The sequence below is a fragment of the Streptomyces mangrovisoli genome, from assembly GCF_000974985.2.
Lineage (GTDB): Bacteria > Actinomycetota > Actinomycetes > Streptomycetales > Streptomycetaceae > Streptomyces > Streptomyces mangrovisoli.
This window is the reverse complement of sequence record NZ_LAVA02000069.1, coordinates 1-55,668: the sequence shown is the minus strand read 5'-3', so window position 1 is coordinate 55,668 and position 55,668 is coordinate 1. Positions and strand designations below refer to the sequence as shown.

The 55,668-nt window shown below is 70.9% G+C and carries 50 protein-coding genes; 31 read left to right on the top strand and 19 right to left on the bottom strand.

Annotated elements, in window-relative coordinates; translation table 11 throughout:
• Together WN71_RS26725 and WN71_RS26720 are read left to right on the top strand one after the other, a co-directional pair.
• Positions 1-1,056: glycoside hydrolase family 18 protein (locus WN71_RS26725; protein ID WP_240529772.1), on the top strand; the 1,056-nt coding region annotated here is incomplete at its 5' end.
• A 44-nt stretch (positions 1,057-1,100) separates the two neighbouring features.
• Entirely contained in the window at positions 1,101-1,406 is a 306-nt protein-coding gene (locus tag WN71_RS26720; protein WP_046589978.1) for a hypothetical protein, read from the top strand.
• Positions 1,407-1,412: 6 nt separating this feature from the next.
• Here the strand turns inward: WN71_RS26720 and WN71_RS26715 are convergent, their stop codons facing one another.
• Genes WN71_RS26715 through WN71_RS26700 form a run of 4 tightly spaced genes read right to left on the bottom strand, consistent with a single transcriptional unit; the run spans position 1,413 to position 5,311 of the window.
• Complete coding sequence (locus WN71_RS26715; RefSeq protein WP_046589977.1) at positions 1,413-2,186, bottom strand: succinate dehydrogenase/fumarate reductase iron-sulfur subunit; 774 nt, start codon at positions 2,184-2,186, stop codon at positions 1,413-1,415.
• A 2-nt stretch (positions 2,187-2,188) separates the two neighbouring features.
• Positions 2,189-4,126 carry a fumarate reductase/succinate dehydrogenase flavoprotein subunit gene (locus WN71_RS26710; protein ID WP_046589976.1) on the bottom strand — a complete coding sequence of 646 codons (1,938 nt, stop codon included), beginning with the start codon at positions 4,124-4,126 and terminating at the stop codon, positions 2,189-2,191.
• Positions 4,127-4,152: 26 nt separating this feature from the next.
• A complete protein-coding gene (locus WN71_RS26705) occupies positions 4,153-4,974 on the bottom strand; it encodes a hypothetical protein (RefSeq protein ID WP_046589975.1) in 822 nt (273 codons plus the stop codon).
• 46 nt (positions 4,975-5,020) lie between these two features.
• Positions 5,021-5,311, bottom strand: coding sequence for a hypothetical protein (locus tag WN71_RS26700; RefSeq protein ID WP_046589974.1), 291 nt, complete (start codon positions 5,309-5,311; stop codon positions 5,021-5,023).
• A 344-nt stretch (positions 5,312-5,655) separates the two neighbouring features.
• Here WN71_RS26700 and WN71_RS26695 point away from each other — a divergent pair, with 344 nt between their 5' ends.
• The 7 genes from WN71_RS26695 (at position 5,656) to WN71_RS26665 (ending at position 16,968) form a co-directional block, all read left to right on the top strand.
• A complete protein-coding gene (locus tag WN71_RS26695) occupies positions 5,656-8,031 on the top strand; it encodes an ABC transporter family substrate-binding protein (RefSeq protein ID WP_046589973.1) in 2,376 nt (791 codons plus the stop codon).
• Between the two features lie 160 nt (positions 8,032-8,191).
• Entirely contained in the window at positions 8,192-10,099 is a 1,908-nt protein-coding gene (gene typA / locus WN71_RS26690; protein WP_046589972.1) for a translational GTPase TypA, read from the top strand.
• A gap of 658 nt (positions 10,100-10,757) precedes the next feature.
• Positions 10,758-11,792, top strand: a complete 1,035-nt coding sequence (locus WN71_RS26685) for an ABC transporter permease (protein ID WP_046589971.1) — start codon at positions 10,758-10,760, stop codon at positions 11,790-11,792.
• A 75-nt stretch (positions 11,793-11,867) separates the two neighbouring features.
• Positions 11,868-13,685, top strand: coding sequence for an ABC transporter substrate-binding protein (locus tag WN71_RS26680; RefSeq protein WP_046589970.1), 1,818 nt, complete (start codon positions 11,868-11,870; stop codon positions 13,683-13,685).
• A 96-nt stretch (positions 13,686-13,781) separates the two neighbouring features.
• Entirely contained in the window at positions 13,782-14,762 is a 981-nt protein-coding gene (locus WN71_RS26675; RefSeq protein ID WP_046589969.1) for an ABC transporter permease, read from the top strand.
• An 11-nt stretch (positions 14,763-14,773) separates the two neighbouring features.
• Positions 14,774-15,835, top strand: a complete 1,062-nt coding sequence (locus WN71_RS26670) for an ABC transporter ATP-binding protein (protein WP_046589968.1) — start codon at positions 14,774-14,776, stop codon at positions 15,833-15,835.
• An 11-nt stretch (positions 15,836-15,846) separates the two neighbouring features.
• Entirely contained in the window at positions 15,847-16,968 is a 1,122-nt protein-coding gene (locus WN71_RS26665; protein WP_046589967.1) for an ABC transporter ATP-binding protein, read from the top strand.
• Positions 16,969-17,031: 63 nt separating this feature from the next.
• Here the strand turns inward: WN71_RS26665 and WN71_RS26660 are convergent, their stop codons facing one another.
• The 7 genes from WN71_RS26660 to WN71_RS26630 all read right to left on the bottom strand — a co-directional run bounded on the left by WN71_RS26660 (position 17,032) and on the right by WN71_RS26630 (position 25,028).
• Positions 17,032-17,751 (bottom strand): hypothetical protein, encoded by a 720-nt coding sequence (locus WN71_RS26660; RefSeq protein WP_046589966.1) that lies wholly within the window; start codon positions 17,749-17,751, stop codon positions 17,032-17,034.
• 211 nt (positions 17,752-17,962) lie between these two features.
• Complete coding sequence (locus tag WN71_RS26655; RefSeq protein ID WP_046589965.1) at positions 17,963-18,703, bottom strand: methyltransferase domain-containing protein; 741 nt, start codon at positions 18,701-18,703, stop codon at positions 17,963-17,965.
• Positions 18,704-18,912: 209 nt separating this feature from the next.
• Positions 18,913-19,962, bottom strand: coding sequence for an ABC transporter ATP-binding protein (locus WN71_RS26650; RefSeq protein ID WP_046589964.1), 1,050 nt, complete (start codon positions 19,960-19,962; stop codon positions 18,913-18,915).
• A 26-nt stretch (positions 19,963-19,988) separates the two neighbouring features.
• The gene (locus WN71_RS26645) at positions 19,989-21,029 is read right to left on the bottom strand and encodes an ABC transporter ATP-binding protein (protein ID WP_046589962.1); all 1,041 of its coding nucleotides are present in this window, start codon (positions 21,027-21,029) and stop codon (positions 19,989-19,991) included.
• 49 nt (positions 21,030-21,078) lie between these two features.
• Complete coding sequence (locus WN71_RS26640; protein ID WP_046589960.1) at positions 21,079-22,059, bottom strand: ABC transporter permease; 981 nt, start codon at positions 22,057-22,059, stop codon at positions 21,079-21,081.
• Between the two features lie 102 nt (positions 22,060-22,161).
• Complete coding sequence (locus tag WN71_RS26635; RefSeq protein WP_046589958.1) at positions 22,162-23,919, bottom strand: ABC transporter substrate-binding protein; 1,758 nt, start codon at positions 23,917-23,919, stop codon at positions 22,162-22,164.
• An 80-nt stretch (positions 23,920-23,999) separates the two neighbouring features.
• Entirely contained in the window at positions 24,000-25,028 is a 1,029-nt protein-coding gene (locus WN71_RS26630) for an ABC transporter permease (RefSeq protein ID WP_206300151.1), read from the bottom strand.
• Between the two features lie 434 nt (positions 25,029-25,462).
• Here WN71_RS26630 and WN71_RS26625 point away from each other — a divergent pair, with 434 nt between their 5' ends.
• From WN71_RS26625 to WN71_RS26605, 5 genes are read left to right on the top strand one after another with little or no spacing between them, the layout of a single operon-like run.
• Positions 25,463-27,088, top strand: a complete 1,626-nt coding sequence (locus tag WN71_RS26625; RefSeq protein WP_046589954.1) for a peptide ABC transporter substrate-binding protein — start codon at positions 25,463-25,465, stop codon at positions 27,086-27,088.
• 57 nt (positions 27,089-27,145) lie between these two features.
• On the top strand, positions 27,146-28,069 hold the full coding sequence (locus WN71_RS26620) for an ABC transporter permease (RefSeq protein WP_046589952.1): 924 nt from the start codon (positions 27,146-27,148) through the stop codon (positions 28,067-28,069).
• Positions 28,062-29,084 (top strand): ABC transporter permease, encoded by a 1,023-nt coding sequence (locus WN71_RS26615; protein ID WP_046589950.1) that lies wholly within the window; start codon positions 28,062-28,064, stop codon positions 29,082-29,084. The genes WN71_RS26620 and WN71_RS26615 overlap by 8 nt, the downstream gene beginning before the upstream one ends.
• Before the next feature lie 5 nt (positions 29,085-29,089).
• Positions 29,090-30,076, top strand: a complete 987-nt coding sequence (locus tag WN71_RS26610; RefSeq protein ID WP_046589948.1) for an ABC transporter ATP-binding protein — start codon at positions 29,090-29,092, stop codon at positions 30,074-30,076.
• Positions 30,057-31,124 carry an ABC transporter ATP-binding protein gene (locus WN71_RS26605; protein WP_046589946.1) on the top strand — a complete coding sequence of 356 codons (1,068 nt, stop codon included), beginning with the start codon at positions 30,057-30,059 and terminating at the stop codon, positions 31,122-31,124. The genes WN71_RS26610 and WN71_RS26605 overlap by 20 nt, the downstream gene beginning before the upstream one ends.
• Before the next feature lie 249 nt (positions 31,125-31,373).
• On the opposite strand, the gene WN71_RS26600 is transcribed toward WN71_RS26605, so the two are convergent.
• On the bottom strand, positions 31,374-33,494 hold the full coding sequence (locus WN71_RS26600; RefSeq protein WP_046589944.1) for a S9 family peptidase: 2,121 nt from the start codon (positions 33,492-33,494) through the stop codon (positions 31,374-31,376).
• A 217-nt stretch (positions 33,495-33,711) separates the two neighbouring features.
• Here WN71_RS26600 and WN71_RS26595 point away from each other — a divergent pair, with 217 nt between their 5' ends.
• The 8 genes from WN71_RS26595 to WN71_RS26560 all read left to right on the top strand — a co-directional run bounded on the left by WN71_RS26595 (position 33,712) and on the right by WN71_RS26560 (position 41,420).
• Positions 33,712-33,906, top strand: a complete 195-nt coding sequence (locus tag WN71_RS26595; protein ID WP_030346161.1) for a hypothetical protein — start codon at positions 33,712-33,714, stop codon at positions 33,904-33,906.
• 100 nt (positions 33,907-34,006) lie between these two features.
• On the top strand, positions 34,007-34,927 hold the full coding sequence (gene mshB, locus WN71_RS26590; RefSeq protein WP_046589941.1) for an N-acetyl-1-D-myo-inositol-2-amino-2-deoxy-alpha-D-glucopyranoside deacetylase: 921 nt from the start codon (positions 34,007-34,009) through the stop codon (positions 34,925-34,927).
• Positions 34,924-35,340: a DUF6113 family protein gene (locus tag WN71_RS26585; RefSeq protein WP_046589938.1), complete on the top strand. Its 417-nt coding sequence runs from the start codon at positions 34,924-34,926 to the stop codon at positions 35,338-35,340. Before mshB ends, WN71_RS26585 begins: the two co-directional genes overlap by 4 nt.
• 194 nt (positions 35,341-35,534) lie before the next feature.
• Positions 35,535-37,739 (top strand): hypothetical protein, encoded by a 2,205-nt coding sequence (locus tag WN71_RS26580; RefSeq protein WP_046589936.1) that lies wholly within the window; start codon positions 35,535-35,537, stop codon positions 37,737-37,739.
• 153 nt (positions 37,740-37,892) lie between these two features.
• The gene (locus WN71_RS26575; protein ID WP_046589934.1) at positions 37,893-38,828 is read left to right on the top strand and encodes an ABC transporter ATP-binding protein; all 936 of its coding nucleotides are present in this window, start codon (positions 37,893-37,895) and stop codon (positions 38,826-38,828) included.
• Positions 38,825-39,565: an ABC transporter permease gene (locus WN71_RS26570; RefSeq protein ID WP_046589931.1), complete on the top strand. Its 741-nt coding sequence runs from the start codon at positions 38,825-38,827 to the stop codon at positions 39,563-39,565. The genes WN71_RS26575 and WN71_RS26570 overlap by 4 nt, the downstream gene beginning before the upstream one ends.
• On the top strand, positions 39,562-40,809 hold the full coding sequence (locus tag WN71_RS26565; protein ID WP_420856531.1) for a sensor histidine kinase: 1,248 nt from the start codon (positions 39,562-39,564) through the stop codon (positions 40,807-40,809). Before WN71_RS26570 ends, WN71_RS26565 begins: the two co-directional genes overlap by 4 nt.
• Positions 40,806-41,420: a response regulator transcription factor gene (locus tag WN71_RS26560; protein WP_046589929.1), complete on the top strand. Its 615-nt coding sequence runs from the start codon at positions 40,806-40,808 to the stop codon at positions 41,418-41,420. The genes WN71_RS26565 and WN71_RS26560 overlap by 4 nt, the downstream gene beginning before the upstream one ends.
• A 17-nt stretch (positions 41,421-41,437) precedes the next feature.
• Here WN71_RS26560 and WN71_RS26555 read toward each other — a convergent pair whose 3' ends face one another.
• Both WN71_RS26555 and WN71_RS26550 read right to left on the bottom strand, forming a co-directional pair.
• On the bottom strand, positions 41,438-42,289 hold the full coding sequence (locus WN71_RS26555) for a transglutaminase-like and tetratricopeptide repeat-containing protein (protein ID WP_046589928.1): 852 nt from the start codon (positions 42,287-42,289) through the stop codon (positions 41,438-41,440).
• 335 nt (positions 42,290-42,624) lie between these two features.
• Entirely contained in the window at positions 42,625-43,629 is a 1,005-nt protein-coding gene (locus tag WN71_RS26550) for a GNAT family N-acetyltransferase (protein ID WP_046589927.1), read from the bottom strand.
• Positions 43,630-43,771: 142 nt separating this feature from the next.
• Here WN71_RS26550 and fdxA point away from each other — a divergent pair, with 142 nt between their 5' ends.
• Both fdxA and WN71_RS26540 read left to right on the top strand, forming a co-directional pair.
• Complete coding sequence (gene fdxA, locus WN71_RS26545; RefSeq protein WP_007495984.1) at positions 43,772-44,092, top strand: ferredoxin; 321 nt, start codon at positions 43,772-43,774, stop codon at positions 44,090-44,092.
• A 143-nt stretch (positions 44,093-44,235) separates the two neighbouring features.
• A complete protein-coding gene (locus tag WN71_RS26540) occupies positions 44,236-45,339 on the top strand; it encodes a bifunctional succinyldiaminopimelate transaminase/glutamate-prephenate aminotransferase (RefSeq protein ID WP_046589923.1) in 1,104 nt (367 codons plus the stop codon).
• A 264-nt stretch (positions 45,340-45,603) separates the two neighbouring features.
• On the opposite strand, the gene WN71_RS26535 is transcribed toward WN71_RS26540, so the two are convergent.
• On the bottom strand, positions 45,604-45,981 hold the full coding sequence (locus tag WN71_RS26535; RefSeq protein WP_046589921.1) for a hypothetical protein: 378 nt from the start codon (positions 45,979-45,981) through the stop codon (positions 45,604-45,606).
• Between the two features lie 386 nt (positions 45,982-46,367).
• Positions 46,368-47,360, bottom strand: coding sequence for a VldE C-terminal domain-containing protein (locus tag WN71_RS26530; RefSeq protein ID WP_079178133.1), 993 nt, complete (start codon positions 47,358-47,360; stop codon positions 46,368-46,370).
• Between the two features lie 246 nt (positions 47,361-47,606).
• Here WN71_RS26530 and dapE point away from each other — a divergent pair, with 246 nt between their 5' ends.
• Positions 47,607-48,686, top strand: coding sequence for a succinyl-diaminopimelate desuccinylase (gene dapE, locus WN71_RS26525; protein ID WP_046589916.1), 1,080 nt, complete (start codon positions 47,607-47,609; stop codon positions 48,684-48,686).
• Positions 48,687-48,808: 122 nt separating this feature from the next.
• Positions 48,809-49,567, top strand: a complete 759-nt coding sequence (locus WN71_RS26520; protein WP_046589914.1) for an LOG family protein — start codon at positions 48,809-48,811, stop codon at positions 49,565-49,567.
• Positions 49,568-49,621: 54 nt separating this feature from the next.
• Here WN71_RS26520 and folP read toward each other — a convergent pair whose 3' ends face one another.
• Positions 49,622-50,482, bottom strand: a complete 861-nt coding sequence (folP, locus tag WN71_RS26515; protein WP_046589912.1) for a dihydropteroate synthase — start codon at positions 50,480-50,482, stop codon at positions 49,622-49,624.
• A 161-nt stretch (positions 50,483-50,643) separates the two neighbouring features.
• Between folP and WN71_RS26510 the strand changes: the two genes are divergently transcribed.
• Complete coding sequence (locus WN71_RS26510; RefSeq protein WP_046589910.1) at positions 50,644-51,003, top strand: DivIVA domain-containing protein; 360 nt, start codon at positions 50,644-50,646, stop codon at positions 51,001-51,003.
• The gene (locus WN71_RS26505) at positions 51,000-51,584 is read left to right on the top strand and encodes a DNA-3-methyladenine glycosylase I (RefSeq protein WP_046589908.1); all 585 of its coding nucleotides are present in this window, start codon (positions 51,000-51,002) and stop codon (positions 51,582-51,584) included. The genes WN71_RS26510 and WN71_RS26505 overlap by 4 nt, the downstream gene beginning before the upstream one ends.
• A 27-nt stretch (positions 51,585-51,611) precedes the next feature.
• Here WN71_RS26505 and chcB read toward each other — a convergent pair whose 3' ends face one another.
• On the bottom strand, positions 51,612-52,415 hold the full coding sequence (chcB, locus tag WN71_RS26500; RefSeq protein WP_046589906.1) for a 2-cyclohexenylcarbonyl CoA isomerase: 804 nt from the start codon (positions 52,413-52,415) through the stop codon (positions 51,612-51,614).
• 369 nt (positions 52,416-52,784) lie between these two features.
• Here chcB and WN71_RS26495 point away from each other — a divergent pair, with 369 nt between their 5' ends.
• On the top strand, positions 52,785-52,952 hold the full coding sequence (locus WN71_RS26495; protein ID WP_003966491.1) for a DUF3117 domain-containing protein: 168 nt from the start codon (positions 52,785-52,787) through the stop codon (positions 52,950-52,952).
• Positions 52,953-53,038: 86 nt separating this feature from the next.
• Here WN71_RS26495 and WN71_RS26490 read toward each other — a convergent pair whose 3' ends face one another.
• On the bottom strand, positions 53,039-53,749 hold the full coding sequence (locus tag WN71_RS26490; RefSeq protein WP_079178132.1) for an O-methyltransferase: 711 nt from the start codon (positions 53,747-53,749) through the stop codon (positions 53,039-53,041).
• A gap of 234 nt (positions 53,750-53,983) precedes the next feature.
• On the opposite strand from WN71_RS26490, the gene sigE reads away from it, so the two are divergent.
• Together sigE and WN71_RS26480 are read left to right on the top strand one after the other, a co-directional pair.
• Complete coding sequence (sigE, locus tag WN71_RS26485) at positions 53,984-54,685, top strand: RNA polymerase sigma factor SigE (RefSeq protein ID WP_046589901.1); 702 nt, start codon at positions 53,984-53,986, stop codon at positions 54,683-54,685.
• A complete protein-coding gene (locus WN71_RS26480; protein WP_046589900.1) occupies positions 54,682-55,650 on the top strand; it encodes an anti-sigma factor family protein in 969 nt (322 codons plus the stop codon). The genes sigE and WN71_RS26480 overlap by 4 nt, the downstream gene beginning before the upstream one ends.
• Positions 55,651-55,668: the final 18 nt, after the last annotated feature.

The window sequence follows — 55,668 nt, the reverse complement described above, 5'->3', positions numbered from 1 at the left end:
CGACCCCCCACCGGCGGTGAGCCCCCCGCCCCGCCCCGCTCCCGCGGACGGACGGCCCGGCGCTGGGTCCGGCGTGCGGTCATCGGCCTCGTGCTCGTCCTGCTGCTGCCCCTGGCCGCCGCCGAGACCGCGCTGCGGGTCAACTACTCCGGGGACCTCGCCGACGGGACCCGGACCAGGGGGCAGGACGCGATCTGGCTCGGGCACGCCTGGATCGACGGGCGGAAGACGGACGCCGACGTCGCCGCGCTCGCACGGCGGCTGCGCGGCACCGGCATCCGGGACCTGTACGTGCACGCCGGGCCGCTGGAGCACGACGGCACCCTGCCCGCCTCCGACCATCCGCGTGCCGCGTGGCTGATCGCGGCCGTGCACCGCGCGCTGCCCGGGGTCCGGGTGCAGGCCTGGCTCGGCGACGAGCTGGCCCCGGAGAAGCCGGACGCCATGCATCTGGAGCGGTCCGCGACCCGTACCGCGATCGTCGCCTCGACCCGCGGCATCCTCGCCGCCGGTTTCGACGGCGTCCACTTCGACCTGGAGCCCCTGCACTCCGGTGACCGGAACTACCTCGCCCTGCTCGACGCCCTGCACCGCGTCACCCGCGCCCACGGCGCCGTGCTCTCCGTCGCCGCCCACCAGATCGACCCGCTGCCCGCGTTCCACTCCTTCTGGGGCACCGTCACCGGCCACCCCAAGTGGTGGTCGCAGGCCTACTTCGGGCAGGTCGCGCGCCGCGTCGACCAGATCGCGGTGATGTCGTACGACACCATGCAGCCGCTCGCGAGCCTGTACGGCGGGTACGTCGCCCAGCAGACCTCGCTGGCCCTGGAGGTCACCCCGAAGTCGACGGAACTGCTGATGGGCCTGCCCTTCTACCACGAGAACCGGTTCGGGCACTGGGCGCGCGCCGAGACCGTCCCCGCCGCGGTCCGGGGGGTGCGCCTCGGCCTCTCCCGCACCGACCCCGGCCGCGCGAACTTCGGCGTGGCCCTCTACGTCGACTTCGCGGCGACCGAGGCCGACTGGCGGGCGTACCAGGAGGACTGGGTGAACTGACCTGACTCTTCCCGGCCGACGCCCACCGTGCGATCATCGGCGGCATGGACATGTTGATCACGGTCGTCGCGGTGATCGTCGCCGTGGTGATGGCGGGCGTGGGCGCCGCGGGCGCGGCGACGGGCTGGGTTCCGTCCTGGACCGGCCGCCCGGTCCTGCGGCCCCGGCTCCTGGGCTGGGCGACGCTGCTGTCCGCGGCCGGGTTCAGCCTGTTCATCTTCCTCGGTCCGCTCGCCCACTCCTACGGCCCGCTGCCGTGGATCGGCTGGGCCGCCTTCATGACCGGGCTGGTCCTCCAGTCGTACGCCCGGCGCCCCGGCCTCCTCCCCTTCCGCAGGCCGGGGCAGTAGCGCGGCCTACTTCGACCGCCGCCCGATCTTCGAGCCCAGCCACACCAGCGGGTCGTACTTGCGGTCCACCGCGCGCTCCTTCAGCGGGATCAGCGCGTTGTCCGTGATCTTGATGTGCTCCGGGCACACCTCGGTGCAGCACTTGGTGATGTTGCAGTAGCCGAGGCCGTGTTCGTCCTGGGCGGTGGCCTTGCGGTCGAGGCCGCTCTCGGCGGCCGCGTCCAGCGGGTGCATGTCGAGTTCCGCGACCCGCATCAGGAAGCGCGGGCCCGCGAAGGCCTGCTTGTTCTCCTCGTGGTCGCGCACCACATGGCAGGTGTCCTGGCACAGGAAGCACTCGATGCACTTGCGGAACTCCTGCGAGCGGTCCACGTCCTCCTGGAACATCCGGTACTCGCCGGGCCCCACCCCCTCGGGCGGCACGAACGCCGGAACCTCCCTGGCCTTCTGGTAGTTGAAGCCGACGTCGGTCACCAGATCGCGGATCACCGGGAAGGTGCGCAGCGGTGTCACGGTGATCGTCTCCTCGCGGGTGAACACCGACATCCGCGTCATGCACATCAGCCGCGGCCGCCCGTTGATCTCCGCGGAGCACGAACCGCACTTGCCCGCCTTGCAGTTCCAGCGCACGGCGAGGTCGGGTGCCTGGGTGGCCTGGAGGCGGTGCACGATGTCGAGGACGACCTCGCCGTCGTTCACCTCGACGGTGAAGTCCTCCAGGTCGCCGCCCTGTATGTCGCCCCGCCACACCTTGAAGCGGGCCTCGTAGCTGCTGCTCACTCCTACAGCTCCTCTTCGGGGAGGTACTTGACCAGCTCTTCCTTCTCGAAGAGGGCGAGCAGATCGGGGCGGACGGGTTCGGTGGTCTCACGGGTGAGGGTGATCTGGCCGCGCGCGGGGTCGCCGGCGGCGGGGTCTCCGACGGGATCGGCCAGTCGGCACAGCAGGTTGACGTTGCGCCAGGTGCGGTCCATCTCGGGGTGGTCCTCGCGGGTGTGCCCGCCGCGCGACTCGGTGCGCTCCAGCGCGGCCCGCGCCACGCACTCGCTCACCAGCAGCATGTTCCTGAGGTCCAGGGCGAGATGCCAGCCGGGGTTGAACTGGCGGTGCCCCTCCACCCCGGCCCGCCGGGCCCGCACCCGCAGGTCGGCCAGCCGTTCCAGGGCCTGCTCCATCTCGCCCTCGCGGCGGATGATGCCCACCAGGTCGTTCATGGCCTGCTGGAGTTCCTGGTGCAGGGTGTACGGGTTCTCCGGCGGGCGCCCCGGCTCCTGGCCCGGCGCCGGGCCCTCGGCGGAGAACGGGCGCAGCGCCTCCGCGGCCGCCGCGTCCGCCTCGGCGTCGTCGACGGGCGGGCGGGCCGAGGTGAGCCCGGCCGCGTACTCGGCGGCGTGCAGTCCCGCGCGGCGCCCGAAGACCAGCAGGTCGGACAGCGAGTTGCCGCCCAGCCGGTTGGAGCCGTGCATCCCGCCCGCGACCTCGCCGGCCGCGAACAGCCCGGGCACCCCGCGGGCCGCCGCGGTGTCGGAGTCGACCGCGATGCCGCCCATCACGTAGTGGCAGGTCGGCCCGACCTCCATCGCCTCCGCGGTGATGTCGACGTCCGCCAGCTCCTTGAACTGGTGGTACATGGACGGCAGCCGGCGCCGGATCACCTCGGCGGGCATCCGCGTCGACACGTCCAGGAAGACGCCGCCGTGCGGGGAGCCGCGGCCCGCCTTCACCTCGGAGTTGATCGCGCGGGCCACCTCGTCACGGGGGAGCAGCTCCGGCGGGCGCCGGTTGTGGTCCGGGTCCTCGTACCAGCGGTCGCCCTCCTCCTCCGACTCGGCGTACTTCTCCTTGAAGACGTCGGGGATGTAGTCGAACATGAACCGCTTGCCCTCGGAGTTGCGCAGCACCCCGCCGTCGCCGCGGACCGACTCGGTGACCAGGATGCCCTTGACCGACGGCGGCCAGACCATGCCGGTCGGATGGAACTGCACGAACTCCATGTTCAGCAGGGGCGCCCCGGCGAGCAGCGCCAGCGCGTGCCCGTCGCCGGTGTACTCCCAGGAGTTGGACGTCACCTTGAACGACTTGCCGATGCCGCCGGTCGCGACGACCACCGAGGGCGCCTCCAGGACGAAGAAGCGGCCGCTCTCGCGCTCGTAGGCGAAGACCCCCGAGACGCGGCTGCCGTCCTTCAGCACCCGGGTGACCGTGCACTCCTGGAAGACCTTCAGGCGCGACTCGTAGTCGCCCGTCTCCCGGTGGTCCTCCTGCTGGAGGGCGACGATCTTCTGCTGGAGGGTGCGGATGAGTTCGAGGCCGGTGCGGTCGCCGACGTGCGCGAGGCGCGGGTACTCGTGGCCGCCGAAGTTGCGCTGGGATATCCGCCCGTCCTTGGTCCGGTCGAACAGCGCGCCCCAGGTCTCCAGTTCCCACACCCGGTCGGGGGCCTCCCGGGCGTGCAGCTCCGCCATCCGCCACTGGTTGAGGAACTTGCCGCCGCGCATGGTGTCGCGGAAGTGGACCTGCCAGTTGTCGCCGGAGTTCACGTTGCCCATCGCCGCCGCGATGCCGCCCTCGGCCATCACGGTGTGCGCCTTGCCGAACAGCGACTTGCAGATCACCGCCGTACGCGCGCCGCGCTCGCGGGCCTCGATGGCGGCGCGCAGGCCGGCGCCACCGGCACCGACCACGACGACGTCCCACTCCTGTCGGTCGACCACGGACATCAGGTATGCCTCACTCACGGAGCTCGTCAGAAGAAGCGCGGATCGTCGAAGACACCGGACGCCACCAGGTAGACGTAGAAGTCGGCGAGCGCGACGCTCACCAACGACGCCCACGCCAGCAGCATGTGACGGGCGTTCAGCCGCCCGACGAACTGCCAGGCCCGGTAGCGCACGGGATGCTGGGAGAAGTGCTTGAGCTTGCCGCCGACGATGTGCCGGCAGGAGTGGCAGGAGAGCGTGTACGCCCAGATCAGCACGATGTTGAGCAGGAACACCAGGGTGCCGAGGCCCATGTGGCCCCAGCGGTGCTGGCTGTCGCGGAACGTCAGCACGGTGTCGTAGGTCAGGGTGCCGGCCACCAGCAGGGCGGCGTAGAAGAAGTAGCGGTGCACGTTCTGGAGGATCAGCGGGAAGCGCGTCTCGCCCGTGTACTTCTTGTGCGGCTCGGCCACCGCGCAGGCCGGCGGGGACGCCCAGAAGCCCCGGTAGTAGGCCTTGCGGTAGTAGTAGCAGGTCAGCCGGAAGCCCAGCGGGAAGATCAGGATGATGATCGCGGGGGAGATGCCCCACCAGCCGCCGAACAGATCGGCGTTGGGCCCGCCCGCCATCTCGCGGCAGTTGCGCGCGAGACACGGCGAGTAGAACGGGGAGACGTACGGCGCCGCGTAGTAGTCCGCGTTCGCGAAGGCCCGCCAGGTCGAGTAGACGACGAAGGCGAACAGTCCGGCGGCCGTGGCGGCGGGGGCGAGCCACCAGCGGTCGGTGCGCAGATGCGGGGCGGCGATCGCGGCGCGCGCGGGGGACCGTACGCCGCCGCTGTTCAGATGTGGTTCCGTACCAGTGGCCAACTTCTGACTCCGGTCGGTGAGAGGGGGTCGGTGCCCCGCCGGGGCACTAGTGGTGGTTCCCGTGGTGCGCGCCGAGGCCCTCGTCGTCCGAGTCCGTCCACAGGGAGTCGTCGTACGGGGTGTCGGGGACGGGAACGAATTCGGAGCTCTTCACCGCGGGCGGCCCGGCGGCCGACTCCCGCAGCAGGGCCACGCTCTCGCGCAGGTGAGCGGCGTCCAGCCGGACGCGGCGGATCTCCAGTCCGCCTCTGCCGAGCTTCTGCTCCAGGCGCCCCACGGACCGGAACAGGTCGTCGAGACAGCGCTGGACTGACGTCAGGTCGTCGTTCACGGACATGACGTGACCTCACTTCCACGGGCCCCACGGCCCAAGGCGGCGACGTTCATGCGCCTGCGAGTGTTGCGCGTCACACCGGCCGGTGTGAAGGGACGTGCACGGATTGGCCGGTGTGCGCGGGTGCGAAGCGCCGCCGCGCGCCCCGGCCGCCGTGGCGCGTGGGCGGCGGCGCGTGGGCGGCCGTGCCGGTTGCGCCGCACGGGTGGGGTTCGGGGCGCCCGCCGCCGTGTCGCCGTACGGCACCGAAACCTTTCCTCTTCAGTGTCCGCATACATCTGATCAGCTCGATATCTCCATATACGGCCATACGAGATCAGAACCCGCGGCTCCCGGAGGTTCCAGAGATGTCCCACGACGGCGTCGGACTGCGCGCGGTCATGCGCTCGGTCGCCTTCCTCACCGCGGGCGCGCTCGCGGTGCCCGCCCTCTCCGGCTGCAGCTCCGACGAAGAGGTGAGCAAGCCGCTGGCCGGGCAGCAGATCGCGCGCGCCGACCGCGCGCTGATCGCCGACGGCGGCACGCTGCGGTGGGCCGTGGACGACGTACCGGAGACGCTGAACACCTTCCAGTCGGACGCCGACGACGCCACCACCCGCGTGGCCCAGGCCGTCCTGCCGTCGATGTTCCGGCTGGACGCGTACGGCCGGCCGCAGCTGAACACGGACTATCTGGACTCCGCGAAGGTCGTCGACACCGAGCCCCGGCAGGTCGTGGTCTACCGGCTCAGCCAGCAGGCCGTGTGGAGCGACGGCCGCGAGATCGGGGCCGCGGACTTCGCCGCGCAGTGGCGCGCCCTGTCCGGCAAGGACTCCGCCTACTGGACCGCCCGCAACGCCGGGTACGACCGGATCCAGAAGATCGAGCGCGGCACCAACGACCTCGAGGTCAAGGTCACCTTCAGCAAGCCCTACGCCGACTGGCGCTCGCTGTTCTCCCCGCTGTACCCGAAGGACGTCATGGGCACCGCGGACGCCTTCAACGACGGGGCCCGGCGCAAACTCAAGATCTCCGCGGGACCCTTCCAGGTCAAGAAGGTCGCCGTCGAGGACAAGGACGTGGTCCTCACCCGCAATCCGCGCTGGTGGGGGCGGCCCGCGAAGCTGTCGCAGATCGTGCTGCACGCCGTCGCGCCGGACCAGCGCGCGGAGGCGCTCGCGGACGGCACCGTCGACCTGGCCGACGTGGACACCGCGGACGCCGAGCGCATCGTCCAGGCCGCCCACCCGCAGGGCACGGCGTCGCCCTCGGCGCTGGACGGCCCGGCGGGCGAGAAGTCCGAGGACTCCGGGAAGACGTCCGGCGAGAAGCCGGGGCACACGTCCGGGAAGAAGGACGAGCACGGCTCCGGGAAGAAGGACGACGACGGCAAGGGCCGGGCCAAGGCGGACGAGGACGACTCCGACGGTTCCGACGACTCGGCCTCCGACGAGAACGAGGACAAGGCCGGCACCGCGCGGAGCGAGCAGCAGAAGCTGAGCGAGATCCAGCTGCGCAAGTCCCTGGAGCCCGCCTACACCCAGCTCGCCCTCAACGGCTCCGAGGGCCCCCTCGCCGACGAGCGGGTCCGCCGCGCCGTCGCCCGCGCCCTCGACCGCACCGCGCTCGCCCGTGCCGTCCTGCGCCCCCTGGGCCTGCCCGCCGTCCCGGTCGGCAGCCATCTGGCGCTCTCCGGCCAGCCCCTCTACGCCGACGCCAGCGGCGCCCTCGGCAACCAGGACGCCTCGGCGGCCCAGGCGCTGCTCGGCGACGCGGGCTGGGTGCTCGGCGGGCCGGTCAAGGAGCAGAAGGCCGAGGAGAAGGCGGCCGGCGGCAAGAGCGACGGGAGCGAGGAGTCCGAGGACGGCTCGGCCGGCTCCGAGCACGCGAAGACCAAGAAGAAGTCCAAGAAGTCCGACGACTCCGACGAGGGCAAGAGCGGGGCGGGGAAGTCCGCGAAGAAGGACGAGTCCGCGGGCGGCGACGACGGCACGTACATCGTCGGCGAGGACGACAAGGCCCCCCTCGCGCCGGGCCTGCGGGCCGGGGAGGGCGCCGGCGGCACCCGGCACCTGGCCCAGGACGGCAGGCAGTACCAGCAGCTGCGGCAGGGCGGCGCGCCCGGCGCCTACGCCCCGAAGGGCACCGCGGCCCCCGCGGCCGCCGCGAACGGGATGCTCGCCAAGGACGGCAAGGCGCTCGTGCTGCGCTTCGTGGTCCCCTCGGGGCCCGGCTCGGACAGCCTGCGGGCCGTCGCCGACCGGATCTCGCAGATGCTGCTGAAGGTCGGGATCCGCACGAGGATCACCAAGGTCCCGGACGACAGCTACTTCAAGGACCACGTCGCGGCGGGCGACTACGACCTCGCGCTGTACTCCTGGCCCGGCACCGCCTACCCGGCCACCGACGCCCGCCCGATCTTCGCCAAGCCGGTCCCGGCGGCCGACGGCTCCCTGAACGTCGAGCAGAACTACACCCGGGTCGGCACCGACCAGGTCGATCAACTGTTCGATCAGGCGCTCTCCACGCTCGACGAGGGCGAGGAGCGCTCCGTGCTCCGCAAGGCGGACTCGCGCATCTGGGCGGCCGCCGGATCGATCCCGCTCTACCAGCGCCCGCAGCTGGTCGCGGCCCGCAGGACCCTGGCCAACGCGGGTGCCTTCGGGTTCCAGACGCCCGTCTTCGAGGACATGGGATTCCTGAAGAAGGGCGCGAAGGCCCAGCCCGGTCCGTCCCCGAAGTGACCGCCGGACCCGGCCCGGAATGATCATGCGTGGCCCTGCGCAAGCCGCCTGGCGCCGGGCCACGTACGATGGGGTGAGGCCGTGGCGTGTTCAGCCCGGCAGGGTCCGCGTATCTCCGACGTACGCGCAGGCCTTCCTCACACTCCAGGAGTACGCCTTCATGGCCACGCGCCACGACATCCGCAACGTCGCCATCGTCGCCCACGTCGACCACGGCAAGACCACCCTGGTCGACGCCATGCTCAAGCAGGCCGGTGCCTTCGCCGCGCACGCCGCCGAGTCGCTGGACGACCGCATGATGGACTCGAACGACCTGGAACGTGAGAAGGGCATCACGATCCTGGCCAAGAACACGGCGGTCAAGTACCACCCCAAGGACGGCGGCGACGCCATCACGATCAACATCATCGACACCCCCGGCCACGCCGACTTCGGTGGTGAGGTCGAGCGCGGCCTGTCGATGGTGGACGCGGTCGTCCTGCTCGTCGACGCGTCCGAGGGCCCGCTGCCCCAGACCCGCTTCGTGCTGCGCAAGGCGCTCCAGCAGCGCCTGCCCGTCATCCTCTGCATCAACAAGACGGACCGCCCGGACTCGCGGATCGACGAGGTCGTCAACGAGACCTACGACCTCTTCCTCGACCTGGACGCCGACGAGGACCAGATCGAGTTCCCGATCGTCTACGCCTGCGCGCGTGACGGCGTCGCCTCGCTGACCAAGCCGGAGGACGGCACGGTTCCGGCCGACAGCGACAACCTGGAGCCGTTCTTCTCCACGATCCTCCAGCACGTCCCGGCCCCGTCCTTCGACGAGACCGCGCCGCTCCAGGCCCACGTCACCAACCTGGACGCCGACAACTTCCTCGGCCGTATCGCGCTGCTCCGCGTCGAGCAGGGCGAGCTGCGCAAGGGCCAGACCGTCACGTGGATCAAGCGCGACGGCACGATGTCCAACGTGCGCATCACCGAGCTGCTGATGACCGAGGCGCTCACCCGCAAGCCCGCCGAGGTGGCCGGCCCCGGTGACATCTGCGCCGTCGCCGGTATCTCGGACATCATGATCGGTGAGACCCTCGCCGACCCCGAGAACCCGATCCCGCTGCCGCTGATCACGGTCGACGAGCCGGCGATCTCCATGGTCATCGGCACCAACACCTCCCCGCTGGTCGGCCGTGGCGGCACCGGCAAGGGCGCCGAGGCGAAGTCGGCCGTCAAGGACCGCAAGGTCACCGCCCGCCAGGTCAAGGACCGCCTCGACCGCGAGCTGATCGGCAACGTCTCGCTCCGCGTGCTCGACACCGAGCGTCCGGACGCCTGGGAGGTCCAGGGCCGTGGTGAGCTCGCGCTCGCCATCCTGGTCGAGCAGATGCGCCGCGAGGGCTTCGAGCTGACCATCGGCAAGCCGCAGGTCGTCACCAAGCAGGTCGACGGCAAGACCTACGAGCCCGTCGAGCGCATGACGATCGACGTGCCCGAGGAGCACATGGGCGCCGTCACGCAGCTCATGGGCGTCCGCAAGGGCCGGATGGACAACATGTCCAACCACGGCTCGGGCTGGGTCCGCATGGAGTTCGTCGTGCCCTCCCGCGGTCTGATCGGCTTCCGGACCGAGTTCCTGACCCAGACCCGCGGCACCGGCATCGGCCACTCGATCCACGAGGGCCACGAGCCCTGGTTCGGCACGCTGACGACCCGCAACAACGGCTCCCTGGTCGCCGACCGCTCCGGCTCCGTCACCGCGTTCGCGATGACGAACCTCCAGGAGCGCGGCGTGCTGTTCACCGACCCCGGCACCGAGGTGTACGAGGGCATGATCGTCGGCGAGAACTCGCGCTCCGACGACATGGACGTGAACATCACCAAGGAGAAGAAGCTCACGAACATGCGGTCGTCCTCGGCCGACTCGTTCGAGGCGATCGTCCCGCCGCGCAAGCTCTCCCTGGAGCAGTCGCTGGAGTTCTGCCGCGACGACGAGTGCGTCGAGGTGACCCCGGAGGCGGTTCGCATCCGCAAGGTCGTGCTCGACCAGCGTGATCGCGCCCGTACCGCGAGCCGCGCCAAGCACGGCTGACGCTCCGTAGTCGTAGCCGACCCGACCCGGGTGTCCCCATCGTGGGGGCACCCGGGTTTTTTGCAACCCGTTTTCCACGGCCCGGATGTCCGACATGCGGAGATCCCTGACCGATAGCCATGTAACACGTCCGTTTCGCGGCCTTCTCGAGCCGAACAGTTTGTCCAAATTTCGGAAGATGTAGGCGTCAGCTGTGACTGAATTGAGATTTAAGAACGGTGGTCGGTGCTCGACCGATGGCAGATAGTTAGCCGCGTAGTCGCTCGGGTCAATGGGTCTCGCGCTGTGGGGACAGTGCCGACTCACGAGCACCAGAGGGTGTCTGATCTTCCGTCAGGGGTGTCGGAAGCAGGACGTCAACCCTCTCCTGTTGGTGAACACGTGGAGTCATGAGGAGGAGTCCCATGCGCGGTGTCACGAACACCAGGTGGGTCACGCTCACGCCGTCCGTCCATACCGGCTTCGTCACATCGTCCGAGGGCCGGCTCTGAGCCAACCCGGCGGCCGCACCGTGCGGCCGTTCAACTACGCGCGTCCCACTGCGGGTTCGCGCCTGGCTCAGTGCCGTACGCACGTCTCTCCTTGCCCCGGACGGTGACCGCGCACATCCCGCGCAGGTCACCCGCCGGGCACACCCATACCTGTGAACGGACGAACAGTGACAAGTCCTATCGATGTCGAAGGCGGCGGGACCTCGGTCCTCGTCGACGGCACTCCTGGGCCGGACGCGAAGTCCGAGGCGGCCAAGCTCGAAGGCCGGTCTCCCGGCCAGCTGATGTGGCTCCGCTTCAAACGCGACCGCACGGGAGTCATCTCGGCCTACGTCGTGGGCTTCTTCTTCCTGGTCGGCCTGCTCGCCCCGCTGATCGCGAAGCTGTACGGCAAGAACCCGTACACCGTCTACGCGGACGAGCGGCCCGAGTTGTTCGACAGCGCGGGTGTGCCGCTCCAGCCCAACGGCGGCATCAGCTCCGAGTTCTGGTTCGGCCTCGAACCCGGCAACGGCTACGACGTCTTCACCAAACTCCTCTACGGCATCCGCACGTCGCTGATGATCTCGGTGGCCGTCACGATCGCGACCGTGGTCACCGGCATCCTGCTCGGTGTCGCGGCCGGCTACCTCGGCGGCAGGTCCGATTTCCTCATCAGCCGGGTCATCGACTTCCTGCTCGCCTTCCCGGCCCAGCTGTTCTTCATCGCGAGCATGCCCGTCGTGGTCTCCCTCTTCGTCAGTCCCCGTGACGAGACGCCCACCTACGTCCGGGTCGTCGCGCTCATCGCCGTCCAGTGGTTCCTGGGCTGGATGAGTCTCGCCCGCATCCTGCGCGGCACCTCCCTGTCCCTCAGGGAACGGGAGTTCATCGAGGCGGCGCGGGTCAGCGGTGCCACCCCGTGGCGGATCATCCGCAAGGAGATCCTGCCGAACGTGGTCACGCCCATCCTGGTGCAGTCCACCTACATGCTCCCCGGCTTCGTCACCGCGGAGGCAGGCCTGTCCTACCTCGGCATCGGCATCGTCGAACCGACGCCGGACTGGGGGCAGATGTTCTCCAAGGCGTCCACCGAACTCGTGATGCAGAACGACATCACGTACATGTTCTTCCCCGGCATCTCGATGATCATCTTCATCGTGGCCTTCAACCTGCTCGGGGACTCGGTCAGGGACGCCTTCGACCCCAAGACGGCGCGCTGACCGACGCGTTGTGGGCGGCCTCGCCCGGATACCGCACGGCAATTCGCAGTTCCTTTGTGCACTGGTGACACACAGATGGGTGGTTCAGTGAGAAGTAGGGGCGGACGCCACGCATACGCCGTACTGTCCGTGCTCGCGGCCGGAGCTCTCATGCTCAGCGGTTGCAGCAAGGGCGGCAGTGACGCGGGCGACAACAAGAAGCAGGACCAGGAGAACGCCAAACGCCAGCAGGCGTCGATCAAGTTCGGGGGGACCGCGGACTCGACCGGTCCGGCGGCCGCGGTGCCGGGCGCCAAGAGCGGCGGCACGATGGAGGTGCTGCAGCGCGACAGCTACGCCCACCTCGACCCGGCCCAGATCTACGTCTCCGACGAGGGCTCGCTCGCGACCCTGATCCACCGAGGGCTGACCGGCTACAAGTCGACCAACGACAAGGGCAGCGGCCACGAGGTGGTCGGCGACCTCGCCACCGACTCCGGCACCACCACCGACGGCGGCAAGACCTGGAAGTACACGCTCAAGGACGGCATCAAGTTCTCGGACGGGTCCGCGATCACGTCCGCGGACTTCCGCCAGACCTACGAGCGCCTCTTCGCGTCGTTCATCGACCAGGGCCCGACCTACCTCCAGCAGTGGCTCGCCGACACCACCGGCGCCGACTACCGCAAGCTCCTCCCGGACGGCCCCTACAAGGGCAAGCACCTGCCGGACTCCGTCCTGGAGACGCCCGACTCCAAGACCATCATCTTCCACTTCAAGACCGCCCACCCGGACCTGCCGTACGCGCTCGCCATGGCGGGCTACGCGGTCGTCTCCAAGAAGGGCGACACGAAGCAGAAGTACGACAAGGACCCGCTGACGACCGGCCCCTACAAGATCCAGTCGTTCAAGTCGGGCAAGTCGATGGTGCTGGTCAAGAACACCAACTGGGACCCGAACACGGACCCGATCCGTCACCAGTACGTGGACCAGTTCAACTTCACGTTCAACCAGCAGTTCGAGACCTCCACCAAGGCGCTCCTCGCCGACAGCGGCGCCGACCAGACCGGCGTGAGCTTCAACAACCAGGTCGACGCGGGCAACCTGTCCAACGTCCTCAACGACCCGAAGCTCAAGTCCCGTACGGTCGCGGGCTACCAGCCGTACGTGGGTCAGATGAACATCAACATGAACCACATCAAGGACAAGACGGTCCGTGAGGCCATCGCCTACGCGCTGCCCATCACGCCGTTCATCCGCGCCTACGGCGGCAACGACGCGATGGAGGTCGCGGGCGGCCTCATCTCCCCGACCGTCAGCGGCTACGACGCCACCTTCGACCCGTGGGGCAAGAAGAAGAACCCCGCCGGCGACCCGGCCAAGGCCAAGGCGCTGCTGAAGAAGGCCGGCAAGCTCAACATGAAGCTGACCTTCGGCTACATCAACACCCCTGAGGGCCAGCAGTACTCCACGGCCATGGCGGCGGGTCTGAAGAAGGCCGGCTTCAACGTCCAGCGCCAGGAGATCCCGGCCGAGACGTACTACGACCAGATCGGCAAGGTCGACAACAACTACGACATCTACCACACCGCCTGGGGCGCGGACTGGCCGTCCTCCTCGACCGTGATCCCGCCGCTGTACGACGGCCGCGTGATCGCCGACGGCTCGCCGAACTACTCGCACGTCAACGACCCGAAGGTGAACGCGGACATCGACGCCGCGAACAAGATCACCGACCCGGCCAAGGCGGCCGCGGCGTGGGAGAAGATCGATCAGTACCTGGTCAAGGACGTCGTCAACGCCGTCCCGACCGCGTACTACAAGCAGGTTCAGATCGCCGGCTCCAAGGTCGGCGGCCTCGTCTACGACGACGTGATCGGCGGCATCGACCCGCGTCGTCTCTACATCAAGTAATCACCACCGCCCGCCGGTACCCGGCGCACCCGTCCGCGTGAGCGGAGGGGCGCCGGGTACCGTCCGGCCCGCCGACGTCAGAGAGCTGCCCCTGTCATGCTGCGCTTCCTCGTCCGCCGGTCCCTCGGTGCCGTCGTCATTCTCTTCCTGCTGAGCATCGTCACGTTCCTGCTGTTCTTCGGGATGCCGCGCGACCCGGCGCTGCTGATATGCGGCAAGACCTGCAACCCGCAGAGCCTGGCCAACATCCACCATGTGCTCGGCCTGGACAAGTCGATCCCGGAGCAGTACGCGATCTTCCTGCACAACCTGTTCCTGGGCAGCAACGGATTCGCCCAAGGTCCGTGCCCCGCACCGTGCTTCGGGTACTCGTACCACACCAACGACCAGGTCTGGGCGACCCTCATGGACCGGCTGCCCACCACGGTCTCGCTCACCCTGGGCGGCGCGTTCTTCTTCCTGCTGATCGGTCTCGGCACCGGACTGATGGCCGCCTGGAAGCGGGGCACCCTCATCGACAAGTCCGCCACCGCGGGCTCGATGGTGCTGGGTTCGATGCAGATCTACTTCCTCGGCCCGCTCGCCCTCGCGGTGCTCGTCTACCAGACCCACTGGTTCTCCAAGCCGGCGTACAACGAGTTCACCGCGAACCCGATCACCTGGTTCACCGGACTGATCATCCCCTGGCTGGTGCTGTCGACCATCTTCGCCGCGCAGTACACCCGTATGGCGCGCTCGTCGATGATCGAGCAGCTCCAGGAGGAACACGTGCGCACCGCCCGCGCCAAGGGCATGTCGCGCCGCTACGTGTTCTTCCGCTACGCCTGGCGCGGCTCCCTGATCCCCATCGTCACCATCTTCGGCATCGACCTGGGCTCCCTGCTCGGCGGCGCCATCATCACCGAGTACACCTTCGGCCTGCCCGGCCTCGGCCAACTCGCCGTCCAGTCCGTGTTCTTCAGCGATCTGCCGCTGCTGCTCGGCGTGATGCTGTTCTCGGCCGCCATGATCCTGCTGTTCAACATCATCGTCGACGCCGCCTACGCCTTCATCGACCCGCGCGTACGGCTGTCCTAGGGAGCGCTGCCGTGACCACACAGACCAAGGAAGCCGGTGCTCCCTCCCCGGCCGGCGAGGGCAGCCTGCTCTCGGTGCGCGACCTGCACGTCAGCTTCAAGACCGAGGACGGCATCGTCCGCGCCGTGGACGGTCTCTCGTTCGACGTCCAGCGCGGCCGCACGCTCGGCATCGTGGGCGAGTCGGGCTCCGGCAAGTCCGTCACCAACCTGACCGTGCTCGGCCTGCACAACCCGATGTTCACCACCATCGAGGGCGAGATCCTCCTCGACGGCAAGGAGTTGACCACCGCCCGTGAGGCGGAGCTGGAGAAGCTGCGCGGCAACAAGGTCGCCATGATCTTCCAGGACCCGCTGACCGCGCTGTCGCCGTACTACACGGTGGGCCGGCAGATCGCCGAGCCCTACATGAAGCACAACGGCGCCTCGAAGCGGGTGGCGTGGGACCGCGCGGTGGAGATGCTCGGCAAGGTCGGCATCCCCAACCCCAAGGAGCGGGCGAAGGACTACCCGCACCAGTTCTCCGGCGGTATGCGCCAGCGAGCGATGATCGCGATGGCGCTGATCTGCGACCCCGACCTGCTGATCGCCGACGAGCCGACCACCGCGCTCGACGTGACCGTCCAGGCGCAGATCCTCGACCTGCTCAAGGACCTCCAGCAGGAGTTCGGCTCCGGCATCGTCTTCATCACCCACGACCTCGGGGTGATCGCCGACATGGCCGACGACATCATGGTGATGTACGCGGGCCGCGCGGTGGAGCGCGGCACGACCGACGAGGTGCTGCGCTCTCCCCAGCACCCGTACACCTGGGGCCTGCTGAACTCGATGCCGCGGCTCGACTCCGACCTCGGTGCCCCGCTGGCACCGATCCCGGGCGCCCCGCCGTCGCTGCTCAACCCGCCCTCCGGCTGCCCGTTCCATCCCCGCTGCACCTTCCGGGACCGGGTGGGGGGCAGCCGTTGCGTCACCGAGCGCCCGCTCCTGGCGCCGGACCGGGCCTCCGCGTGCCACCTGACCGCGGACCAGAAGCGGACCATCTTCGTCGAAGAGATCAAGCCCCGTCTGGGCTAGGAGGACACGTCATGAAAGAGGACCTCGTCCTCCCCGCGCCGCGGGAGTCGGCGCCCGGCACGGCAGGGGACCCGCTGCTGGTCGTGGAGGGGCTCGTCAAGCACTTCCCGGTCAAGGGCGGGTTCCCGATCAAGCGGACGGTCGGCGCGGTGCAGGCCGTCGACGGGATCGACCTGTCGGTGCACGTCGGCGAGAGCTTCGGCCTGGTCGGCGAGTCCGGCTGCGGCAAGTCGACCACCGGCCGGCTGATCACCCGTCTGATGGAGCCGACCGGCGGCACGATCTCGTACCGCGGCAAGGACATCACCCACTCCAGCCGCAGGGAGCTCGCGCCGATCCGGTCCGAGATCCAGATGATCTTCCAGGACCCCTACTCGTCGCTGAACCCGCGGCAGACGGTCGGCAAGATCATCTCGGGCCCGATGGAGATCAACGACATCGAACCCGAGGGCGGCCGGGAGAAGCGGGTCCGCGAACTCCTGGAGATCGTGGGCCTCAACCCGGAGCACTACAACCGCTTCCCGCACGAGTTCTCCGGCGGCCAGCGCCAGCGCATCGGCGTGGCCCGAGCACTGGCCCTGAACCCGAAGCTGATCGTGGCCGACGAGCCGGTCTCCGCGCTCGACGTCTCCATCCAGGCCCAGGTGGTGAACCTCCTCCAGGAGGTGCAGAAGGAACTCGGCATCGCGTTCCTCTTCATCGCCCACGACCTCGCGGTGGTACGGCACTTCTCCCAGCGGGTCGCCGTCATGTACCTCGGCAAGATCATCGAGGTGGGCGACCGCGACTCCATCTACACCCGCCCCCGGCACCCCTACACCCACGCGCTGCTCTCCGCGGTGCCGGAGGTCGACATCACCGGCGCCGGGACCGCGCCCCGCGAGCGGATCCGCCTCGCGGGCGACGTGCCGTCCCCCATCTCGCCGCCGTCCGGCTGCCGCTTCCGCACCCGGTGCTGGAAGTCGCAGGACACGTGCGCGACGGAGGAACCGCCGCTGGTCCAGCTCTCCGGCAACCGCTCCGGGCACCTGACGGCCTGCCACTTCCCGGAGGACCCGACCATCGAGGCCCGTGACGAGGACATCGTCCTGGACCCGGCGCTGGCGGCGCTGGAGGAGGCCGCGGAGAACTGAGGCGGACACCGGGGCAGGGGCCGGGCGGCGCACCGCCCGGCCCCTGCGCTGTGCGGTCCTTCCTCAGAAGTCCGTGTCGTCGGCGAGGCGGACGTCGCTCACGGCGACGCCGCCGGAGTCGGGCAGCTGCCCGGCCGGCGCGCCGCCGCCGGCCCCGGCGACGTCGAGGACGATCCGGTCGGCGGTCATCAGCGCCGGCAGGTGGGCCCACGCCATGGCCGTCCCGGTGGGGGCGATGTCCTCGGCGCAGGTGCCGACCACGTGGCCGCGCAGCAGGAACGTCCACACCGCGTGGGTGACGGACGCGACGCGCGGGCGGAGGCGCGACGCGTTCGCCGGGGCCGTCCCGACGGCGCCGGGGAGCAGTCCGACATCGGTGAGCCGGGACCGGTCGCGCAGGTCGAGGACGAGCCGCGCGGTCCGGCTCGCGCAGTGCCAGGCGGTCTCGGGCCGCCCGTCGACGGCGTTCGCGGGCCCCTGGCCGACGGCGCGGGTGCCGGACGGGTCGGGGCTGCCCAGGGCGCACGTGGAACGCGCGGTCCCCGGCGAGAAGGTGTAGGCGGGCCGCGCGGTGGTGGACCGCACGGACCAGCGGGCCCCCGCGGCGCCCCGCACGTCGATGTCCAGGGTTCCGGCGGCCTCCGTCACCGCCGACGTCGTCGAACTCGTGGAGGCCGCGGGCGCGACGCCGTAGGCGACACCGCCGGCCGTCAGGACCACGGCGGCCCCGGCCCCCAGCAGGGCCCATGACCGGCGCCCGTCGCGTTCCTGGTCAGCCGTCACGGCGCGATCCCGCAAGTCTTCACCCTGTCATCCCACGGTTCGGGCGGATCCGACGAAGCCGCTCGTCACCGATGGTGCACGAGTATGTCGATCCTGTGCTGGAAGTGTGAAGATGAGTTTTAGCATTAAATGAATGCATGGGTCAATGAACGGCAAATCGGTGCTGCCGTACGGGGATGGGGCGATCCGCACCGCGTGCCCCGGCCCGGCCCTACGCCGCCCGCGCCACCGTGATGATCTCCGGGGCGGCCGGGGTGAGCGGGCGGCGGTCCCAGTGGCCGTACTGGGCCTCGACGGCCAGACCGGCCTCGGCGAGCCGGTCCGTCAGGAGCTCGGGCCCGAGGAAGCGCAGGGTGGTGCGGCTGGTCCGGGGGACCGGCCAGCCGTGGTGCTCGAAGGTCTCCGTGAAGGTGACCCGGTCCCCGGCGACCGGGGTCTCGACCCGGTGCCGTACCCGCACCGTGCCGCCGTTGCCGTCGGAGATCTCCCGCACCCGCTCCGGCGTCCAGCCCTCCCAGGCCCGCGCGGCGGGATGGCGGGTGTCGAAGACGAACCGCCCGCCGGGCGCGAGGGCGGCGCGCACCGCGCGCAGGGCGGTGCTCAACTCCTCCTCGCCGACCAGCACCTGGAAGGCGTGGCCGGTCATGACGACCAGGTCGAACTCGCCGCGCCACAGCCGGCTCCGCAGATCGCCCAGCACCCACTCGATCCCGTGGGGCTCGCCCGCCCGTGCCTGCACCAGCATCGCGGCGGCCGGGTCGAGCCCGAGCAGCCGCCCCGCGTGCCCCGCGGCACGGGCCCGCCGCAGCAACTGCCCGGTACCGCACCCCACATCCAGCACCGACCCCGCGGCCAGCACGAGGCCCAGATAGAAGTCGTCGCAAGGGCCCCAGGGGTTGAGACTGTCGTACAGCGCGGCGAGAGAGAGATCCGCGAACGAGCGGTCGACCATCGCGGCAGTGTGCCACACACAGTTGAACGACAGGTCAGGAACAGCCTTGTTCCCGCCCCGTTCCCGCCGTGTTCCCACCCGGAACCGGAAGAAGGCCCGCGTCTCGAAAGACGCGGGCCTTCGTTCCCCTGGAGCGGACGTTCAGGGGCTCGGGTCAATGGGCCGTTGAAAGTCCGTTCCGCAGACGGCGGCTGACGAAAAGGGGTGTGTCAGGCCGCCGACTCGGGGTCCTGGGAGAGACGCTGAGCCGGAATCACATCGGCGGTCTCCGGGTAGTGACAGGCCGTCAGGTGGCCCGGCTTGTTCCCGCTGATCTGGACCAGCGGCGGAGCCTCCGTGGCGCACTTCTCGGTCGCCTTCCAGCAACGGGTGCGGAAGCGGCAGCCGGAGGGCGGGTTGATCGGGGACGGCACGTCACCGGTGAGGCGGATGCGCTCACGGGCCGTGGCGTTCTCGTCCACCGTGGCCTCGGGCACGGCGGACAGCAGGGCCCGCGTGTAGGGGTGGCGCGGGTTGCCGTACAGGTCGTCGCGGTCGGCGATCTCGACGATCTTACCCAGGTACATGACCGCGACGCGCTGTGAGAAGTGCCGCACGATCGCGAGGTCGTGGGCGATGAACACGAAGGCGATGCCCAGTTCCTTCTGGACCTCCTGGAGGAGGTTGACGACCTGGGCCTGGATCGACACGTCGAGCGCGGAGACCGGCTCGTCCGCGACGATCAGCTTCGGGTTCAGCGCGAGCGCGCGGGCCACGCCGATGCGCTGGCGCTGGCCGCCGGAGAACTCGTGCGGGAAGCGGTTGAAGTGCTCCGGGTTGAGGCCCACGATCTCCAGGAGTTCGCGGACCCGGGCCTCGCGGCCACCCGCCGGGTTGATGTCGTTGATCTCCATCGGACCGGCGATGATCTTGCCGACCGTCTGGCGCGGGTTCAACGACGCGTACGGGTCCTGGAAGATCATCTGGATCTCGGACCGGATCGGCGCGAGCTGGCGGCGGCTGGCGTGGGTGATGTTCTGGCCGCGGTAGGAGATGGTGCCGCCGGTCGGCTCCATCAGCCGGGTGATCAGCCGGCCGGTGGTCGACTTGCCGCAGCCCGACTCGCCGACCAGGCCGAGGCTCTCGCCCTCGGCCACCTGGAAGTCGAGGCCGTCGACCGCCTGGACCGCGCCGACGGTCCGCTTGATCGGGAAGCCGCCCTTGATCGGGAAGTGCTTGGTCAGCCCGGAGACGTCCAGGAGGGGGTTGGTTGTGCTCATGGTCGTGAAGTCCCGTCTCGTGTCCGTCAGTTGTGGCCGGCTGTGGCCGCGTAGTCGGCGAAGAGCGCGTCTCGCTGGCTCGTTTCCAGGTGGCAGGCGGAGCCGCGGCCATCGATCACCTCGAGCACCGGCTGCGCACTGGAGCACTTGCCGCCCGCGACCTTCTCCGCGAACGCGCAGCGCGGGTGGAAACGGCAGCCGGTCGGCGGGTTGAGCAGCGAGGGCGGGGAACCGGGAATCGGCGACAACGGCACGTCGACCGGACCGTCCAGGGCCGGCATGGAGTTGAGCAGGCCGAGTGTGTACGGGTGCTGGGGGTTGCCCAGCACCTGCTTCTTCGTGCCCCGCTCGACGCACCGGCCGCCGTACATCACCAGAACGTCGTCCGCGATGTCGGCGATGACTCCGAGGTCGTGGGTGATGAAGATGATCGCGGTGCCGAACTCCTGCTGGAGGTCCTTGAGCAGGTCCATGATCTGGGCCTGGACCGTCACGTCGAGCGCGGTGGTCGGCTCGTCGGCGATCAGCAGCTCGGGGTCGCAGACCAGCGCCATGGCGATCATCGCGCGCTGGCGCATACCGCCGGAGAACTGGTGCGGGTAGTCGTCGACCCGCACGTCCGGCTGCGGGATGCCGACACGCGTGAGCATCTCGATCGCCCGCGCCCGCGCCTCCTTCTTGGACGCCCCGGTGTGTTTCCGGTACACCTCGGCGATCTGGGTGCCGATGGTGTGGTACGGCGACAGCGAGGCCAGCGCGTCCTGGAAGATCATCGACATCTTGTTGCCGCGGAGCTTCTCGAGCGTCCGCTCGGACGCCGTGAGCAGCTCCTGGCCGTCGAGCAGGATCTCGCCGTCGATCCGCGTGCGGGCCGGGTCGTGCAGACCCAGGATCGTCAGGTTGGTCACGGACTTGCCGGAGCCCGACTCGCCGACGATGCCGAGCGTCTGGCCCCGGGCGATGTCGAAGCTGAGTCCGTCGACGGCCTTGACGATGCCGTCCTCGGTGGAGAAGTGGACTTTGAGGTCCCTGACGGAGAGGAACGGCTGCTGATCGGTGCTCGTCACTGGGACGCTCCTGGGGGGGTGATGCGGTAGGTCGGGGGTGGGGCGGAGGTCAGGCGAGCCGGATCCGCGGGTCGATGAGGGCGTAGACGGCGTCGACGGCGATGTTGAAGATCACGATCGCGCCGGCCGCCAGCAGCGTGACACCGAGCAGCATGGGCAGGTCGCTCTTCTCCACGGAGTCGACCGCGAGACGGCCCACGCCCTGGAGGCTGAAGGTGTACTCGGTGATCATCGCGCCGCCGATGAGGGTGGCGAGGTCGATGCCGAAGATCGTGACGATGGGGCCCATCGCACCGCGCCAGGCGAACCGGAAGAACACGTTGCGGCTGGACATGCCCTTGGCGCGGGCCGTGCGGACGTAGTCCTCGCTCAGCGTCTCGACCAGCTGCGAGCGGGTCATACGCGTGTAGTTGGCCGTCCAGATCAGCGCGAGTACCAGCCACGGCAGCAGCAGGCCGGAGGCCCACTCGGCCGGGTTCTCGGTGAGCGGCGTGTAGGACGGGTTGTCCAGGATGCCGAGCTTGGCGACCAGGAAGTACATCGCGACGTACCCGACGAAGTAGATCTGGAGCGAGGAGGCCACCAGAGAGGCGGAGCTGGCCACCTTGTCCTGCCACTTGCCCTGCTTGACGGCGGCGATCATGCCGGTGCCGATGCCGAAGATCAGGAACACGACGGCGGAGCCGAAGGCGAGCGAGAGGGTCAGCGGGAGCCGGTCCAGGATGGTGCCGAGGACGGGCTCGCGGTTGGCGAACGAGTAGCCGAAGCAGGGGGCGTCGCAGTGCCCGAAGCCGGCGTAGTCGCGGCCGACGAAGACGCCCTTCAGCCAGTCCCAGTACTGAACCGGGACCGGGTGGTCGATGCCCAGGTTCTTCCGGATCTGCTCCAGCATGTCGGGCGTGCAGTTCTTGCCGCAGGACATCGTGGCGGGGTCACGCGGGATGGCGTAGAAGAGCCAGAAGGTGACGGCGCTGATGATCAACAGGATGACCAGCGCGCCGAGAGCTCGGCGGACAAGGAAGCGGAACATGGGGCGTGACTTTCCGGACGGGGCGCCGTCGCCGGGGGGTAAGAGGGGGGTGGGCCGCAGGGGGCGACCAGGTCATGGCCGCCCCCTGAGGGTCAGACGCGCTTACTTCTTGGCGTACAGCTTGGTGAGCGCGATGCAGGTGTTGCCGGCGTCGTACACGACGTTGCCGATCTTGGATCCGTACATCCAGTTGCGGATGGAGTGGTAGTCCGGGACCACCGGGGCGAGCTCCATGATCTGCTGGTCGATGTCGCCCCAGGCCTTGTTGGCGGCGTCGGAGTCGGTGATCTTCGCGGCCGCGTTGATCGCCTTGTTCACGCTGGCGTCGTTCAGCTGGGCGTAGTTGCTACGGCCGTCGCCGATGTTCTCGCCGCTCCAGCAGGGGTAGAAGACGGAGTAGCCGTTCGGCCAGTCCGGGCTCCAGCCCGCCGCGAACAGGTCGTACTCGTTGTCGATCTTGCCGATCTGGGTGTAGAAGGTCGTCTTGTCGATCTGCTTGTTGACGACCGTGAAGCCGGCCTCCTCAAGCGCGTTCTTGATCGCGACGGCCTGCTTCACCGCGTTGTCCGACTGCTGGTAGGCGATGACCAGCTTCTGGCCGACCTTGCCTGCCTCCTTCAGCAGCGCCTTGGCCTTGGCGGCGTCGCCGCCCGGCTTCGTGGTCACGCCGTACAGGTCGAACTTCTTGTAGCCGGGGGTGACCGGGCTCAGGATCGTGCTGGCCAGCTCGCTGGTGGAGCGGCCACCGCGGATGGTCTGGAGCTGCTGGTGCGGCCACGCCCAGTTGATCGCCTGGCGGACCTTGACGTCCGTGATGCGGGTCGTGTTGATCGGCCAGTAGTAGGTGACCGTGTCGACCTGGGTGAGGACGCGCTTCTTCAGCTTGGCGTTGGTGAGCACCTGGGCGATGCGCTCGGCCGCGACCTCGTTGAAGATCGACATCGCGTACTGGTCGTTGCCCTTGTCGGCGATGTAGCGGTCGGTGGAGGCGACCGGCTGGAAGCCGAACTGGAAGACGAACTTGTCCGGGTAGGCGTTGCGGATCGGGTCCGTGGCCGCGTCCCAGTGCTCGTTGCGGCTGTAGGTCAGCGACTTGCCGACGGAACGGCTCTCGATCTTGTAGGGGCCCAGGGAGTACGGACGCTTGTCGTACGCCTCCTTCGTGTCGTGCTTCTTCGGCACGAGACCGTAACCCGGCATACCCAGCGTGTAGTTGAAGTCGCCGCGCGCCTCGGTCAGGTTGAACGTGATCGTCTTGCCGGAGACCTCGATGGAGGCGAGGTGCTTGCCGCTGTAGGGGCCCTTGTACTTGTCGCCGCCGACCAGCCACTGCTGGACGTAGCGGGGACCCTCGGTGACGAAGCTGGCGAAGAGACGCTCGAAGGAGTGGCGGACGTCGTCCATGGACAGCTCGGCGCCGTCCTCCCACTTGACGCCGTCCTTGATGGTGAACGTCCAGGTCTTGCCGCCGTTCGACGCCGTACCGGCGTCCGTGGCGACGTCGCCGACCAGCGTGGCGCCGCCCTTGTCGTCGATCTTGTAGCCGGTCAGACCGCGCAGGATCGGACGGGTGATGGCGCCCTCGGTGGAGACGTAGATCTGCGCCGGGTCCAGGTGGTCCATGTCGAACTGGTCGAGCGAGTAGATCGTCCCGCCCTTGACCGCGCCGGCGACCTCGGGGGCCGGGCCGGTCGAGTCGGCCTTGGTGCCGACCGGGATGTTCATCGTCTTCGCATCGGAGACGGACGGGGCCTTCGACGCGCTCTTGTTGTCGTCACTGCTGCCGCAGGCGCTCAGCACGGTGGTGGACGCCGCGGCGACACCGGTCGCTATGAGGAAGTTTCTGCGAGAAAAGGACATGCGAGCCTGCCTGTAGGAGTCGTTTGGAACGGGCGGGACCAGCCGGACGTCATTGACCCGGACCGGGGGGACAGAAGCGTCTAGCGCTTGGACTTCGGGTCGAGCGCGTCGCGCACCGAGTCGCCGAGCAGGTTGAAGGCGAGGACGAAGATCACCATGGACAGGCCCGGGAAGAGCATGAAGGTGAAGTCCTGCGAGTAGAACTGGGCGCCTCGGCCGATCATGACGCCCCAGTCGGGGGTGGGATCGGTGATACCGACACCGAGGAAGGCCAGGCCGGCCTCGGCAGTCACGTAGGCCGGCAGCATCAGCGTGGCCTGGATGATGATCGGCGTCCACAGGTTGGGCAGCAGTTCCTTGAACACGATGCGCATCGGGGACGCGCCCGTGACCTTGGCGGCCTCGACGAACTCGCGCTCCCGCAGACCGAGCACCTGACCGCGCAGCAGGCGGGCGATGGACGCCCAGCCGAAGGCCGACAGGACGACGATCAGGGAGACGGCGATGAGCCACGTCGGCACGTTGTCGTCGGGAGCCACGAAGAGGCCGTAGACGACCGGCATGAAGGCGATGAAGAACAGCGTGGACGGGAACGACAGGACGATGTCGATGATCCGGCTCACGAAGTAGTCGGTCCTGCCCCCCAGGTAACCCGCCGTGACACCGATGATGATGCCCGCCACGCACGTGAGGATCGTGGCGGCCAGCGCGATGCCGAGCGAGGTCCGGATGCCGTAGAGCAGGAACGTGAAGACGTCCCGGCCGAGCTGCGGCTCGATGCCGAACCAGAACTCCGAGCTCATGCCGCCGTTGGCGCCGGCGGGGTACGAGAAGTCGTCGAGGAGTTCGGGGCGGGCGCTCGCGTACGTCGTGTACGGGTTCTTCCCGTACAGCTTCGCTATGAGCGGGGCCGCGATCGCGATCACGAAGAAGAAGATCACGATGCATGCGGATATAACGCCCGTGCGGTCACGCTTGAAGCGGCGCCAGGCCAGTCGGCCGGGGGACCGGCTCTCGCTGCCCTTCGAGTCGGGAGAAGTGATCGACTTCTCGACGCTCTCGTCGGTCACCTCGAGCGGGGCAGCCGGAGATGGAGTTGGGGGGGTCATGGTGCTCCTGGCCCAGGGGAGGGTCTCCGCAGGGCGCTCCCCTACGGGCTACGCCGGACTTTTTCAACGCAATTCATTCAAGGTCAATAAATTCTGGGTCGACTTGATTGTCTCTTTACGTTCTTTGCTCTGGCTTGACCCTTCCGTAGCTACGCGTGTAGCGGGTCGTGATCAATCCGTGTTGTGAATCGGGCCAACTGGACTAAACGGGCAGAGAGTTCGATATGCGGACGGGTGAGTGCCGGAATGCGTACATCGGGACGCCGCAAATGAACGGTTCCGCATCGGATGGCGAAGATCCATTGCGCTTCGCCCCGAAGATCCACTCCTTCGGCTCTTGCGTGTCCCTCTAAGGGCCGACCCTGCATGCGTTTCGCGGCTTTGGGATCGATATTGGCCGATAACGGACCAACGATCGTAAGGATGGAGGCGTCATGCGTGGAGCCACACACGCCAAGTGGGCCGCATGCGCGGCGGCGGTAGCTCTGGCGGCCACGGGATGCGGGGGTGGAGGGGGCGGAAGCAGCAGCGGCTCCGGCACGGTCAGCGCCTCCTGGGGCGACCCGCAGAACCCGCTGGAGCCGTCCAACACCAACGAGGTGCAGGGCGGCAAGGTCCTCGACATGATCTTCCGGGGCCTGAAGCGGTACAACTCCAAGACCGGCGCCGCCGAGGACATGCTCGCCCAGAAGATCGAGACCACCGACTCGCAGAACTTCACGATCACGGTCAAGAGCGGCTGGAAGTTCAGCAACGGCGAGGCCGTCACCGCCCAGTCCTTCGTCGACGCGTGGAACTACGGCGCCAGCCTGAAGAACAACCAGAAGAACGCGTACTTCTTCGGATACATCCAGGGCTACGACAAGACGCACCCCGACACGGGCAAGCAGACCGCCGACACCCTGTCCGGACTCAAGGTGACCGGCACGGACACCTTCACGGTCGCGCTCACCCAGAAGTTCTCGACGTTCCCGGACACCCTCGGCTACGCGGCCTTCTCACCGCTGCCCAAGTCGTTCTTCAGCGACCACGCGGCCTGGCTGAAGAAGCCGGTCGGCAACGGCCCCTACACCATCGACTCCTACACCAAGGGGTCACAGATGGTGCTGAAGAAGTGGGACTCCTACCCCGGTGACGACAAGGCCAAGAACGACGGGGTGACCCTCAAGGTCTACACGGACAACAACACCGCCTACAACGATCTCCTGGCCGGCAACCTCGACCTGGTCGACGACGTGCCCGCGGCCCAGCTGAAGAACGCCAAGTCCGACCTGAACGGCCGGTACATCAACACCCCGGCCGGCATCATCCAGACGCTCGCGTTCCCGTTCTACGACCCGAAGTGGAACACCAGCGGCGCCACGAAGGTCCGCCAGGGACTGTCCATGGCGATCAACCGCCAGCAGATCACCGACACCATCTTCCAGAAGACGCGCACCCCCGCCAGCGACTGGACCTCACCGGTGCTCGGCGAGAAGGGCGGATTCCAGGAAGGGCTGTGCGGCAAGTACTGCGACTACAACCCGTCCGAGGCCAAGAAGCTGGTCCAGGAGGGCGGCGGGCTGCCCGGCGGCCAGGTCAAGATCACCTACAACGCGGACACCGGCTCGCACAAGGAATGGGTCGACGCCGTCTGCAACTCGATCAACAACGCCCTCGGCAACGAGAAGGCCTGCGTCGGCAACCCGGTCGGCACCTTCGCCGACTTCCGCAACCAGATCGGGCAGCACAAGATGACCGGTCCGTTCCGGGCCGGCTGGCAGATGGACTACCCGCTGATCCAGAACTTCCTCCAGCCGCTCTACTACACGAACGCCTCCTCCAACGACGGCCAGTGGTCCAACAAGCAGTTCGACAGCCTGGTCAACCAGGCGAACGCGGAGACCGACACCACCAAGGCCATCAAGCTCTTCCAGCAGTCCGAAGGCGTCGTACGGGACAACATGGCCGCCATCCCGCTCTGGTACCAGAACGGCAGCGCCGGCTACTCGGACAAGGTCTCGAACGTGGCCCTGAACCAGTTCAGCGTGCCCGTCTACAACGAGATCACCGTCAACTGAGCCGCCCGGGGCGGGCCGCTCACCCGGGTCCGCCCCTCATCTCACTCCGGAGCACTCATGGGACGGTACGTCGTCCGGCGTCTGCTGCAGATGATCCCGGTCTTCTTCGGCGCCACCATTCTCATCTTCGTGATGGTGAACGTGATGGGTGACCCCATCGCGGGCCTGTGCGGCGAACGACAGTGCGACCCCGCCACGGCCGCCCAGCTGCGCGCGGAGTTCGGCCTCGACAAACCCCTGTGGCAGCAGTACACGACCTACATCGGCCACATCTTCACCGGCGACTTCGGAACCGCGTTCAACGGGCAGCCGGTCACCGAGCTGATGTCCACCGCCTTCCCGGTCACCATCCGGCTGACGATCGTCGCGATCTTCTTCGAGATCGTCATCGGCATCACGCTCGGCGTCATCACCGGCCTGCGCCGCGGCCGGCCCGTCGACACCGGCGTCCTGCTGCTCACGCTCGTGGTCATCTCCGTGCCGACCTTCGTCACCGGTCTGCTGGCCCAGCTGCTGCTCGGCATCCAGTGGGGCTGGATCAAGCCGTCGGTCTCCACGGACGCCACCTTCGGCGAGCTGATCGTGCCCGGCCTGGTGCTGGCCTCGGTCTCCCTCGCCTACGTCACCCGCCTGACCCGCACCTCCATCGCGGAGAACAAGCGGTCCGACTACGTCCGTACGGCCATCGCCAAGGGCCTGCCGCGCCGCCGGGTGACCACCCGGCACCTGCTGCGCAACTCACTGATCCCCGTCGTCACCTTCATCGGCACCGACATCGGCGCGCTGATGGGCGGCGCGATCGTCACCGAGCGGATCTTCAACATCCACGGCGTCGGCTACCAGCTCTACCAGGGGATCGTGCACCAGAACACCCAGACGGTCGTCGGCTTCGTGACCATCCTCGTCCTCATCTTCGTGGTCGCCAATCTGCTCGTCGACCTTCTGTACGCCGTACTCGACCCGAGGATCCGCTATGCCTGAGCAGCCTCCGTACGAGGAAGAGGAATTCCACCACGGCCCCGAAGGTCCGCCGCCGGAGGACCTCGCGATCGCTCCGACCGGCTTCGGCGGCACCATGGACCTCGGATCGAGCGAAGCGGAGACCCTGGAGAGGACCCCGGGCGGACCGGAGGGGACGGGGCCCAAGGAGAAGCCCCGCTCCCTGTGGTCCGACGCCTGGCGGGACCTGCGCCGCAACCCCGTCTTCATCATCTCCGCGCTCGTCATCCTCTTCCTGGTCGTGATCTCGATCTGGCCCTCGCTGATCACCGACCAGTCCCCCCTCAAGTGCGACCTCGCCAAGGCGCAGCAGGGCTCGCAGCCCGGACACCCCTTCGGCTTCGACGGGCAGGGCTGCGACGTCTACACGCGGACGGTGTACGGGACCCGGATCTCGATCAGCGTCGGTGTGCTCGCCACGCTCGGGGTCGCGCTCCTCGGCTCGTTCCTCGGCGGTCTGGCCGGCTTCTACGGCGGGGTCGGCGACTCGATCCTGTCCCGGATCACCGACATCTTCTTCGCGATCCCGGTCGTGCTCGGCGGTCTGGTCCTGCTGTCCGTGGTGACCAGCAACACGATCTGGCCGGTCGTCGGGTTCATGGTGCTGCTGGGCTGGCCACAGGTCTCCCGGATCGCGCGCGGCTCCGTGATCACCACCAAGGAGAACGACTACGTCCACGCGGCCCGCGCGCTGGGCGCCTCCAACTCGCGGATGCTGCTGCGGCACATCGCCCCGAACGCGGTCGCGCCGGTCATCGTCGTCGCGACCATCGCGCTCGGCACGTACATCTCGCTGGAGGCGACGCTGTCGTACCTGGGTGTCGGTCTCAAGCCCCCGACGGTGAGCTGGGGCATCGACATCTCCTCGGCCTCCGCGTACATCCGCCAGGCCCCGCACATGCTGCTGTGGCCGGCCGGCGCGCTCGCGATCACCGTGCTCGCGTTCATCATGCTCGGCGACGCGGTGCGCGACGCCCTCGACCCGAAGCTGAGGTGACAGCCGTGCTCCTCGAAGTACGCGATCTGCACGTGGAGTTCAGGACCCGGGACGGAGTCGCCAAGGCCGTCAACGGGGTCGACTACCGCGTCGACAAGGGCGAGACGCTCGCCGTGCTCGGCGAGTCCGGCTCCGGCAAGTCGGTGACCGCCCAGGCCGTGATGGGCATCCTCGACATCCCGCCCGGGAAGATCACCGGCGGCGAGATCCTCTTCCAGGGCAAGGACCTGCTGAAGCTCAAGGAGGAGGAGCGGCGCAAGGTCCGGGGCGCCGAGATGGCGATGATCTTCCAGGACGCGCTGTCCTCGCTCAACCCGGTGCTCAGCGTCGGCGACCAGCTCGGCGAGATGTTCATCGTGCACCGCGGGATGTCCCGCAAGGAGGCCCGCGCCAAGGCCGTCGAGCTGATGGAGCACGTGCGCATCCCGGCCGCCGCCGACCGGGTGCGCGACTATCCGCACCAGTTCTCCGGCGGTATGCGCCAGCGCATCATGATCGCCATGGCGCTGGCCCTGGAGCCCGCCCTGATCATCGCCGACGAGCCGACCACCGCGCTCGACGTCACCGTGCAGGCCCAGGTGATGGACCTGCTCGCGGAGCTCCAGCGCGAGCTCCACATGGGGCTCATCCTCATCACCCACGACCTCGGCGTGGTCGCGGACGTCGCCGACCGGATCGCGGTCATGTACGCGGGCCGGATCGTCGAGACGGCCCCGGTCCACGACATCTACAAGGCGCCCGCGCACCCCTATACGAAGGGGCTCCTGGACTCGATCCCCCGGCTCGACCAGAAGGGCCAGGAGCTCTACGCCATCAAGGGTCTGCCGCCCAACCTGATGCACATCCCGCCGGGCTGCGCCTTCAACCCGCGCTGCCCGATGGCCCAGGACATCTGCCGCAGCGAGGTGCCGCCGCTCGCGGAGGTCGACGCGGACCGCAGGAGCGCCTGCTTCTTCTGGAGGGAGTGCCTCGATGACTCAAGCCGCCCCTGAGCGGGCCGCGACCGAGCCGCTGCTGGAGGTCAGCGGACTGGTCAAGCACTACCCGCTCACCCAGGGAATCCTGTTCAAGAAGCAGATCGGCGCGGTCAAGGCGGTCGACGGCGTCGACTTCCACCTCGGCCGCGGCGAGACCCTCGGCATCGTCGGCGAGTCCGGCTGCGGCAAGTCGACGGTCGCCAAGATGCTGGTCAACCTGGAGACGCCGACCGGCGGGACGATCAAGTACAAGGGCGAGGACATCACCCGCCTGTCCGGCAAGGCGCTCAAAGCCGTGCGCCGCAACATCCAGATGGTGTTCCAGGACCCCTACACCTCGCTCAACCCGCGCATGACCGTCGGCGACATCATCGGGGAGCCCTACGACATCCACCCCGAGGTCGCGCCGAAGGGCGACCGGCGGCGCCGGGTGCAGGAACTGCTGGACGTGGTCGGGCTCAACCCGGAGTACATCAACCGCTATCCGCACCAGTTCTCCGGCGGCCAGCGCCAGCGCATCGGCATCGCGCGGGGCCTGGCGCTGCGGCCCGAGATCATCGTCGCCGACGAGCCGGTCTCCGCGCTCGACGTCTCGGTGCAGGCGCAGGTGATCAACCTGCTGGACCGGCTCCAGGCCGAGTTCGAGCTCAGCTACGTCTTCATCGCGCACGACCTGTCGATCGTGCGGCACATCTCCGACCGGGTCGGGGTGATGTACCTCGGGCGGATCGTGGAGACCGGCAAGGACGTCGAGATCTACGACCATCCCACGCACCCCTACACCCAGGCGCTGCTGTCCGCGGTGCCCGTGCCCGACCCGGAGGCCCGCGAGCACCGGGAGCGGATCATCCTGCACGGGGACGTGCCCTCGCCCGCGAAGGTCCCGTCCGGCTGCCGGTTCCGCACCCGCTGCTGGAAGGCGCAGGCGCGCTGCGAGTCGGAGGTGCCGGAGCTGGCGGTGCCCGTCGAGTTCCGGCTCGTCCCCGGTCCCGCGGCGCACGACTCGGCCTGCCACTTCGCGGAGGAGAAACGGGTGGTGCCACCGGAGGAGCCGCCGAAGTAGCCCCCCTCGACCGGCCCCGGTGTCCGGCCCGGCCGGCCGTGGACGAAGGCGAGCAAATGTGCAGCAATCGCGTTAACACGCAGGCAACCCGGCCGACCCGGTGCCGATATACGGACGCGTCAGTCTGAACAGCGTACGGCCGTGCGGGTGCCGTAGACGGGCCGGGATGCGCCATGTCATCCCGGCCCGTCGCCCGCGGGAGGGCCGTGAACGGCCGCCGGGGCGGGCCCCGTTGTCCGGGGCCGGGGCTCAGTCCAGGCCCAGCGACCGCTTCAGGAACGCCAGTTGCAGCCGCAGCAGGTTCTCCGCGACGGTCTCCTGCGGCGTCATGTGGGTGACGCCCGACAGTGGCAGCACCTCGTGCGGGCGTCCCGCGGCGAGCAGCGCCGAGGAGAGCCGCAGCGAGTGCGCGACCACCACGTTGTCGTCGGCGAGGCCGTGGATGACCATCATCGGGCGGTGCGGCCCGACCGCGTCCACCAGACCGGCGTCGTCGATCAGGGAGTTGCGCCGGTACACCTCCGGCTGCTCGCCCGGGTCTCCGAGATAGCGCTCCTGGTAGTGGGTGTCGTAGAGGCGCAGATCGGTGACCGGGGCGCCGACCACGGCCGCGTGGAACACGTCGGGCCGGCGCAGCACCGCGAGGGCGGCGAGATAGCCGCCGAAGGACCAGCCGCGGATGGCGACCCGGCCGAGGTCGAGCGGGAAGTCGGCGGCGAGCGCCTGGACCGCGTCGACCTGGTCCTGGAGCACCAGCGCCGCGACGTCGTCACGGATCGACTTCTCCCAGGCGGGGGAGTGTCCCGGGGTGCCCCGCCCGTCGGCGACGACGACCGCGAAGCCCTGGTCGGCGAACCACTGCGAGACCAGATGGGGGTTGTGGGCCGCGGTCACCCGCTGGCCGTGCGGCCCGCCGTAGGGGTCGAGGAGCACGGGCAGGGGAGTGTCACCGTGGTAGTCCCGTGGCATAAGCACGGCGCACGGGATTCGGCGTGCGCCCCCCGACGTCAGCGTCATGCGCGGGGACAGACCGGGATCTTCCGCGTACGACGCCACGGTCGCCACGGGCTTTCCGTCCCGGAGCACCTGGGCCCGGGTGCCCGGCAGGTCCGGTACCGCGGACACCAGTACGGTCACGCCCCCGGCGCGCACGGCCGTGTGCACGCCCGGCTCCTGCGACACGCGCTCCACGCCGAGCTCGTTCACCCGGTAGACGTGCACCTCGCCGATCTCCGACGATGCCGCCTCCTCGCCCGCCGACGCCGTGACCAGCACGTCCTCGGCGGCCACGTCCAGCACCGCACGGATGTGCAACTGGGGTCCGGTGAGCGGCCGTTCGCCGACCGCGAGGACCCGCGCGCCCCCCTCGTCGACGACCCGGACCAGCTGTCCGGAGGGGCTCCAGACGGGCACTCCGGCGAAAAGTTCCAGCCAAATCGGATCTTCGTCCACGTGCACCATCCGGGTGTTCCCGGTGTCCGGGTCCACCGCCAGGTACAGCTGGCTGCGCTGGTCGCGCGCCTGCACCAGGATCAGCGGCACGCCCGCCGCTGACCAGTGCACTCGCGCCAGATACGGGTAGCGCTCGCGGTCCCAGGAGACCTCCAGGCGGCTGCCTTCGAGGTCGACCACGAACAGTCGTACGTCCGCGTTGGCCGTCCCCGCGGCCGGATACGCGACGTGGTGTGGGTCACGTTCCGGACGCGCCGGATCCGAGATCCACCAGCGCGTCACCGGCGTGTCGTCCACGCGCGCGACGAGCAGCCGGTCCGACTCCGGGGACCACCAGAACCCGCGCGAACGGCTCATCTCCTCGGCCGCCACGAACTCGGCCAGCCCATAGGTGACGGACTCCGACTCGGGCTCCGCGAGGGCCCGGTCGTTCTCGCCCTCGGCGCCCACCACCCGCAGCGCGCCCTGGGCGACGTAGGCGACCGTACGGCCGTCGGGCGCGGGACGCGGGTCGATCACCGGCCCGGGGACCGGGAGTTCGCGCGCCGTGCCGGCCCTCAGCTCGGCCGTGAACAGCCGTCCTGACAAGGCGAAAGCCGCCAACTCGGCGGCGCTGTCGGTGGCGTAGCCGACGATGCCGGCGCCGCCCTCGCGGCTGCGCTCACGGCGCGCCTGCTCCTCGGGCGAGAGGTCCTCCGCGGCGCCGCCGAGCAGGGCGCGGGCGTCGGCCGCCACCCGCTCCCGGCCCTCGGCCACATCGAGGACCCACAGGGAATGTGCCCTGTCCGTACCGGAGTCGGAGCGCAGGAAGGTGACGCGGGAACCGTCGGGCGACACCGTGAACGCGCGCGGCGCGCCGAGGGTGAAGCGCTGGGTGCGGGCGTGCCGCCGGGGGAAGGAATCGGGCTCGGTCGTCATGCCTCGACCATATTGGCCATGCGCCCCCTTGTGCGGCCGTGCGCCGAGCGATGCGCGAGCACCCATAGTTATGATCACTACCGCTACGTGGGTATCAACCTGCTGGCGCTCGTACGTATTTGCTGTTCCGATCGACCGTATTCGCTGTACCGATCGACTGCCCCCATAGTCCGAACCCATTCCCCGCGCCCTTGGGATTCTTTGGAGGTGAGCCGCCGTGGCACTCTCGATTTCGGCGGTGGTGCTGCTGGCGATCATCGTCTTTCTGCTGATCAAGAAGTCAGGTCTGAAGGGCGGTCACGCCGTCGTCTGCATGCTCCTCGGCTTCTACCTCGCCTCCTCGACCGTCGCTCCCACGATCAGTGAGCTGACGACGAACGTGGCGAGCATGATCGGCAGCATCAAGTTCTGACACCCGCCCCCAGGGCCTGTCGTCCGGATCAGGCCCACGTGGCCTGGCGTTCGGATCAGGCCCACGTGGCGCCGTCCGCGGCGCCTCGTAGGGTGGGGGCATGACGGAACTGCCCTCCGCCGACCCCGCCGAGCAGGGGCGCCCCCCGGCCGGCGCGGCCCGGCGGCTGCTGCTGGTGCACGCGCACCCGGACGACGAGTCCATCAACAACGGCGCGACCATGGCCCGGTACGCGGCCGAGGGCGCGCGGGTGACGCTGGTCACCTGCACCCTCGGCGAGCGCGGCGAGGTCATCCCGCCCGGGCTGCGGCACCTGACCGGCGCCGCGCTCGGCGAGCACCGGCTGGGCGAACTCACCGCCGCCGCCCGCGCGCTCGGCGTCGAGGACGTCCGGCTGCTCGGCGGCCCCGGACGCTACGGCGACTCCGGCATGATGGGCATCCCGGACAACGAGGACCCCGACTGCTTCTGGCAGGCCGATCTCGACGAGGCCGCCGCCCACCTCGTCCGGGTGATCCTGGAGGTCCGCCCCCAGGTCGTCGTCGCCTACGACGACAACGGCGGATACGGCCACCCGGACCACATCCAGGCCCACCGCGTCGCCATGCGCGCCGTCGACCTGGCCGCGCAGGCGGGCTGGAGCGTCCCCAAGGTCTACTGGAACCGCGTCCCGCGCACGGTGGCCGAGGACGCCTTCGCGGGCCTGGGCAAGGCGCTGGCGGACCTGCCCTTCACCGCCGCCGCCACCGTCGGCGACGTACCGGGCGTGGTGGCCGACGAGCGGATCACCACCGCGATCGACGGCACCGCGTTCGCCGCCGCCAAGACCGCCGCCATGCGCGCCCACGCCACCCAGATCGAGGTGGCGCCCGACGCGCCGTACTTCGCGCTCTCCAACGAGCTGGCACAGCCCCTGTTCACCACCGAGTACTACGAACTCGTGCGCGGGGCGCGCGGCGAGGAGCGGGAGACCGACCTCTTCGCGGGCCTGGCGGGCACGAGCGGTGAGGAGACGTCATGAGCACCCCCGACCGGCCCTCCCTGCTCACCCAGCCGCTCCAGCGGCCCTCCGCCGGGCGGATCCTCGCCCATCTGGGCCTGTTCGTACTGGGCGCCCTGGTCGGCGCCGCCGGGGCCCTGGTCCAGGCGGGCTGGTTCCCGGGCGGGCTGCTGCTCGCGCTCGCCGGCGCGGTCGGCCTCTTCCTCGGCGGCTCCCGCGCCACGGACAGCCGCGGCGGGGCGGTGGCCGGTGCCGCCGGATGGCTCATCACCGTCATCCTGCTCACGACCACCCGACCGGAAGGCGACTTCCTGTTCGGCGCGGGAAGCGGCTCCTATCTCTTCCTGCTCGGCGGTATGGCACTGGCTGTGATCTGCGCCACGCTCGGCCGACCGCGGCAACCGAACCGCGACACGGTCCGACTTGGCAAGTGACGTACCACTATCGACCGGCTTGTATGAGCGGGACGAGCGCGGGTTTACCCAGCGGTCATGGGATACGCGCAAGGGGTGGCCAGTAAGGTGGTGCGCGCCGCCGAGCCTCCCCCAAGCGCTCGACTCCGCTCGTGCAGGGGGGACCCCCTAGCTGAGATCGAGACGGGCGGCGGAGCCAACCGGGAGAACCTGCCTTGAGTCGTGAAACTGACACTCCGTCCTCCGGCCCCAACGGGCGCGGCGGGGCCGCGTACCCCTCCGGGACCCCGCCGTACGGCATCCCGAAGGTGTCCGAGGAGGCTGCGGAAGCAGGCCGTGCGGCCGCGCAGCCGGAGGAACGCAAGACCGAGACCACGCTGACGACCCGGATCCGGATCAACATCCCCGGTTCCCGGCCCATTCCGCCGGTCGTGGTCCGCAAGCCCGTGACGGACGCCGAGGGTTCCGGCGATGCCAGGAACGCGGGCAGCCCGCAGAACGCCAAGCCCGCCGAGGCGCCCGTCGCCGCGGCCCCGGCGCCCGCCGAACCGGCGCCCGCCGCCGAGGAGAAGCCGCCGAGCGACTGGTTCGCGCCCCGCAAGGGCGGCGCGCCGAAGGCCGGTCCGGGCGGCGGCACCAACGGCGCCGGCCTGCCCGGCGGCGCGGCCGCGGGCACCGGCACGCCGTCATCCGCCGCGGGCACGCCCGCGTCCGGCACGCCCGCCTTCGGCACGCCCGCCCCCGGCGGGGCGCGTCCCGGCGCGTCCGGCGCGCAGGGCGGCACCCGTCCCGGCGGCACCAACGGCGCGGGCCTGCCCGGCGGCGCCACCGGCGGACCCGTGGCGCCCGGACACGGCGGCGGCACCGGCTCCTTCGACGTGACCGAGGCGCTGGCGGCCGGCCCGCTGGGCGGCGGCCCCCGCCGCGGCCAGGACGGCGGCGGCGCGAGCCGCGACGAACTGCCGTACTTCTCCGAGGACGGCGCCGACCCGTACGACTTCACCTCGGGCGGCGCGGGCGGTCAGGGCGGACCCGGCGGCTTCAGCGGCTCCGGCGGCCCCGGCGGCCGGGGCGGCGCGCAGGGCGGCCCGGCCGGCCCCACCTCCGGTCCGGTCACCGGCGACGGCCCGCGCATCCCGCCCGCGGCCGGCCCCGGCGCCACCGGCAGCACCACCGGCACCGCCAACGTCGGCCGCCGCGGCCCCGGACTGAGCGACGACACGGCGGTGCTGACGCCGCAGTTCCCGTCGTCCGAGCCGGGTGGCGCGGGCTACGGCGCCCCCACCGGCCAGGTCTCCGGACACACCGTCACCAGCGGCATCCCGGTGGTCCCGCCGGGCAACGGCTCGCCGTTCGGGCCCGGCGGCCGGGCCGGCGCGCCCGGCGCGCACACCCCGCCCAAGCTGCCCGACTCGCCGCAGCCGAGCCCCGCCGCGCCCGCCGCGGCCAAGGCCGCGGCCAAGGCCGCGCCCAAGAAGAAGGGCCGCAGCAAACTGGTGCTGCTCGGCGGCCTGGTGGTCGTCGCGGGCATCGGTGCCTACGGCGCCGGACTGCTGATGAACCACTCCGACGTGCCGAAGGGCACCACCGTGCTCGGCGTCGACATCGGCGGCGGCACCCGCGACGACGCGGTCCGCAAGCTCGACGAGGCCTTCGGCAAGCAGGTGGACAAGCCGCTGAAGCTGTCCGTCGACGGCTCCACCGTCACCCTGAAGCCGGATCAGGCGGGCCTCCAGTTCGACTTCCAGTCCACCGTCAGCGCCGCCGCCGAGAGCGACTACAACCCGGTCTCCGTGATCGGCTCGCTCTTCGGCCAGGAGCGCGCCGTCGACCCGGTCATGCCGGTCGACGAGGAGAAGCTGCAGGCGGCGCTGGAGAGCACCGGCGGCGGCTCCGGATCGGTCACCGAAGGCACGATCGACTTCAAGTCCGGCAAGGCCGTCGCGGTGTACGGCAAGGCGGGCAAGGCCGTCGACGCCTCCGCCGCGGCCGCCAAGGTGGAGCAGGCGTTCCGCACGCAGGTGGAGACCGGCGACACCACGCCGGTGCAGGTGCCCGGCACCACCAAGCAGCCGACGGTCTCCAAGGCCGAGGTCGACCGCGAGATGAAGGACTTCGCGAAGCCCGCGATGTCCGGCAACGTCACCGTGCAGACCGACGCCGCGCACTCGATCGCGTTCAGCCCGCAGAACTCCCTGTGGAAGTTCCTCCGGGTCAAGGCGGTCGGCGGCAAGCTCACCGACGCCCCCGACACGCAGGCGCTGAAGGCGCTCTACGGCCAGACCTTCGACGGCGTGCTCATCACCCGGGCCAACGGCAAGAAGACGGCCGTCACGCCCGAGGACGTCTATGTCGCCCTGCGCACCGCGCTGACCAGCACGAGCAACCGCGTGGCGGTCATCGACACCGACCCCAGCTGACGCGCGGCAGGACCCGATCCACCGAAGGGGGCACCCGGCACGGCCGGGTGCCCCCTCGGCGTGCTCCCCGCGCTGTCATCTCGCGTGCATGACATCTGTCATCCGGCAGTGCGGACGTCCGGCACTGCCGGAGCCCCCGCCCGCGGCGCCAGGATGGGGACCATGACAACGACTGCGGTGACCACCGAGACCCCGGTGGTCGGGTTCGACCAGGTGAGCAAGGTGTACGGCACCGTCCGTGCCGTCGACGGACTGTCCCTCAGGCTCCACCCCGGCGAGACGGTGGCGCTGCTCGGCCCGAACGGGGCGGGCAAGTCGACCACCCTCGACCTGCTGCTCGGCCTCAAGCACGCCGACACCGGCGAGGTCCGCGTCTTCGGGACCAGCCCGCGCGAGGCGATCGTCGCCGGCCGGGTCGGCGCCATGCTCCAGAGCGGCGGCCTGATGGACGAGGTCACCGTCGAGGAACTGGTCCGGCTCGCCTGCAACCTGCACCCCAAGGCCTACGGCGTCTCGGACGTGCTGGCCCGCGCCGGCATCACCCAGATCGCCGACCGCAAGGTCAACAAGCTCTCCGGCGGCCAGGCCCAGCGGGTCCGCTTCGCCCTCGCCACCGCGGGCGACAGCGACCTCATCGTGCTGGACGAGCCCACCACCGGCATGGACGTCTCCGCCCGCCAGTCGTTCTGGGCCACCATGCGCGAACAGGCCGACCAGGGCCGTACGGTCCTGTTCGCCACCCACTACCTGGAGGAGGCCGACGCCATCGCCGACCGGGTGCTGGTGCTGCACCGCGGACGGCTGCTGGCCGACGGCACGGCCGCCGAGATCAAGGCCAAGGCCGGCGCCCGCCGGATCTCCTTCGACCTGGACGGCGACATCGACGAGACGGCGCTGCGCGGCCTGCCGTTCCTGTCGTCGGTGGACATCTCGGCACAGACCGTGCGCATCCAGTCCACCGACGCGGACGCCACCGTGCACGCCGTCTACGGCCTCGGCCTCTACCCCCGCAACCTGGAGGTCGCCGGGCTCGGACTCGAGCAGGCCTTCGTCGCCATCACCGCCGCCGAGGAGGCGCAGCAGTCATGAACAGCCTGATCAAGCTGGAGCTCGCCCGCGCCCTGCGCAACCGCAAGTTCCTGTTCTTCTCGGTCATCTACCCCTCGCTGCTGTTCCTGCTGTTCGCGGGCAGCTCCGGCGCCGACAGCAAGGTCGACGGCACCGGCCAGACCGTCGCGATGTACCTGATGGTGTCCATGGCCTCGTTCGGCGCCCTGACCGCGGTCCTGATGGGCAACAGCGAGCGCATCGCCAAGGAGCGCGAGAGCGGCTGGGTCCGGCAGCTCAGGCTGACCCCGCTGCCCGGCCGCGGCTACGTCCTCGCCAAGACCGCGAGCGCCGCCGTGGTGAGCCTGCCGTCGATCGTCGTCGTCTTCGTCGTGGCCGCCGTGGTCAAGAGCGTCCGCATGGACGCCTGGCAGTGGCTCGCGCTCACCGGCGCCATCTGGGCCGGCAGCCTGGTCTTCGCCGCGCTCGGCGTCGCCATCGGCTACCTGGCCAGCGGCGACGCGGTCCGCCCCATCACGATGATCACCTACTTCGGCCTGTCCATCCTGGGCGGCCTGTGGATGCCGTCGACGACGTTCCCGCAGTGGTTGCAGGACATCGCCAAGTGGCTGCCCACCCACGCGTACGCTGCCCTGGGGCGGTCGATCGAGCAGAGCCACGCCCCGCAGGCCCAGGACGTCGCCATCCTCGCCGCCTTCTTCGTCCTGTTCGCGGGCGGCGCGGCATGGCTGTACCGGAAGGACACGCTGAAGGCGTGAGCACGATGACGCAGGACCTGGGGCCGGACGAGGAAGCGCGCGCGGAGCGCCTGATGCGCATGGGAGAGGCGCCCCGCAGCCGCGCGGAGGCCGCGCGCAAGCTGGTGTGGGTCCTGCCCTGGCTGGTGTTCCTCGCCTCGCCGGTGGGCGACCTGGCCGCCGGGAACCACTCGACGGCGGCCACCGTCGCCGGCTGGGCGGGCCTCGCCGTCTTCGCGGCGATCTACCTGGCCGTGGTCTTCCGCAACATGGGCCGGCCCTTCCCGGAGCCGGTCGTCGGCGTCCTGATCGGGGTGCTGGGCGCCCTCGCCGTCGTCCTGAGCCTCGGCCTCGGCGACGAATGGCTCGGCCTGTTCGTGTACGTCTCCGTCTGCTGCGGCGCCGCCTTCCCGATGCGCGTCGCCTACTGGACCGTCCCGCTGACCACCCTCGCGCTGATGCTGGTGGGCGCGCGGGTCGGCCAGGACACCGCCTGGGGCCTGTTCCTGGTGGTGCTGATGGTCGGCTACTCCATGACGGGAGTACGCCAACTCGTCCGAACGACGGTGGAGTTGCGCAAGGCGCGGGCCACCGTCGCCCAGCTCGCGGCCAACGAGGAGCGGCTGCGGCTCGCCCGCGACCTGCACGACCTGCTCGGCCACTCGCTCTCCCTCATCACGCTCAAGAGCGAGCTGGCCGGCCGGATGCTGCCCGGCCAGCCCGAGAAGGCGGCCCAGCAGGTCGCCGACATCGAGCAGGTCAGCCGCCAGGCGCTGGTGGACGTCCGGGAGGCCGTCACCGGCTACCGGCGCCCCCGGCTCGCCGCGGAACTCGCGGGCGTGCAGGTCGCCCTGGCCGCCGCCGGGGTCACCGCCGTGGCGCCCGCCGAGTCCGACCTCGACCTCGACGGCGTGCCCGAGGAGAGCGAGTCCGCGCTCGCCTGGGCGCTGCGCGAGGCCGTCACCAACGTCGTACGGCACAGCGGCGCCACCCGCTGCACGGTCGAGCTGCTGCGCCGCCAGACCCTCGACGGCCCGGTCCTCGAACTCACCGTCCAGGACAACGGATCCGGCGGCTCGGGCAAGTCGTCCGGCAAGCCGTCCGGGAAGTCGGTCGGCAAGGGGTTCGGCAACGGCCTCACCGGTCTGACCGAGCGGCTGGAGAAGGCCGGCGGCAGCCTGGAGGCGAGCCGGGTGAAGCAGGGCTTCCGACTGGTCGCCCGCGTCCCCACGGCGAGCGGCGGCCCCGTAGTATCCGAGCCATGAGCAGCACGATCAAGGTCCTCCTCGCCGAGGACCAGTCGATGGTCCGCGAGGCGCTGGCCGCCCTGCTCGGCCTGGAGGACGACATCGAGGTCGTCGCCCAAGTGGCGCGCGGCGACGAGGTGTTGGCGGCCGTCCGGGACCACGGTGTGGACGTCGCCCTGCTCGACATCGAGATGCCGGGCTGCACCGGCATCGAGGCGGCGGCCCGGGTGCACCGCGAACTGCCCGCGGTGAAGCTGGTCGTGCTCACCACCTTCGGCCGCCCCGGCTATCTGCGCAGCGCCATGGAGGCGGGCGCCGACGCGTTCCTCGTCAAGGACGCCCCGGCCGCCCAACTCGCCGCCGCCGTACGCAAGGTGCTCGCGGGGGAGCGGGTCATCGACCCCACGCTCGCCGCCGCCGCGCTCGCCGAGGGCGCGAACCCCCTCACCGACCGCGAACGCGAGGTCCTGCGCGCCGCCGCCGACGGCTCCACCAACGCCGAACTCGCCGCCGCCCTGCACCTCTCCCAGGGCACCGTCCGCAACTACCTCTCCACCGCGATCCAGAAGCTGGCGGTGCGCAACCGGGCCGAGGCGGTACGGAGGGCGCGGGAGAAAGGCTGGCTGTGACCCGGCGGCGGGAGGCCTCAGTTCAGCAGGGCCCGGGCCGCCCGTGCCTGCGCCCGCGCCTTCTCGGCGGTGGCCAGGTCCACCACCTCCACCAGGTCCGCGTACGACTCCAACTCCACGGCGCCCACGGTGAACTCGCCCCGCTGCACCAGCAACTGGGCGCGCTCGTAGCGCAGTCGGGCCGGGTGTGAGGGCAGCAGCAGCGCCAGCTCCACCGCCCACAGCGACACGTCGGACCGCTCGGGCCGGGCCGAGGCCCAGGCCCGGATGTTGTTCAGGATGCGCTGGACCACCTCCAGCGGGTCGGCCGGGGTCAGCATCGACGGATCGAGCGGCGCCCCCGTCGCGCCCGCGACGAGCAGCTCCGTGTCGGACCCGGTGAGCACCCGCCCGCCCTCGAACGGATCGGCCAGCACCTGCTGCTCCCGCGGCCCGAACCCGACGACGAAGTGCCCCGGCAGCGCCACGCCGTACACCGGCGCCCCCGCCCGCCGTGCGACCTCCATCCACACCACCGAGAGCAGGATCGGCAGCCCGCGCCGCCGTTCCAGCACCCGGTGCAGCAGCGAGGACTCCAGCCGCTGGTAGTCCGCGGGCCGGCCGCCGAACCCGCACCGGTCGCCGAGCAGCTCGCGCAGCGCCACGGCCCACGAGCGGGGCCCGCCGGGCCGGAACGGCAGCCGTCCGGCCAGCGCGTCCAGCTCCGCCTGCGCGGCGTCCATGCCCGCCTCGTCCAGCGAGCCGTCCCCCTCGGCGCCGAGCAGCAGACACAGCGCGGACAGATCGGGCCGCTCGGCACGGGCCTCCTGCGCGAACCGCAGACGCAGCTCGGCGGAGCGTTCCGGGGGTGGGGGGTGAAGGAAGCGCATAGCAGGTTCGTGCCCCGTCCCACACATCCGTACCAGTCCACCTGCGGTGGGCTCAGCCATTTTAGCCGGGCCCGGGGCCACCCCCTGGGGCCCGGTGGCCCTTGCGGTGGGCTCGGCGCAGCTCCCTAGGGGCGCGGGGAACTGCGCGAGCGGCCACGACGCGGGCGCACCTGCGGTGGGCTCGGCACATTCAGCGGGCTGAGCGGCAGCATCCTAGGGGCGCGGGGAACTGCGCGACCGGCCAGGACGCGCCCGCGCGGGGGCAGTGTGCGAGTTCTGCGGCTGCGGCCCGGTGGGGGCTGAGCGCGCAGTTCCCCGCGCCCCTGACGGGGCGCTCAGCTGGTCGGGGAGGGCTCGCGGTAGTGGTGGTACGCGTGGTGGGCCGCGAAGCCCAGCCGCGCGTACAGCGCCCCCGCCCCCGCGTTGTCGGCCTCGACCTGCAGCCAGGCCGCCGACGCCCCCTCCCCGAGCGCCCGCCGGGCCAACGCCGCCATCACCTCGGTCGCAAGGCCCCGCCGACGCAGCCCCGGGTCCACCTCGACCGCCGCGAAGGACGCCCACCGGCCGTCGACCACCAGCCGCCCGATCGCCGAGGGCACCCCGCCGGAGTCCGCCGGCACCGACGCGAACCACACCGAGGGCCCGCCGCCCAGCACCGCGAGCGCCGTCCCGCCGAGCCCCTTGCGCTGGTAGCGCGCCAGCCACGCCTCGTCCGCCGTCCGCGACAGCACGACCCGCGCACCCTCGGCCCGGTCCGCGACCGGCGCCAGCGCGCCGATCCACACCTCGGCCGTCACCTCCCGCACCCAGCCGCGCTCCTCCAGCTCCGCGCAGAGGGCCTCCTGCGTGCCCGGCGCGCCGGTGGCGGTCTGGACGTACGCGGGCAGCCCCCGGGCGCCGTACCAGCGCCGTACGGCATCGAGCGCCGCGTCGAGCGGGAGCCCCGGATCGCCGAGCGGCAGCACGCTGTTGGCGCGCCGCGTGAACCCGCCCGCCGCCCGCAGCTCCCACCCGCCCAGCCGCTCGCTCTCCACCGGCCGCCACGCCCGGGAGACGACCGCGGCGAGTTCCTCGTAGGAGGCCGAGGGACCCCGGCGGCGCGCCGGCGCGGCCGGGACCACCTTGCCCGCCACCAGCGAGGATTCCGCGATACGGACGACCTGGCCGTCCTTCCGTGTGATCACGAGCACACCCTTGTCCCAGGATGTGAGAACGCCGACCGTGTCGGTGAACTTCTCACCCGGTGCTCCAGGTTCGCTCAAGCGTCGTACGGAGACTCGTTTACCCACGTCAGCGGTGGTGATACGGACCTCCAGTCGCCCGGCGGCAGAGATTTCCACAGGTCAGTTCACCCCTCCTGTTCGGATCATGCCCAGGAACGGAGATACTAGGGGCGGGCATCGACGACGCCGCGCTCCCGCGCGCCCAGGCGGCGGAGCCTACAAAAGGCCCGCCGGCGCCCTATCGAGGAGGAACGACAGCGTGACCTACGTCATCGCGCAGCCTTGTGTCGACGTCAAGGACAAGGCGTGCATCGAGGAGTGCCCGGTCGACTGCATCTACGAGGGCCAGCGGTCCTTGTACATCCACCCGGACGAATGCGTCGACTGTGGTGCCTGTGAGCCGGTCTGCCCGGTCGAGGCGATCTTCTACGAGGACGACACTCCGGAGGAGTGGAAGGACTACTACAAGGCGAACGTCGAGTTCTTCGACGAGCTCGGCTCTCCCGGCGGCGCCAGCAAGCTGGGGCTGATCGAGCGCGACCACCCGTTCGTCGCCGCGCTGCCTCCGCAGGCCGAGTAACCGCAAGCGGCCCGCGCGTCCCTCGTGCCGCCTCGGTCCCGTACGGCTTCGATCGCCCCGATCGCCGTACGGGACCGACGCGTTTGCGGACCGCGGCGGGCCGCACCCGTACGCCGTACGCGCCAGAAAGTGAGCCAGAACCCGTGTCCGCAGTCTCCGACCGGCTGCCCACCTTCCCGTGGGACAAGCTGGAGCCGTACAAGAAGACGGCCGCCGCGCATCCGGACGGCATCGTCGACCTCTCGGTCGGCACCCCCGTCGACCCGGTGCCCGACCTGATCCAGAAGGCCCTCGTCGACGCGGCGGACTCCCCGGGCTACCCCACGGTCTGGGGCACCCCCGCGCTGCGCGACGCGATCACCGGCTGGCTGGAGCGCCGCCTCGGCGCCCGCGGGGTGACCCACCGCCACGTCCTGCCGATCGTCGGCTCCAAGGAGCTGGTGGCCTGGCTGCCGACCCAGCTGGGCCTCGGTCCGGGCGACCGGGTGGCGTACCCGCGGCTCGCGTACCCGACGTACGAGGTCGGCGCGCGGCTCGCCCGCGCGCAGTACGAGGTCTACGACGACCCGACGAAGCTCGACCCGGCCGGTCTGAAGCTGCTCTGGCTCAACTCGCCCTCCAACCCCACCGGCGCGGTCCTGCCGAAGGCGGAGCTGGCCCGGATCGTGGCCTGGGCGCGCGAGCACGGCGTGCTGGTCTTCTCCGACGAGTGCTACCTCGAACTGGGCTGGGAGGCCGACCCGGTCTCGGTGCTGCACCCGGACGTCAACGGCGGCTCGTACGACGGCATCGTGGCGGTGCACTCGCTCTCCAAGCGCTCCAACCTGGCCGGTTACCGCGCCGCGTTCGTGGCGGGCGACCCGGCGGTGCTCGGCCCGCTGGTGGAGATCCGCAAGCACGGCGGCATGATGACCTCGGCGCCGACGCAGGCCGCCGTGGTGGCGGCGCTCGGCGACGACGCCCATGTGCACGAGCAGCGCGAGCGGTACGCGGCCCGCCGCGCCGCCCTGCGCGAGGCGCTGCTCGGCCACGGCTTCCGCATCGAGCACAGCGAGGCCAGCCTCTACCTCTGGGCGACCCGCGACGAGTCCTGCTGGGACACGGTCGGACACCTCGCCGAGCGCGGCATCCTGGTGGCGCCGGGCGACTTCTACGGCGTGGCGGGCGAGAAGTTCGTCCGCGTGGCCCTGACAGCCACAGACGAACGAATCCAGACAGCAGCCCAGCGCCTGACGGGCCCGGCGTAGCTCCCCAGGCGCGGCGGCCCCTGCGGTGGGCTCGGCGGCAACCCCCTGGGGGCGCGGGGAACTGTGCGACCGGCCACGACGCGCCCGCACGGGGGCATCATGCGAGTCCCGCGGCCGCGACCCGGTGGGGGCTGAGCGCGCAGTTCCCCGCGCCCCTGACGGGGCGCTGGACCTCGCGTGCGGCTTGGCGCAGCTCCTTGGGGGCGCGGGGAACTGCGCGACGAGCCACGACGCGCCCGCGGGGGGCAGAACGGTGCGGGCCGGTCAGCCCAGCGGCAGACCCTTGAGCGGCAGCGTCTGCGCCCCCGGCAGACCCCCCGCCGTCGCGGCCTTGGCGGCGCCCCCGAGCAGCCCGCCCGCGTCACCGGCCGCCCGCCCCGCCGCCTTCTGCGCGGCCGGCGTGGCCTTGTGGACGGCCTTGCCGCCGGACTTGCCCGCGAGCCCGGTGACCTGGTCGGTCGCGCCGTCCACGGTGCTGCCGACGTGCGCCCCGTCCAGCGCGGTGAGCCCGCCCAGGTCCGGGACGGCCGTCGGCAGGGCGGTGGCCGCACCGGCGGAGCCGGCCGCGCCGATCCCGGCGGCCGCTCCGGCGGCGACGAGCAGCGCGGCACGGGCGATCCGGTGGGTGAGGGGGAGAGACATGGTGCTCCTCGGCGGTGAGACGACGAAACGGTCAAGTGTCGGCCCGAACCCGGAAGTTGATCTCCCGGCCCGGACGCAGTGACTACCGCTCGAAGCCCGCGAAGGTTGCGGCGGCCCGACGTAAAGAGTTCGCAATGCGTCGCATTATCGGCTGCGGATGAATACGGGCAAAGCGCCTCTCGTGTGACTGTCCGCCGAATGCCCACGGCCCTGTGCCCGCAAGGGATTCAGCCGTCGCGGGGGTGACCGCGCGAAAACCTGCGCACCCGTCGCCCGGCGCCCGGCCCGCATGACCCTCCCGAGCGAAGATCCGCACGGATGACCGCCCATGCCGGGGCGGCCGCGGCGCGGGCGGGCCAGGGCCGGGCCCGGAGCCGCGCGCCCGGCTACTGCGCGGTCAGGATCCGCACCGAGCCCGTCGAGCGCTCGGCACCCGCGGTGCCTGCCGTGTCCGTCTGCTGCCAGTGACTGTCGGCGCTGCCGGCGGTCCACTGCCGGCCGGCGTAGCTGACCCGCTCGATGTGCAGGGCGGAGGCGTTGGCCACCGCCCAGTGGGCCAGCTGCCAGCCGCGCTCGCTGGTGGAGCGCCGCGGCTCGGTGCCGGTCGCGGCGGGCACCGGCACGGTGACCGTCCGGCCGTCGCTGCCGGTGCGCGCGCTGGGCGTGGGCGCCGGCGTGTGCGTGGCGCCGACCTCGTCGCCCGCCTCCTGAAGCGCGTCCCGCCCGAAGTCCCGTACCAGCGCCGCCCGCACGGCGTCCGGCCCGGTGGCCGTCACCGCGGTGTCCGGCCGCCCCTGGCAGGTCAGCGTGGCGGCCGCCTGCCCGGTCAGCGCGGCGGACAGCAGCGTGGCGTCCGGCTCGTGCTTGGCGTACGCCTCCGGGTAGCCGCTGCGCTGCACCCGCTGGGCGGCCACGGTGAGCGGCAGCTCGGTGTAGTCGGGCACCTTGACCAGATGCTCGTAGAAGACGCTCGCCGCGTACGCCGGGTCCATGATCTGTTCCTCGGTGCCCCAGCCCTGGGACGGCCGCTGCTGGAACAGGCCGAGCGAATCCCGGTCGCCGTGCTCGATGTTGCGCAGCCCGGACTCCTGGAGCGCGGTCGCGAGCGCGATGGTCACCGCCCGCTCGGGCACCCCGCGGTCGGTGCCGACGGCGGCGATCGTCGCGGCGTTCACGGCCTGCTCCGGCGAGAACTCGTACGGCGTGCCCTTGCCGTCGGCCGCGACCACCTTGCAGCCGGGTCCGCCGGATCCGCCGGTGACGTACTGCACCACGACATAGCCCGCGATTCCGAGCAGAACCACAAGGGCCGCGGCAAAACGGAGGAGGCGTCCGCGGCGGCGGGGACGCTCGGGGCTGGAGGGGGACGGCTCAAGCACGCGTACAAGGTACTGGAGGCGTTCGCGGGGGCAACCCCCGGTGGGCGGCGCCCTTCGCCGGGCCCCTCGGGGTACCCGCGCGGTCCCCCTCGCCGGGCCCCTCGCGCTGCCCGCGCGGTGCCCTTCGGCGGGCCTCCGGGGCTGCCCGCGCGGTGCCCTTCGCGGGGCTGCCGGCCCGGCTCTTCGCGGGGCCCCGCGAGGCCGTGCGGGCCGGGGCGCGGGCGGGCGCGGGTTAGGGTCGACGCCATGGCCGACACCTCGCTTGACCTCACCCTGGACGCCGCCGAGCTGACCGCGCGGCTGGTCGACTTCCGCTCCGAGAGCGGGGACGAGAAGCCGCTCGCGGACGCGATCGAGACGGCGCTGCGGGCGCTGGGGCACCTCAGGGTCGACCGGTACGGCAACAACGTCGTCGCCCGCACCGAGCTGGGCCGGGCGGAGCGGGTGATCCTCGCCGGGCACATCGACACCGTGCCCATCGCGGACAACGTGCCCTCGCGGCTGGACGAGGACGGCGTGCTGTGGGGCTGCGGCACCTGCGACATGAAGTCCGGGGTGGCGGTCCAGCTGCGCATCGCGGCCACGGTCCCGGCCCCGAACCGGGACCTGACCTTCGTCTTCTACGACAACGAGGAGGTCGAGGCGAGCCGGAACGGCCTGAAGCACGTCTCCGAGGCGCACCCCGACTGGCTCGCGGGTGACTTCGCGGTGCTCCTGGAGCCGTCCGACGGCGAGGTGGAGGGCGGCTGCCAGGGCACGCTGCGGGTGCTGCTGAGGACCGCCGGCGAGCGCGCCCACTCCGCGCGCAGCTGGATGGGCTCGAACGCCGTCCACGCGGCCGCCCCCATCCTCGCCCGGCTCGCCGCCTACGAGCCGCGCCGCCCGGTGATCGACGGACTCGAGTACCACGAGGGCCTCAACGCGGTGCGGATCTCCGGCGGAGTGGCCGGCAACGTCATCCCCGACGAGTGCGTGGTGACGGTCAACTTCCGCTACGCGCCGGACCGCTCCGAGGAGGAGGCCCTCGCGCACGTCCACGAGGTGTTCGCGGACTGCGGGGTCGAGGAGTTCGTCGTCGACGACCACAGCGGCGGCGCGCTGCCCGGCCTCTCGCACCCCGCCGCGGCGGCCTTCGTCGAGGCGGTGGGCGGCACCCCGCGGCCCAAGTTCGGCTGGACGGACGTCTCGCGCTTCTCGGCCCTCGGCGTCCCGGCGGTCAACTACGGCCCCGGAAACCCCCTTCTGGCGCACAAGCGGGACGAACGCGTGGAAACCGCCAACATCCTGGCGGGCGAGGAGCGGCTGCGCGCCTGGCTCACGGCCTGAGCCGGCCCCGCTCCGGGCCGTACGGAGGAAGGACGCTTCACGGCGGACATGCCGACGTCCCCCCTCCGTAACCCGCGTAGATCTACGCTGAGGTGGAAAGACCGCAAGCGGAGGGAGCGCACATGGCTACCGGGAACCCCGTGGGCAAGAAGGTGCCGCCGGACGAGCAGCGCCTGGGCCCCGTCCTCCGACGGCGCGATCAGGTGACCGCGAGCACCACCGACCAGCGGCTGCTGGACGCGGGCGGCCCCTCCGACTGGGTGCACACCGATCCCTGGCGGGTGCTGCGGATCCAGTCGGAGTTCATCGAGGGCTTCGGCACCCTCGCCGAACTCCCGCCCGCGATCAGCGTGTTCGGCTCGGCCCGGACGCCGGTCGACTCGCCCGAGTACGAAGCGGGTGTGCGGCTCGGACGCGGCCTGGTGGAGGCCGGCTGGGCGGTGATCACCGGCGGCGGCCCCGGCGCCATGGAGGCCGCCAACAAGGGCGCCTGCGAGGCGAAGGGCGTCTCCGTCGGCCTCGGCATCGAGCTTCCCTTCGAGCAAGGCCTCAACCAGTACGTCGACATCGGCCTCAACTTCCGCTACTTCTTCGTGCGGAAGATGATGTTCGTGAAGTACGCGCAGGGCTTCGTCGTGCTGCCCGGCGGACTCGGCACCCTGGACGAGCTGTTCGAGGCCCTCACCCTGGTGCAGACCCAGAAGGTGACCCGCTTCCCGATCGTGCTGTTCGGCACGGAGTACTGGGGCGGCCTGGTCGACTGGCTGACCAACACCCTCGTCGCCCAGGGCAAGGCGGCCGAGAAGGACCTGCTGCTCTTCCACGTGACGGACGACGTGGACGAGGCGGTCGCCCTGGTCTCGAAGGAGGCGGCCCGCTGAGTCCCGCGTGACCCGTCGCGGGGCCTGCCCCGGCGCGCTCCCCCTCGGGAGGCGTCAGGCCAGGCCCCGGCGGGCCACCGCGGGCTCCCGCACGCCCTGGATCGCGGCCACCATGTCCAGCACCTGCCGGGTCTCCGCCACTTCGTGCACCCGGTACACCTGCGCCCCGAGCCACGCCGAGACGGCCGTCGTCGCGAGCGTCCCCACCAGCCGTTCCTTCACCGGCCGGTCCAGCGACTCGCCCACGAAGTCCTTGTTGGACAGCGACACCAGCACCGGCCACCCCGTGGCCACCATCTCGTCCAGGCGGCGCGTCGCCTCCAGGCTGTGCCGGGTGTTCTTGCCGAAGTCGTGCCCCGGGTCGATCAGGATCGACTCCCGGGGGACGCCCAGCGCGGCCGCCCGCTCGGCGAGCCCCAGGGTCACCTCCAGGATGTCGGCCATGACGTCGTCGTACGTCACCCGGTGCGGGCGCGTGCGCGGCTCCGCGCCGCCCGCGTGCGTGCACACCAGACCGGCGCCGTGGCGCGCGGCGACCTCCGCGAGGGCGGGGTCCACCCCGCCCCAGGCGTCGTTCAGCAGGTCGGCGCCCGCCTCGCAGACGGCCTCCCCGACCTCGGCCCGCCAGGTGTCGACGCTGATCACGACGTCCGGGAAGCGGCGCCGCACCTCCGCGACGAAACCCACCGTGCGCCGCGCCTCCTCCCGCGCGTCGACCTCTTCGCCGGGCCCGGCCTTCACGCCGCCGATGTCGATGATCGCGGCGCCCTCCGCCACCGCCTGTTCCACGCGGGCGAGCGCCGGTTCGTCCCGGAAGGTCGCGCCCTGGTCGTAGAAGGAGTCCGGGGTCCGGTTCACGATCGCCATGATCACCGGTTCGTGGCGGTCGAACGTGCGCCTGCCCAGCCTGAGCATCCCCTGTGAACCTCTCCTCGTACGTCCCTGATCGGCCGCCTGCGACCCTAACTGTCACACGCGCATGGCACGATCGGACCCTGACACATTCGACACCGAGCACATGGTGCGCCCGGCACTCGGGGCGCATCCGGCGGACGCAGCCTTGGGGGCCTCAAGCCATGGTCATGTTCCTCTTCCTGGTCGTCGCGCTGGCCGTGGTGGTCGCCGCGGTGACGCTCGCCGTGGTGGGCGGCGGCGAGGGCACCACGGGCCCGCTGCCCGAGGCCGAGCCGGAGCGCCTGGAGGACCCGCTGCCGCCGGACCGCCCGGTCGGCCGCGCCGACGTGGAGAGCCTGCGCTTCCCGCTCGCCCCGCGCGGCTACCGCATGGCGGACGTGGACGACGCCCTCGGCCGCCTCGGCGCCGAACTCGCCGAGCGCGACGCCCGGATCAACGATCTGGAGTCCGCGCTGGCCGGCGCCCGCGCCGCCGCGTACCCGCGGGATGCGGGCCACCGGGAGCCCGAGGACCGACCGTGAGCGACGGCACCGCCCTCCCGGGCCCGGACGGCCTGCTGCGCTGCCCCTGGGCGCTGTCCACCGAGGACTACGTGAGCTACCACGACGAGGAGTGGGGCCGCCCGGTCCACGGCGACGACGCCCTCTTCGAGCGGCTGTCCCTGGAGGCGTTCCAGTCCGGCCTGTCGTGGATCACGATTCTCCGCCGCCGCCCCGGCTTCCGGGCCGCCTTCGCCGACTTCAAGATCGCGGCGGTGGCCGGCTACACCGACGAGGACCGCACGCGCCTGCTCGCCGACGCGGGCATCATCCGAAATCGAGCCAAGATCGACGCCACGCTGGCCAACGCGCGCGAGCTCGCCGGCTGGGCCCCCGGCGAGCTGGACGAGCTGATCTGGTCGCACGCGCCCGACGCGACGGACCGCCCGGCACCACGCACCACGGCCGACGTCCCGGCGGTCACGCCCGAGTCGACGGCCCTGTCGAAGGCCCTGAAGAAGCACGGACTGCGCTTCGTCGGCCCGACGACGGCGTACGCGCTGATGCAGGCGTGCGGGCTGGTCGACGACCATCTGGAGGCCTGCACGGCCCGGCGCGCCTGAGCGCGCGGGGCCGCGCGGAGAGCCGGCTCAGCGGCCCAGGTACTTGGGCTTCTCCTTGTTCACGAACGCCTGGACCGCGATCACGTGGTCCTCGGAGGCGCCTGCCCGCGCCTGGAGCTCGTCCTCCTTGTCCAGCGTCTCGTCCAGGGAGTGCGTGAGGCCGTACGCCATGGCCTCCTTGAGCGCCGCGTACGCCACCGTCGGGCCCTCGGCCAGGGCCCGCGCCACCTTCTCCGCCTCGGCGCGCAGCTCGGCCGCGGGCACCAGCCGGGTGGCGATGCCCAGGTCGTACGCCTCCTGCGCCTTGATGTTGCGCGGGAAGAGCAGCAGGTCGGCGGCGCGGCCGGGGCCGACCACCCGCGGCAGCGTCCAGGAGACGCCGGAGTCGGCGGTCAGCGCGACGCCCGCGAAGGACGTGTTGAAGGCGGCGGTGTCCGCCACCACCCGGTAGTCGGCGGCGAGCGCGAAGCCGAGGCCCGCGCCCGCGGCGACGCCGTTCACCCCGGCGACCACGGGCTTTTGCGCACCGACGAGCGCCCGGACGATCGGGTTGTAGTGCTCCTTGACGGTGCGCATGGTCTGGCCCTCGCCGGCCTCGCGGTCGGCGGCGAGGAGCCCGATGTGCTCCTTCAGGTCCTGGCCCACGCAGAACGCCCGGTCGCCGGCCGCGGTGAGCAGGATCGCCCGGACGGCCCCGTCGGCCGCCGCGGACTCGACCGCGTCCCGGAGGGCGACCTTGGTCGCGATGTTCAGCGCGTTCATCGCCTCGGGGCGGTTCAGCGTGATGGTCGCGAGTCCGTCGCTCACCTCGTAGAGCACGGTGTCGGCCATGGGGTATCCCCTCCGGTGTCGCGGCTGGTGACGTACCGCTCGGTACGTCCTTGTCTCCGAAGGACAGCATGGCGGAGATCGCGGCGTACGCACGTGTGACCTGCGTCAAAGAAATCAGGCGCGGTCGAGGCGGACGGGAGCCCGTGCGGGCGCGCAGTATCGCAGTCACATCGCCGAATTGGGTGGTTTTGCTCGCGCGCGTTGCCCAAGCGATGCCGACTCATGTTGGTCATCGGGTCCCGGGATGCGGGATAATGGCTTGGAAGCAATGTGTTCGATGCCGGTGACGCGTGTGCCTTTGGGCTGCGCGCGCCCTCCACGGGGGCCGTCGGCTGACGATGACCTGTGGTTTCAGGAAGGGGAACGAGCATGGCGGCCATGAAGCCGCGGACGGGCGATGGCCCGCTCGAGGTGACCAAGGAGGGGCGGGGCATCGTCATGCGCGTTCCGCTCGAAGGCGGCGGTCGGCTCGTCGTCGAGCTCACGCCCGACGAGGCCGACGCGCTCGGCGACGCCCTGAAGAAGGTCGTCGGCTGACGCGCAAGCGACCATACCCTTTCAGCTGCCCCGGCACCGTTCTCGGTGCCGGGGCAGCTGTGTGTGGAGGGGAGGGGCGGCGGCCGTCAGGCCGGGGTGCTGCGCTTGACCGCGCAGAGCAGGCCGTCGCCCACCGGCAGCAGGGACGGCAGCAGCTCCGGGCTCTCGCGGACCGTGCGCAGCAGCTCCCGCAGCCGCAGCACCTCCGTGGGCTGCGGGCCCGAGCCGATGGTCCTGCCGTGCGCGAAGACCCCCTCGAAGACCACCAGGCCACCCGGACGGAGCAGGCGCAACGATTCAGCGAGGTAGTCGAGGAACTCCATGCGGTCGCCGTCGCAGAAGACCAGGTCGTAGCCCGCGTCCGCGAGGCGCGGCAGGACGTCCAGCGCGCGGCCCGGGATGAAGCGCGCGCGGTTGCTGGCGAAGCCCGCCGCCCGGAAGGCGTGGCGGGCGAACTGCTGGTGCTCCGGCTCCTGGTCGACCGTCGTCAGCACGCCGTCCGGCCGCATCCCGTGCAGCAGGTGGATCCCGGAGACCCCGCAGCCGGTGCCGATCTCCGCGACCGCCTTGGCGTCCACGGTGGCGGCGAGCAGCCCCAGCGCGGCGCCCGCGCCTGGGGACACCGAGCGCAGCCCTGCCTCGCGGGCGCGGTCGCGGGCCCAGAGCAGCGCTTCGTCCTCGGCGACAAAGGCGTCGGAGAACGCCCAGCTCGTCTGCCGGTTGGCGGTAATGACCCTCTCCTGTTCCCGTGGTTGCCTGGGCGTGACTGTATCCGTTGGGCTCGGGAACCTGCTGATGGGACCGGGCGTTTAGAGAGGTGGAAGACAGCACGGGGGCCGAAGGGGGGCCGGCGGGTGGATCAGGTCGCCGAGGTGACATCGCCGCAGACCGGCGGGGAGCGGCAGCACAGATCAAATTCTCGTAAAACCGCTTATCCGGAGCTAACGGGCGAGGTGGCTATGGTAGGGGCTCCACTGGACACCACCAGAGCCGACAGGGGAGGTGCGGCAGCGCCTGTGGATCGGGGAGGAGTGCTCCGGCGCTTTCTCGGATCGTCGGGCCGGCCGAAATCCGTGAACGACACCGCTGCTGACCACAGTCACGCCGCTGACCACGCCCAGACCGCGACCTTCTCCAACGACGCGGACGGGCAGGCGTGGACTCCTCCCACCTGGGAGGAGATCGTCAGCACGCACAGCGGTCGCGTCTACCGCCTCGCGTACCGCCTGACGGGCAACCAGCACGACGCCGAGGACCTCACGCAGGAGGTCTTCGTCCGGGTCTTCCGCTCGCTGTCGACGTACACGCCGGGCACCTTCGAGGGCTGGCTGCACCGCATCACCACCAACCTCTTCCTGGACATGGTCCGCCGCAAGCAGCGCATCCGTTTCGACGCGCTCGGCGAGGACGCGGCGGAGCGGCTGGCCAGCAAGGAGCCGACCCCGCAGCAGGTCTTCAACGACGCCCACTTCGACGCGGACGTGCAGCAGGCGCTCGACACCCTCGCGCCCGAGTTCCGCGCGGCGGTCGTCCTGTGCGACATCGAAGGGCTGTCGTACGAGGAGATCGCCGCGACCCTGGGTGTGAAGCTGGGCACGGTCCGCTCCCGGATCCACCGCGGCCGCTCGCAGCTGCGCAAGGCGCTCGCGCACCGCTCGCCGGAGGCCCGTGCCGAGCGCCGCTCGTTCGTGCCCCGTGTGCCCGCCCTGGGAGGAGGGGGCGCGACCGCGTGACCGGATCACGACCCAAGTCCACCGCGAGGCAGTTCGCGGAACAGCATCTGGGAGACCGGCTCTCCGCCCTGGTGGACGGCGAGCTCGGTCATGACGCGCGCGACCGGGTCCTGGCCCATGTCGCGACCTGCGCGAAGTGCAAGGCGGAGGTCGACGCGCAGCGCCGGCTGAAGAACGTCTTCGCGGAGGTGGCGCCGCCGTCGCCCTCCGAGAGTTTCCTCGCCCGGCTCCAGGGCCTGCCCGCGGGAGGTCCCGACGGCGGGCCGCCTGCCGGCGACCCGTTCGGCGGCCGACCGGGTCCGGGCATGGGCGCCGGGGTCTTCGACGTGCGGCGCGAGGAGCCGTTCACCTTCGGCTACGTCCCCGCGCACCCGCACGCTCCCGGGGCGGCCCCGCTGCCCGCTCCCGGCCGCGGGTTCCGCATCCACGACGTCAGCCGGCACGAGGCCGACCGCGCCGCCTCCCGCGGGCTGCGGTTCGCCTTCGTCGCCGCGGGGGCCGTCTCGCTGGCCGCCGTCGCGCTCGGCGGGGTGACGACCGGGATGCCGACCGACGCCGGCGCGGACGCCCGCGGCGGCAACGGGGCCGGAAGCAACGTCGTCCCGGCCCGTACGCAGGGCAACGCGCCGGGGACCTCCCCGGAGACCCAGCGACGCCGTCAGGGCGCGCCACTGCTCGCGCAGGGGCAGGGTGAGCGGCCGCTGCTCGCCGGGACGGTCGTGGCGCCGACGTCCGTGTCGGCACCGCTGCTGCCGGGGGTGCCGACACCGGCCTCCGGGCAGAGCATCCATGCGCTGACGGCTCCCGTGGTCGCGGGTGCGGCGGTGGTGTCCCCCCTGGTGCGTCCGCTGAACGAGTCGTCCCTCGACCTGACGTCCCTGTCCTGGTCCGAGGCGCCCGAGGTACGCACCCCCAAGTACCTCACCGCCCCCGACCCCACCCCCACCCCCCACCAGCAACCCTGACCGACGAGTCCTCACCTG

What these genes read in the sequence shown, in the direction of transcription:
- WN71_RS26695 (WP_046589973.1), top strand. Translation starts at nt 5,656, where the DNA reads ATGTCCCACGACGGCGTCGGACTGCGCGCGGTCATGCGCTCGGTCGCC.
- WN71_RS26710 (WP_046589976.1), bottom strand. Translation starts at nt 4,126, where the DNA reads ATGTCCGTGGTCGACCGACAGGAGTGGGACGTCGTCGTGGTCGGTGCC.
- WN71_RS26720 (WP_046589978.1), top strand. Translation starts at nt 1,101, where the DNA reads ATGGACATGTTGATCACGGTCGTCGCGGTGATCGTCGCCGTGGTGATG.
- WN71_RS26495 (WP_003966491.1), top strand. Translation starts at nt 52,785, where the DNA reads ATGGCGGCCATGAAGCCGCGGACGGGCGATGGCCCGCTCGAGGTGACC.
- WN71_RS26640 (WP_046589960.1), bottom strand. Translation starts at nt 22,059, where the DNA reads ATGTTCCGCTTCCTTGTCCGCCGAGCTCTCGGCGCGCTGGTCATCCTG.
- WN71_RS26675 (WP_046589969.1), top strand. Translation starts at nt 13,782, where the DNA reads ATGCTGCGCTTCCTCGTCCGCCGGTCCCTCGGTGCCGTCGTCATTCTC.
- mshB (WP_046589941.1), top strand. Translation starts at nt 34,007, where the DNA reads ATGACGGAACTGCCCTCCGCCGACCCCGCCGAGCAGGGGCGCCCCCCG.
- WN71_RS26630 (WP_206300151.1), bottom strand. Translation starts at nt 25,028, where the DNA reads ATGACCCCCCCAACTCCATCTCCGGCTGCCCCGCTCGAGGTGACCGAC.
- dapE (WP_046589916.1), top strand. Translation starts at nt 47,607, where the DNA reads ATGGCCGACACCTCGCTTGACCTCACCCTGGACGCCGCCGAGCTGACC.
- WN71_RS26615 (WP_046589950.1), top strand. Translation starts at nt 28,062, where the DNA reads ATGCCTGAGCAGCCTCCGTACGAGGAAGAGGAATTCCACCACGGCCCC.
- WN71_RS26700 (WP_046589974.1), bottom strand. Translation starts at nt 5,311, where the DNA reads ATGTCCGTGAACGACGACCTGACGTCAGTCCAGCGCTGTCTCGACGAC.
- WN71_RS26620 (WP_046589952.1), top strand. Translation starts at nt 27,146, where the DNA reads ATGGGACGGTACGTCGTCCGGCGTCTGCTGCAGATGATCCCGGTCTTC.
- WN71_RS26560 (WP_046589929.1), top strand. Translation starts at nt 40,806, where the DNA reads ATGAGCAGCACGATCAAGGTCCTCCTCGCCGAGGACCAGTCGATGGTC.
- WN71_RS26650 (WP_046589964.1), bottom strand. Translation starts at nt 19,962, where the DNA reads ATGAGCACAACCAACCCCCTCCTGGACGTCTCCGGGCTGACCAAGCAC.
- WN71_RS26665 (WP_046589967.1), top strand. Translation starts at nt 15,847, where the DNA reads ATGAAAGAGGACCTCGTCCTCCCCGCGCCGCGGGAGTCGGCGCCCGGC.
- WN71_RS26510 (WP_046589910.1), top strand. Translation starts at nt 50,644, where the DNA reads ATGGTCATGTTCCTCTTCCTGGTCGTCGCGCTGGCCGTGGTGGTCGCC.
- WN71_RS26555 (WP_046589928.1), bottom strand. Translation starts at nt 42,289, where the DNA reads ATGCGCTTCCTTCACCCCCCACCCCCGGAACGCTCCGCCGAGCTGCGT.
- WN71_RS26585 (WP_046589938.1), top strand. Translation starts at nt 34,924, where the DNA reads ATGAGCACCCCCGACCGGCCCTCCCTGCTCACCCAGCCGCTCCAGCGG.
- folP (WP_046589912.1), bottom strand. Translation starts at nt 50,482, where the DNA reads ATGCTCAGGCTGGGCAGGCGCACGTTCGACCGCCACGAACCGGTGATC.
- WN71_RS26535 (WP_046589921.1), bottom strand. Translation starts at nt 45,981, where the DNA reads ATGTCTCTCCCCCTCACCCACCGGATCGCCCGTGCCGCGCTGCTCGTC.
- WN71_RS26520 (WP_046589914.1), top strand. Translation starts at nt 48,809, where the DNA reads ATGGCTACCGGGAACCCCGTGGGCAAGAAGGTGCCGCCGGACGAGCAG.
- WN71_RS26600 (WP_046589944.1), bottom strand. Translation starts at nt 33,494, where the DNA reads ATGACGACCGAGCCCGATTCCTTCCCCCGGCGGCACGCCCGCACCCAG.
- WN71_RS26575 (WP_046589934.1), top strand. Translation starts at nt 37,893, where the DNA reads ATGGGGACCATGACAACGACTGCGGTGACCACCGAGACCCCGGTGGTC.
- chcB (WP_046589906.1), bottom strand. Translation starts at nt 52,415, where the DNA reads ATGGCCGACACCGTGCTCTACGAGGTGAGCGACGGACTCGCGACCATC.
- typA (WP_046589972.1), top strand. Translation starts at nt 8,192, where the DNA reads ATGGCCACGCGCCACGACATCCGCAACGTCGCCATCGTCGCCCACGTC.
- WN71_RS26625 (WP_046589954.1), top strand. Translation starts at nt 25,463, where the DNA reads ATGCGTGGAGCCACACACGCCAAGTGGGCCGCATGCGCGGCGGCGGTA.
- WN71_RS26680 (WP_046589970.1), top strand. Translation starts at nt 11,868, where the DNA reads ATGGGTGGTTCAGTGAGAAGTAGGGGCGGACGCCACGCATACGCCGTA.
- WN71_RS26635 (WP_046589958.1), bottom strand. Translation starts at nt 23,919, where the DNA reads ATGTCCTTTTCTCGCAGAAACTTCCTCATAGCGACCGGTGTCGCCGCG.
- WN71_RS26655 (WP_046589965.1), bottom strand. Translation starts at nt 18,703, where the DNA reads ATGGTCGACCGCTCGTTCGCGGATCTCTCTCTCGCCGCGCTGTACGAC.
- WN71_RS26605 (WP_046589946.1), top strand. Translation starts at nt 30,057, where the DNA reads ATGACTCAAGCCGCCCCTGAGCGGGCCGCGACCGAGCCGCTGCTGGAG.
- WN71_RS26570 (WP_046589931.1), top strand. Translation starts at nt 38,825, where the DNA reads ATGAACAGCCTGATCAAGCTGGAGCTCGCCCGCGCCCTGCGCAACCGC.